49 protein-coding genes (1 of these 49 running past the window's edge) are annotated in these 56,849 nt (G+C 66.8%); 32 read left to right on the forward strand and 17 right to left on the reverse strand.

The features are described 5' to 3' along the window. Positions 1-415: 415 nt before the first annotated feature. The 3 genes from HY058_10360 to HY058_10370 form a co-directional block, all read right to left on the reverse strand. The gene (locus tag HY058_10360; GenBank protein ID MBI3497691.1) at positions 416-910 is read right to left on the reverse strand and encodes a cupin domain-containing protein; all 495 of its coding nucleotides are present in this window, start codon (positions 908-910) and stop codon (positions 416-418) included. 253 nt (positions 911-1,163) lie between these two features. Continuing rightward, a complete protein-coding gene (locus HY058_10365; protein MBI3497692.1) occupies positions 1,164-2,564 on the reverse strand; it encodes an amidase in 1,401 nt (466 codons plus the stop codon). Further along, entirely contained in the window at positions 2,561-2,758 is a 198-nt protein-coding gene (locus HY058_10370; protein ID MBI3497693.1) for a hypothetical protein, read from the reverse strand. Before HY058_10370 ends, HY058_10365 begins: the two co-directional genes overlap by 4 nt. 314 nt (positions 2,759-3,072) lie before the next feature. Here HY058_10370 and HY058_10375 point away from each other — a divergent pair, with 314 nt between their 5' ends. After that, positions 3,073-3,603, forward strand: a complete 531-nt coding sequence (locus tag HY058_10375; GenBank protein ID MBI3497694.1) for a gamma carbonic anhydrase family protein — start codon at positions 3,073-3,075, stop codon at positions 3,601-3,603. 71 nt (positions 3,604-3,674) lie between these two features. Here HY058_10375 and HY058_10380 read toward each other — a convergent pair whose 3' ends face one another. Both HY058_10380 and pip read right to left on the reverse strand, forming a co-directional pair. Further along, positions 3,675-4,712 (reverse strand): alpha/beta fold hydrolase, encoded by a 1,038-nt coding sequence (locus HY058_10380; protein ID MBI3497695.1) that lies wholly within the window; start codon positions 4,710-4,712, stop codon positions 3,675-3,677. 340 nt (positions 4,713-5,052) lie between these two features. Continuing rightward, positions 5,053-6,015: a prolyl aminopeptidase gene (gene pip, locus HY058_10385; protein ID MBI3497696.1), complete on the reverse strand. Its 963-nt coding sequence runs from the start codon at positions 6,013-6,015 to the stop codon at positions 5,053-5,055. Between the two features lie 194 nt (positions 6,016-6,209). Between pip and HY058_10390 the strand changes: the two genes are divergently transcribed. The 6 genes from HY058_10390 to HY058_10415 all read left to right on the forward strand — a co-directional run bounded on the left by HY058_10390 (position 6,210) and on the right by HY058_10415 (position 12,443). Further along, entirely contained in the window at positions 6,210-7,856 is a 1,647-nt protein-coding gene (locus HY058_10390) for an ABC transporter substrate-binding protein (GenBank protein MBI3497697.1), read from the forward strand. A 13-nt stretch (positions 7,857-7,869) separates the two neighbouring features. Beyond that, positions 7,870-8,871, forward strand: a complete 1,002-nt coding sequence (locus tag HY058_10395) for an ABC transporter ATP-binding protein (GenBank protein MBI3497698.1) — start codon at positions 7,870-7,872, stop codon at positions 8,869-8,871. Further along, complete coding sequence (locus HY058_10400; protein MBI3497699.1) at positions 8,868-9,884, forward strand: ATP-binding cassette domain-containing protein; 1,017 nt, start codon at positions 8,868-8,870, stop codon at positions 9,882-9,884. Before HY058_10395 ends, HY058_10400 begins: the two co-directional genes overlap by 4 nt. Then, entirely contained in the window at positions 9,881-10,813 is a 933-nt protein-coding gene (locus HY058_10405; GenBank protein ID MBI3497700.1) for an ABC transporter permease, read from the forward strand. The genes HY058_10400 and HY058_10405 overlap by 4 nt, the downstream gene beginning before the upstream one ends. A 91-nt stretch (positions 10,814-10,904) precedes the next feature. Next, entirely contained in the window at positions 10,905-11,678 is a 774-nt protein-coding gene (locus HY058_10410) for an ABC transporter permease (GenBank protein ID MBI3497701.1), read from the forward strand. Between the two features lie 12 nt (positions 11,679-11,690). Next, positions 11,691-12,443: a glycerophosphodiester phosphodiesterase gene (locus tag HY058_10415; protein ID MBI3497702.1), complete on the forward strand. Its 753-nt coding sequence runs from the start codon at positions 11,691-11,693 to the stop codon at positions 12,441-12,443. Positions 12,444-12,473: 30 nt separating this feature from the next. On the opposite strand, the gene HY058_10420 is transcribed toward HY058_10415, so the two are convergent. Both HY058_10420 and HY058_10425 read right to left on the reverse strand, forming a co-directional pair. Beyond that, complete coding sequence (locus HY058_10420) at positions 12,474-13,268, reverse strand: TIM barrel protein (GenBank protein ID MBI3497703.1); 795 nt, start codon at positions 13,266-13,268, stop codon at positions 12,474-12,476. 72 nt (positions 13,269-13,340) lie between these two features. Continuing rightward, the gene (locus HY058_10425; protein MBI3497704.1) at positions 13,341-13,787 is read right to left on the reverse strand and encodes a winged helix DNA-binding protein; all 447 of its coding nucleotides are present in this window, start codon (positions 13,785-13,787) and stop codon (positions 13,341-13,343) included. A gap of 60 nt (positions 13,788-13,847) precedes the next feature. On the opposite strand from HY058_10425, the gene HY058_10430 reads away from it, so the two are divergent. The 3 genes from HY058_10430 (at position 13,848) to HY058_10440 (ending at position 14,967) form a co-directional block, all read left to right on the forward strand. Beyond that, positions 13,848-14,000, forward strand: a complete 153-nt coding sequence (locus HY058_10430; GenBank protein MBI3497705.1) for a hypothetical protein — start codon at positions 13,848-13,850, stop codon at positions 13,998-14,000. Positions 14,001-14,081: 81 nt separating this feature from the next. Further along, on the forward strand, positions 14,082-14,549 hold the full coding sequence (locus HY058_10435; protein MBI3497706.1) for a VOC family protein: 468 nt from the start codon (positions 14,082-14,084) through the stop codon (positions 14,547-14,549). Positions 14,550-14,598: 49 nt separating this feature from the next. Continuing rightward, positions 14,599-14,967: a DoxX family protein gene (locus HY058_10440; protein MBI3497707.1), complete on the forward strand. Its 369-nt coding sequence runs from the start codon at positions 14,599-14,601 to the stop codon at positions 14,965-14,967. A gap of 36 nt (positions 14,968-15,003) precedes the next feature. Here HY058_10440 and HY058_10445 read toward each other — a convergent pair whose 3' ends face one another. Continuing rightward, entirely contained in the window at positions 15,004-15,780 is a 777-nt protein-coding gene (locus tag HY058_10445; protein ID MBI3497708.1) for an SDR family oxidoreductase, read from the reverse strand. 95 nt (positions 15,781-15,875) lie between these two features. Beyond that, positions 15,876-20,231: a PAS-domain containing protein gene (locus HY058_10450; GenBank protein MBI3497709.1), complete on the reverse strand. Its 4,356-nt coding sequence runs from the start codon at positions 20,229-20,231 to the stop codon at positions 15,876-15,878. Between the two features lie 372 nt (positions 20,232-20,603). On the opposite strand from HY058_10450, the gene HY058_10455 reads away from it, so the two are divergent. The 6 genes from HY058_10455 (at position 20,604) to HY058_10480 (ending at position 28,442) form a co-directional block, all read left to right on the forward strand. After that, entirely contained in the window at positions 20,604-22,250 is a 1,647-nt protein-coding gene (locus HY058_10455) for a hypothetical protein (protein MBI3497710.1), read from the forward strand. 227 nt (positions 22,251-22,477) lie between these two features. Then, on the forward strand, positions 22,478-23,470 hold the full coding sequence (locus HY058_10460) for an amino acid ABC transporter substrate-binding protein (protein MBI3497711.1): 993 nt from the start codon (positions 22,478-22,480) through the stop codon (positions 23,468-23,470). 58 nt (positions 23,471-23,528) lie between these two features. Beyond that, entirely contained in the window at positions 23,529-24,698 is a 1,170-nt protein-coding gene (locus HY058_10465) for an ABC transporter permease subunit (GenBank protein MBI3497712.1), read from the forward strand. Continuing rightward, entirely contained in the window at positions 24,695-25,774 is a 1,080-nt protein-coding gene (locus HY058_10470; GenBank protein MBI3497713.1) for an amino acid ABC transporter permease, read from the forward strand. Before HY058_10465 ends, HY058_10470 begins: the two co-directional genes overlap by 4 nt. 284 nt (positions 25,775-26,058) lie before the next feature. Beyond that, on the forward strand, positions 26,059-27,744 hold the full coding sequence (gene ettA, locus HY058_10475; protein MBI3497714.1) for an energy-dependent translational throttle protein EttA: 1,686 nt from the start codon (positions 26,059-26,061) through the stop codon (positions 27,742-27,744). Positions 27,745-27,746: 2 nt separating this feature from the next. After that, entirely contained in the window at positions 27,747-28,442 is a 696-nt protein-coding gene (locus tag HY058_10480) for a 2-phosphosulfolactate phosphatase (protein MBI3497715.1), read from the forward strand. On the opposite strand, the gene HY058_10485 is transcribed toward HY058_10480, so the two are convergent. From HY058_10485 to HY058_10495, 3 genes are read right to left on the reverse strand one after another with little or no spacing between them, the layout of a single operon-like run. Beyond that, the gene (locus HY058_10485) at positions 28,439-28,726 is read right to left on the reverse strand and encodes a DUF1330 domain-containing protein (protein MBI3497716.1); all 288 of its coding nucleotides are present in this window, start codon (positions 28,724-28,726) and stop codon (positions 28,439-28,441) included. The two genes, HY058_10480 and HY058_10485, sit on opposite strands and share 4 nt — an antisense overlap. 15 nt (positions 28,727-28,741) lie before the next feature. Further along, a complete protein-coding gene (locus HY058_10490) occupies positions 28,742-29,371 on the reverse strand; it encodes an ABC transporter substrate-binding protein (GenBank protein ID MBI3497717.1) in 630 nt (209 codons plus the stop codon). Next, positions 29,368-30,171 carry a VacJ family lipoprotein gene (locus HY058_10495; GenBank protein ID MBI3497718.1) on the reverse strand — a complete coding sequence of 268 codons (804 nt, stop codon included), beginning with the start codon at positions 30,169-30,171 and terminating at the stop codon, positions 29,368-29,370. Before HY058_10495 ends, HY058_10490 begins: the two co-directional genes overlap by 4 nt. A gap of 363 nt (positions 30,172-30,534) precedes the next feature. On the opposite strand from HY058_10495, the gene HY058_10500 reads away from it, so the two are divergent. The 8 genes from HY058_10500 to HY058_10535 all read left to right on the forward strand — a co-directional run bounded on the left by HY058_10500 (position 30,535) and on the right by HY058_10535 (position 42,837). Next, on the forward strand, positions 30,535-31,527 hold the full coding sequence (locus tag HY058_10500) for a metalloregulator ArsR/SmtB family transcription factor (protein ID MBI3497719.1): 993 nt from the start codon (positions 30,535-30,537) through the stop codon (positions 31,525-31,527). After that, positions 31,524-32,408 carry a methylenetetrahydrofolate reductase [NAD(P)H] gene (gene metF, locus HY058_10505; protein MBI3497720.1) on the forward strand — a complete coding sequence of 295 codons (885 nt, stop codon included), beginning with the start codon at positions 31,524-31,526 and terminating at the stop codon, positions 32,406-32,408. The genes HY058_10500 and metF overlap by 4 nt, the downstream gene beginning before the upstream one ends. A 10-nt stretch (positions 32,409-32,418) precedes the next feature. Next, on the forward strand, positions 32,419-35,910 hold the full coding sequence (gene metH, locus HY058_10510; protein ID MBI3497721.1) for a methionine synthase: 3,492 nt from the start codon (positions 32,419-32,421) through the stop codon (positions 35,908-35,910). A gap of 4 nt (positions 35,911-35,914) precedes the next feature. After that, the gene (locus tag HY058_10515) at positions 35,915-36,706 is read left to right on the forward strand and encodes a GNAT family N-acetyltransferase (protein ID MBI3497722.1); all 792 of its coding nucleotides are present in this window, start codon (positions 35,915-35,917) and stop codon (positions 36,704-36,706) included. A 441-nt stretch (positions 36,707-37,147) separates the two neighbouring features. Further along, positions 37,148-38,152: a UDP-glucose 4-epimerase GalE gene (gene galE / locus HY058_10520; GenBank protein MBI3497723.1), complete on the forward strand. Its 1,005-nt coding sequence runs from the start codon at positions 37,148-37,150 to the stop codon at positions 38,150-38,152. A gap of 25 nt (positions 38,153-38,177) precedes the next feature. Continuing rightward, positions 38,178-40,745: a glycosyltransferase gene (locus HY058_10525; GenBank protein ID MBI3497724.1), complete on the forward strand. Its 2,568-nt coding sequence runs from the start codon at positions 38,178-38,180 to the stop codon at positions 40,743-40,745. Positions 40,746-40,776: 31 nt separating this feature from the next. Next, a complete protein-coding gene (locus HY058_10530; protein MBI3497725.1) occupies positions 40,777-42,558 on the forward strand; it encodes an ABC transporter ATP-binding protein in 1,782 nt (593 codons plus the stop codon). A 42-nt stretch (positions 42,559-42,600) separates the two neighbouring features. Then, positions 42,601-42,837 carry a hypothetical protein gene (locus HY058_10535; protein MBI3497726.1) on the forward strand — a complete coding sequence of 79 codons (237 nt, stop codon included), beginning with the start codon at positions 42,601-42,603 and terminating at the stop codon, positions 42,835-42,837. 178 nt (positions 42,838-43,015) lie between these two features. Here HY058_10535 and HY058_10540 read toward each other — a convergent pair whose 3' ends face one another. Next, positions 43,016-44,938: a hypothetical protein gene (locus tag HY058_10540; GenBank protein MBI3497727.1), complete on the reverse strand. Its 1,923-nt coding sequence runs from the start codon at positions 44,936-44,938 to the stop codon at positions 43,016-43,018. Positions 44,939-45,023: 85 nt separating this feature from the next. Next, the gene (locus tag HY058_10545; protein MBI3497728.1) at positions 45,024-46,685 is read right to left on the reverse strand and encodes a hypothetical protein; all 1,662 of its coding nucleotides are present in this window, start codon (positions 46,683-46,685) and stop codon (positions 45,024-45,026) included. A 52-nt stretch (positions 46,686-46,737) separates the two neighbouring features. Here HY058_10545 and HY058_10550 point away from each other — a divergent pair, with 52 nt between their 5' ends. The 4 genes from HY058_10550 (at position 46,738) to HY058_10565 (ending at position 51,178) form a co-directional block, all read left to right on the forward strand. Further along, positions 46,738-46,953: a hypothetical protein gene (locus HY058_10550; protein ID MBI3497729.1), complete on the forward strand. Its 216-nt coding sequence runs from the start codon at positions 46,738-46,740 to the stop codon at positions 46,951-46,953. Between the two features lie 149 nt (positions 46,954-47,102). Next, on the forward strand, positions 47,103-47,609 hold the full coding sequence (locus HY058_10555) for a thioesterase family protein (protein ID MBI3497730.1): 507 nt from the start codon (positions 47,103-47,105) through the stop codon (positions 47,607-47,609). Between the two features lie 64 nt (positions 47,610-47,673). After that, positions 47,674-48,762, forward strand: a complete 1,089-nt coding sequence (locus HY058_10560; GenBank protein MBI3497731.1) for a GGDEF domain-containing protein — start codon at positions 47,674-47,676, stop codon at positions 48,760-48,762. Between the two features lie 136 nt (positions 48,763-48,898). Then, positions 48,899-51,178, forward strand: a complete 2,280-nt coding sequence (locus HY058_10565; protein ID MBI3497732.1) for a UvrD-helicase domain-containing protein — start codon at positions 48,899-48,901, stop codon at positions 51,176-51,178. 151 nt (positions 51,179-51,329) lie between these two features. Here the strand turns inward: HY058_10565 and HY058_10570 are convergent, their stop codons facing one another. Further along, positions 51,330-51,602 (reverse strand): hypothetical protein, encoded by a 273-nt coding sequence (locus HY058_10570; protein ID MBI3497733.1) that lies wholly within the window; start codon positions 51,600-51,602, stop codon positions 51,330-51,332. A 192-nt stretch (positions 51,603-51,794) separates the two neighbouring features. Between HY058_10570 and HY058_10575 the strand changes: the two genes are divergently transcribed. Then, positions 51,795-52,709, forward strand: coding sequence for a 50S ribosomal protein L11 methyltransferase (locus HY058_10575; GenBank protein MBI3497734.1), 915 nt, complete (start codon positions 51,795-51,797; stop codon positions 52,707-52,709). Between the two features lie 71 nt (positions 52,710-52,780). On the opposite strand, the gene HY058_10580 is transcribed toward HY058_10575, so the two are convergent. Further along, a complete protein-coding gene (locus tag HY058_10580) occupies positions 52,781-53,149 on the reverse strand; it encodes a DUF1127 domain-containing protein (GenBank protein MBI3497735.1) in 369 nt (122 codons plus the stop codon). 309 nt (positions 53,150-53,458) lie between these two features. Here HY058_10580 and HY058_10585 point away from each other — a divergent pair, with 309 nt between their 5' ends. The 3 genes from HY058_10585 (at position 53,459) to HY058_10595 (ending at position 56,615) form a co-directional block, all read left to right on the forward strand. Next, positions 53,459-55,483 (forward strand): aminopeptidase P family protein, encoded by a 2,025-nt coding sequence (locus HY058_10585; GenBank protein ID MBI3497736.1) that lies wholly within the window; start codon positions 53,459-53,461, stop codon positions 55,481-55,483. Between the two features lie 58 nt (positions 55,484-55,541). Beyond that, positions 55,542-56,027, forward strand: coding sequence for a cupin domain-containing protein (locus HY058_10590; protein ID MBI3497737.1), 486 nt, complete (start codon positions 55,542-55,544; stop codon positions 56,025-56,027). A 102-nt stretch (positions 56,028-56,129) separates the two neighbouring features. Further along, positions 56,130-56,615, forward strand: coding sequence for a cupin domain-containing protein (locus tag HY058_10595; protein MBI3497738.1), 486 nt, complete (start codon positions 56,130-56,132; stop codon positions 56,613-56,615). Positions 56,616-56,663: 48 nt separating this feature from the next. Here the strand turns inward: HY058_10595 and HY058_10600 are convergent, their stop codons facing one another. Then, positions 56,664-56,849, reverse strand: the 3' portion of a protein-coding gene (locus tag HY058_10600; GenBank protein MBI3497739.1) for a type II toxin-antitoxin system prevent-host-death family antitoxin. 66 nt of this gene lie beyond the right edge of the window; only the last 186 of its 252 coding nucleotides appear in the window; its start codon lies beyond the right edge, outside the window; the stop codon is at positions 56,664-56,666.

Consider the following 56,849-nt stretch of genomic DNA (forward strand, 5'->3'; position numbering starts at 1 on the left):
TGACGAGCTTGAATCACCAAGCTGGCGCCATGTCAAGTAATATCCCTCTATCTACATGGACACAAAAGCAGCCGAAAAGCCGCAGACAGTCAAACAGCTCAAGCGCTTATCGCAAAACACAGGGTAAAGTTCGGCTTAGCCTGGGCAAGGGCCAATGGCAACGGCGGAAGCGGCGGGGCGTAGATGCATTAATTGCGTCCGAAATACATGATTGCTGCGCTAATTGCGTCCGGGAGTTGCACGAATTTGTTTTGGCTCTCGGCCGAATTCAAAGACTTAGGTGGCAGCGCAGTTGCATTTAATGGGTCAACCGACAGCGCTTGTTGATCGAGGCGACAATCGCTGCGCGGGGCGATTGTTGCGATGATCAGAGGCAATTGCGGAGCCAGCCTCGCCATTTCGGGTCGGAGGGAGGTTAGCTTCCCGCCCGTGCCTTGCCATTGTGGCCACCCAGCACCCGCGGCGGCACGTCGGTCCAGGCGTCCTTCCGGGTCCTCTCGTGGTCCGGGTTCATCGGGTAATGGATGCGGTTTTCCGGCTTGTGGGTTTCGCCGACTACCAGGAGACGGACCTCCGTCGCGGTATTGTTCAGAAAGCTGTGGCAGATCCCGGTACCAGCCGGGAAGCCGACCGCGTCGCCCGGGGCAAGGCGGTGGAGTGTCCCGTCGATCCAGACATCGGGAGTCCCCTCCAGCACGTAGACGAACTCCTCTTCCGTGCTCTCTGCGTGGGGATACGACGTCCGCCGCCCGGGCAAGAGCCGCTCATGGTGGATGCCGATACGGGTCAGGCCGAGGCCGCGACCGAGCGGGGCACCGATCGACAGCAACTCGGTGTCTCCCGGGTAGTGGCGGTCGTCCGCGCCTTCCAGGTCGCGCCAGTGTCGGATGAAATTCGGCCGCTCGGTCATAGGTACCTCAATTGCGAGCAACGAACCCCGTGTCGGAAGCTGCCACAGCCGGCATAGCTCGGGCTAGTGTGGTGTCTCAAAAGTTCCTGAGCCTAGGGACTGCCCTGGATCGCAGCCGTGCGACCATGGGAACGTCCCGCACTTTGTTGAAATCGGCATGGCCTGCCGCCGGTTTCATGGATACCACCCGAAGCCAACGCGGCCAGCGTCGCGAACTCCCTCGCACGCGCGAGATCCCGACCCGCGGCTCGCATCAGACCCGGTCATGCCAGTTCGTCGCCTGCTGGAAGGCGTGGCCAGCGGCGAACAACATTGCCTCGGCGAAGGGCGGGCCGATGAGCTGGAAGCCGATCGGCAGGCCCGAGGCGGTGACGCCGCCGGGCACGGCGAGGCCCGGCAGACCGAGATAATTGAACGAGCGCGTGAACTTCGGGAAGACCCCGAGCCGGGCCGGAAGATCGGGTCCGGGCGGAACGTCGCTCTCGAGGATGGTCGGCGCGGCACTGGCCGCCACCGGGGCCATCAGCACGTCGCAAAGCCCGAACACCTTGTCGTTGAACTCGGCCAGCATCGACCCCCGCGCGCGAAGCGCGTCGAGATAGAGCGTGGCCGGGATCATCAGCCCACCTTCGAGCCGGGCCCGTATCTGGGGGCTGTAGTCGTCGGCGTGGGTGCGCAGCCACTCGCGATGGATGGTCGCGGCCTCACAGGCCAGCACCATCGAGCAATAGGCATTGAGCCGCTCGATGTCCGGCATCGGCACCCGCACGATTTCGGCGCCGAGGCTGGCGAAGATGCTCTCCGCCTCGGCCAGTACGCGGGAGGTCTCGCCGTCAACGTCGGTGAAGAAGCTGGTCGGCACGCCGATACGCAGCCGCTTGACGCCGCGCCCCAGCAAGGCGACGTAGTCCGGCACCGGCTCGGCGGCGGCCGTCGGGTCAGCAACGTCGGGCCCGGCGATGATCGAGAGGATCAGGGCCGCGTCCTCCACCGTGCGGGTCAGCGGTCCGACGGTGTCCAGGCTCCACGACAGCGGCATTGCGTTGGCGCGGCTGACCCGACCCCAGGTCGGCTTGATGCCGACGACGCCGCAGTAATGCGCCGGCAGCCGAATCGAGCCCCCGGTGTCGGAGCCGAGTGCGGCATAAATCATGCGCGCAGCGACGCCGGTAGCCGAGCCGGACGACGAGCCGCCGGTGATATGCAGGGGGTTCCAGGCATTGCGCGCATGGCCGAGATGCCAGTTGTGACCGGTCGGTCCGAAGGCGAACTCCACCATGTTGAGCGTGCCGAGATCGAGGGCGCCGGCGGCATCGAGCCGGGCCAGCGGCGTTGCGGTCGCCGGCGCCACCCAGTCGCGGCGGATCTTCGAGCCGCAGGTCGCGATGCGCCCCTGGCGGTAATACATGTCCTTGTGCGCCAGCGGCACGCCGTGGAGTGGCCCGCTCCAGCGCCCGCGCCTGGCCTCGGCGTCGGCCAGGTCGGCTGTCGCCCGCGCATGCTCCGCGTCGATGGCGATGAAGGCGTTGAGCTCGCCGTTCCGGGCTCCGATGCGCGCGAGACAGGCTTCCACCGCGGCGCGCGAGCTCGCCCGGCCGGCGCGGATGCGCCGCGCCAGCTCGGAAGCGGAGAGCAGCGCCAGATCGGCGCTCATCGCTGGCACCGCTGGCGGACGGCGAGGAACGTCGCGGGCTCGACCTCGAAGCCGAGCGTGCGCGCATGGCCGTCGGCGGTGGCGAGCGGTGCGTCCATCGCGATGGCGGCATTGCGGGCCGCCTCGGCATCGAGCGTGACGCCGACCCGGGCCGCGAGCACGCGCGCGTCGGCTTCGGTGATCTTCGTGGTCATGGTTCCCTCCTCTGGGAGCGACGTCGGACATAGCATCACGCGGGGCCGGTCCGGCGCAACGCCGAGCCGGCGCATCGGGCCGGCCGCCGGCATAGCCGCTCGGACTCGTGGAGATCGGTCACACCGTCCCTCGAATGACGATGCGGCACAAATCGGCGGACTTAAGCCATTTTTCGCGAGCAATTTGAGGGGTGCCGGGCCACGCTTCTTAAGTTATTACGTGTGTTGATCAAGGCTCTCGTGTCGGGTGCATTGCAAGGTTCTGCGCTCGATCGCTTAGGTTGGGTCGAGCCAAAACAGTCGCGAGAAGAAACATGCCGATTTACGCACTGGCCGAACATGAGCCCCAGCTCCCCGCGCCGGATCGCATCTGGGTAGCACCGGATGCCCATGTCGTCGGCCGCGTCAGGCTCGGTCTCGATGTCTCCCTATGGTTTGGCGCGGTGCTGCGCGGCGACAACGAGCCGATCGAGATCGGCGATCGGACCAACGTGCAAGAGGGCGCGATGCTGCATGCCGATCCGGGCTTTCCCTTGGTCATCGGCGCCGATTGCACGATCGGCCATCACGCCGTTCTGCACGGGTGCAGCATCGGCGCCGGATCGTTGATCGGAATGGGGGCAACCTTGCTCAATGGCGCCAAAATCGGTTCCAAGTGCCTCGTCGGTGCTAATGCCCTGCTGACCGAGGGGAAGGAATTTCCAGACGGCTCGCTCATCATCGGCGCACCGGCGAAGGCGGTGCGCACGCTGGATCCGGCTGCTGCGGACGCGCTTTCGGAGGTGGCGCAGATTTACGTGCGGCGGTGGCGCTTGTTTGCCACGAGCTTGCGGCGGATCGATTGAGGCAAGCCGCAGGTCGGTCGGGTCGTCTCCGGGATCGCACCTCAAGCGCTGGTCATTTGACGCATCAATCGCTACGCGGACGCGCTTGTTGCGACGCTCAGACGATCCATGAAGGCCTTTAGCCGCGGTGCCCATTTGGCCGCATCGGTCCCGGAGGCGAGATGGCCGTGCTCGCTGTCGATCTCGCAATAGTCGGCCTCGACCCCGGCGCGGCTGAGCTTGGCCATGATTTCGGGCGCCAGCGAGGGCGGGAATAGCACATCGGTGCGCGACAGCACGTAGAGCACGCGGGCGCGAATGCGCGAGAATTGCGGCTCGACATCGTAAGTGTTCATCGCGCGGCCCAGCACCAGGAGCGAATGCGCATCGAACTCCCTGGCCCAGGCGAGGGCGAGGCGGCTTATCTCGGCATTGCGGGTGGCGCGATCGGGCATGCGGGGGGCGAGTTGCGCCTCGATGCCGTAGCGACGCAACGTGTCCTCGCGCAGCGCTGCGAGCGTCGGCAGGATACCGCCCTTCTCGTAATAATGTCCGTCGTTCCAGTTCGGATCCCGGGCCAGGCGCGCCTGCAATCCCGCTATGTCCGTCTCGTTCGGCCGGCGCGGTGCGGAGACCACGGGCACGATCGCATCGAGGAAATCCGGGAACGTGACGGCCCACTGGAAGGCCTGGAAGCCGCCGTAGGACGGGCCGACCACCGCCGCCAGATGCCGCACCTCAAAGGCTCGCAGCAGCGCCATCTGGGCGGTGACGATGTCGATGAGCGTGATGTCCGGGAAGTCCGGGCCATAGGGCCGGCCGGTCGCCGGGTTCCGGCTCGCCGGCCCGGTCGAGCCGTAGGACGAGCCCAGCATGTTCGAGCTGACGACGAAGAAGCGGTCGGTATCGATGGCCCGGCCGGGACCCACCAGCTGGCTCCACGGACCCTCGGATGCCCCGGCGCCGGCCATCAGATGGCTGCTGGTGTAGCCATGGGTCAGCAGCGCGGCATTGCGGCCGTCGCCGGCGAGCCGGCCATGGGTCACATAGGCCAAGCGGGCTTGCGGCAAGACCGCACCGCTCGCCAGACGGAGGTCGCCGATGTCTTGAATTCCGGTTTTGTCGACCATCGCTTTATCCTCAGCATCGCCCCGCCGAGCCCGGGCGGATGAACCAGGCGAAGGTGTCGCATTAATTGGCGCCGAAATGCCAGGTTGAAGCGGCAATTGCGTGTGAAGGTCGCGAGGATGTAATTCCGCGGCTAGAGCACGTTCCGTTTACTTGGAACAGCCTTGCGTGGCTACTCTTCACCTCGCCCATGGGGAGAGGTCGCGCGAAGCGCGGGTGAGGGGAGGCGTCGACGGAGTTCGCTGGTAAAGGTACGGCTTGGCGCGGAAGCACCTCCCCTCACCCCGACCCTCTCCCCATGGGAGAGGGGGCAAGATGCGATTCCTTTAAAGCGGAACGCGGCTAGCGGCGCGTGGCGAAGCGATCGGTGGCGGCGACCACGTGGTCCACCATTCCCGGGTCGCGCGCGTCGTGCCCGGCGTCATCGACGATGATGAGCTCGCTACCGGGCCAATTCTGGGCGAGCGTCCATGGGGTGATGAGTGGGCTTCCGAGATCGAGGCGGCCGTGAATCAAGATGCCGGGAATGCCGGAAAGGCGGCCTAAATCACGCAGGAGAACGCCATCCTCGAGCCAGGCGTCGTGGCGCCAATAATGGGTGACGAGGCGCGCAAAACCCAGCCGGAAGTCGGGCCGCTGATAACGAGGATGCGGCGTGTGGTTTGGATGCACCGCCACGATGGCCATCTCCCAATCGCACCAGTCTCTGGCGGCCTTCTCGCTGAGGGCTGGGTCGGGGGCCATGAGCAGGCGGTGGTAAGCCTCGACCAAGCTGCCGTCGCGCTCGCCTGCGGGGACTCCGTCACGAAACCGTTCCCATTCCCTGGGAAACAGCATGCCGACGCCGCTGGTGATCCAGTCGATCTCCCGCCGCGTCGTCGTGGCGACGCTCATGAGCACGATCTCGCTCACTTGATGCGGATGCCGTTCGGCGTAAGCGAGCGCCAGCGTGGATCCCCAGGACCCGCCGAAGACCAGCCACCGATCGATGGCGAGATGTCGGCGCAGCAACTCGATGTCGGCGAGCAGGTGGCCGGTGGTGTTGGCGGAGAAGTCGGCATTCGCATCGCTGGCATGCGGGGCGCTTCTTCCGCATCCGCGCTGGTCGAAAAGGACGATCCGATAGAGGCTGGGATCGAAAGTGCGGCGCGCTCCCGCGGTACATCCGGAGCCCGGCCCGCCATGCAGGACGATCGCGGGCTTGCCGATCGGATTGCCGCAAATCTCCCAGTACACGCGATGCCCATCGCCGACCTCGAGCATGCCAAAGTCGTAGGGTTCGATGTTGGGATACGGCGCAGGCATGGTGCTTCAGTCTATCGCGGGTGATCTTCGACGGGCACCAAGAGAAACCGGGTGGCAAGGGTGGCGGCTGAGGGCTCTCAGCGCATCGCGGCGACCAGCCCCTCCTCCACGCCTGGTTTTCTTTGCGGTGGCAATATTTCCGTCACCGTGAAACATTATTCTGAAATCACGAAAACTATCATCGGGAGGAGTCCATGCGCCGCTTCGATCGCCGCCGCTTCCTGGCGAGTGCCGGCATTGCCGCCGGCGCTTTCGTCTTGCCGCGTGTCGCCTTGGGCCAGGCGGATAACCGCCCGACGGTCTCCATCGGCGTGCAGCAGATCGCGACCAGCGCCAACCTCGAGGTCGTGCGCGAACGCTCAAACGTCGGCGAGCGCGTGCAGGCGCCGATCTTCGAGAACCTCATCGCCCGCAACCTCCAGGGTGCCTTGGAGCCGATGCCGGGCCTGGCCGAGAGCTGGCGACGGATCGACACGCGCACGGTGGAGCTGTCGCTGCGCAAAGGGGTCAAGTTCCATAACGGCGAGGAAATGACCGCCGACGACGTGGTCTTCACCTTCGGGTCCGAACGCATGTTCGGCGCCGGGTATGTGAACAACTCAAGCCGCACGATGTTCACCACGGTTCTCGCCCGCGACAGCGTCGAGGGCAAGGCGCTGCCCGCCGAGGTGCCGGCGATCGCCAAGCGCGTCTGGCCGTCCTTGGAGCGGGTCGAGGCGGTCGACCGCTACACCGTGCGCTTCATCAACCGCACGCCCGACGTGACCCTCGAAGGCCGGATCGGCAGCCCGGCCAGCGAGATCATCAGCCGGCGCGGCTTCGAGGAGGCGAAGACCTGGGTCGAGTGGTCGCGCAAGCCGGTCGCGACCGGGCCCTACAAGGTGCGCGAGTTCAAGCCGGACGAGCTCCTCGTCCTCGACGCGCATGACGAGTATTGGGGCGGCCGGCCGCCGATCAAGACGCTGCGTTTCGTCGTCGTCCCCGAGGTCGCGAGCCGCATCAACGGCCTCTTGAGCGGCCAGTTCGAGTTCATTTGCGACGTGCCCCCCGACCAGATCCAGAGCCTCGAGCAGAACCCCAAATTCGAGGTCCAGGGCGGGCTCGTCACCAACCACAGGATGACCGTCTTCGACAAGCATTACCCGCAGCTCGCCGATCCGCGCGTGCGTCAGGCGATCAGCCATGCAATCGACCGCCAGGCGATCGTCGACAGTCTCTGGGCCGGCCGCACCCGGGTCCCGCCCGGCCTGCAGTGGGAGTTCTACGGCCCCTTGTTCATCGAGGGTTGGACGGTGCCGGAGTTCGACCCGAAAAGGGCGCGAGACCTGCTGCGTGCAGCCAACTACAAGGGCGACCCGATCCCGTTTCGCGTGCTCAACAATTACTACACGAACCAAGTCGGCACCGCGCAGATCCTGGTCGAGATGTGGCGCAGCGTCGGCCTCAACGTTGAAATCGAGATGCGCGAGAATTGGCAGCAGATCTTCGAGAACAATGGCCGGCGCGCGATCCGCGACTGGTCGAACAGTGCCTTCTTCCCAGACCCGATCGGCTCGCTCGTCGGTCAGCACGGGCCGCAGGGCCAGCAGCAGCAGTCGCAGGAATGGACGAACGAGGAGATGAACAAGATCGCCGCCGAGTTCGAGACCGAGATCGACATCGCCAAGCGCAAGGCGATGTTCAAGCGCATGCTCGAGATCTGCGAGCGCGAAGACCCGGCCTTCACCGTGCTGCATCAGACCGCGACCTTCACCGCCAAGCGCAAGGACATCCAGTGGAAGGTGGCGCCGGCCTTCCAGGTCGACTTCCGCGCGCATAATTTCCGCTGGGCGCGGAGCTGACGCGTCCGGCCTCATGGCGGAGCCGCTAGTCGAGATCCGTGGGCTGACCGTCGATTTCGACACCGGCAAGCGTGTCGTGCGCGCCCTGCACGGGATCGACCTCGCCATCGCCAAGGGCGAGACGATCGGTCTCGTCGGCGAGTCCGGCTGCGGCAAGAGCATCACCTGGTTGGCGGCGCTCGGCTTGCTGGGCTCGAAGGCGCGGATCGGCGGCACGGTGATGATGGCGGGGAAAAACCTCGTCGGCGCCCCCACCGCCAAGCTCGAGGCGGTGCGCGGCCGGCAGGTCGCGATGATCTTTCAGGACCCTGCGAGCAGCCTCAATCCGGTGCATCGCATCGGCCGCCAGCTCGGCGAGGCCTTGGGCCTCGGCCGCGGCATCGACGGCGCTGCGCAGCAGGCGGAGGCGCGTAGGCTGCTGGAGCGCGTCGGCATCGCCGATGCCGCAAGGCGTCTCGGCGACTATCCGCACGAGCTCTCGGGCGGCATGAACCAGCGGGTGATGATCGCGATCGCTCTCGCTCTGGAGCCGCAGCTCCTGATCGCCGACGAGCCGACGACGGCGCTCGATGCGACCATCCAAGCGCAGATCCTGGAACTCCTCGGCGAGGTCCGGCGCGAGACCGGGATGGCGATGGTGCTGATCTCGCACGATCTCGGCGTCGTCGCCGAGAACACCGAACGCGTCTGCGTCATGTATGCCGGCCGGATCGTCGAGGACGCGCCCATCGACCGGATCTTCGCCGCCGCCGCCCATCCCTACACCGCGGGGCTGCTGGCAGCGCTTCCGGAGCTCACCGGACCGCGCCGGCGGCTCGCGGCGATCCCCGGGGTCGTGCCGGAGCCGTGGAACCTCCCCGTGGGCTGCAGCTTCGCGCCGCGCTGCGGCCACGCGATCGCGGCCTGCGAGGCGGCCGTGCCGGGGGCGCAGGCGCTCGCTCTGGGCCACCACGTCGCCTGCATCCGCGCCGGCGACCTGGGGCGCACTGCCGACGCGCATCGAGGTGGGGAATGACGGCCCCGCTGCTCGAAGCCTGCGGCCTCACCCGGCATTACACGGTGCGGCGCGGCCGCTGGCCATTCGGCCGCGAGGTGCCGCTCAGCGCCGTCGATGGCATCGCCTTCGCGCTCGAGCCCGGCCGCACCCTCGGCCTCGTCGGCGAGTCCGGTTGCGGCAAGACGACGACGGCGAAGCTGGTGCTGGGATTGATCGAGCCCAGCGCCGGCGAGATCCGCCTCGCGGGCGAGCTTCTCCCCCCGGCCGGCTCCAGGGAATGGCGTGGCCTCAGGCGCCGGATGCAGATGGTCTACCAGGATCCGCTCGGCGCCCTCGACCGGCGCGTCGCGGTCGGCCGGCAGGTGATGGAGCCGCTGGCGATCCACGGCGGCGGCACTGAAGGCGCGCGTCGCCAGCGGGCGCTCGAGGTGATGGCCTCGGTCGGCCTCGAGCCGCATCATTTCGACCGCTATCCCCATGAGCTCTCGGGCGGGCAGCGGCAGCGGATCGTCATCGCCCGCGCGCTCGTGCTCGATCCGCGCCTCTTGGTCTTGGATGAACCGGTCTCGGCCCTCGACGTTTCGATCCAGGCGCAGGTCGTCAACCTCTTGCAGGATCTCCAGGCGGAGCTCGGCCTCGCCTACCTCTTCATCAGCCACGACCTTCGGATGATTCGCCAGATCAGCCACGAGGTTGCGGTGATGTATCTCGGCCGGATCGTCGAGCAGGGGGATCCCGACCTGCTCTTCGCAGCGCCGGCGCATCCCTACACGGTGGCGCTGGTGTCCGCGATCCCGGTTCCGAGAGGGGCAGGCCGGCAGCGGCTGATCCTGGCGGGCGACCCGCCGAACCCGATCGACCGGCCGCCCGGCTGCGCCTTCCACACCCGCTGCCCGCTCGCCGTGCAGCGCTGCCGGTCGGAGGCGCCGGCCTTGCGCGTGCTGGCGGACGGTCGGCGCGTCGCCTGCCACCTCGCCGGGGACGGATCGGCCGGCAAAGCGGCCGGCTTGACCGGGATCGAAGGCCGATGACCCGCTATCTCGTCGAGCGTCTGCTGCGCGCGCTCCTCACCATCTTCCTCGTCATCACCTTCGCCTTTTTCGTGCTGCGCAGCTCGGGCGATCCTGCCCTCCTCATCCTCTCGGTCGACGCGCCGCCCGAGGCGATCGAGGCCTTCCGCCGCTCCTGGGGCCTCGACCGCAGCCTTTGGGTGCAATATCTGCACTACGTCGTGAACGCGCTCACCGGCGACCTCGGCACCTCGATGCGCGATGGCCGCCCGGCGCTGGCACTGGTGCTGGAGCGCGTTCCCGCCACGCTCGCCATCACCGTTCCCGCGCTGTTGCTCAAGCTCGGCATCGGCATACCGGCCGGCATCCATGCGGCGCTCCATCGGAACTCCTTCACCGACCGGATGACGATGCTGCTGTCGGTGGCGGGCTTCACCGTGCCGAGCTTCGTGCTGGCGCTGCTGCTGGTGCTGATCTTCTCCGTGACGCTCGGCTGGCTGCCGTCGAGCGGCAGCGATGGCCTCGCCAATGCGGTCCTGCCGATCGTCACCCTCGGCACCGCCGGTGCGGCGATTCTTGCCCGCTTCACCCGCTCGGCCATGCTGGAGGTGCTGGGTCAGCCCTATATTCGCGCCGCTTCGGCGAAGGGGCTCACCTGGCGGCGGGTGGTGACCGACCATGCGCTGCCCAATGCTGCGATCCCGACCACCACCATCATCGGCTTCATGGTCGGGAGCTTGATCGCCGGGGCGGTCGTCGTCGAGAGCGTCTTTGCTTGGCCCGGCGTCGGCCGGCTTCTCGTCGTCTCGGTCAGCAACCGCGATCTTGCCGTGGTGCAGACGATCCTGCTCTTCGTTGCCGCGACCATGGTCCTCTCCAACATCATCGTCGATATCGTCTATGGCTGGATCGATCCCAGGATGAGGAGCAGCCGGCGTGTCGGTCGGTGAGGAGTCCGCCCCGGCGACTCCGACGGCCGCGGCGCGCTTCGTCGAGGCCTGGCCGCCGCTGACCCTGGCGGCACTCGCCTGGATCGCGCTCATGGTCGTCGTCGCCTTCGGCGCCGATCTCCTCGTCCCTTATTCCTTCACCGCAGTCGACCTTCGGGCCCGTCTGGCGCCGCCGATCCTCTTCGGCGGCACCTCGATGCATCCTCTCGGCACCGACGAGCTCGGCCGTGACGTCCTCTCGCGGCTCATAATCTCGATCCGGATGAGCCTTCTCATCGCCTTCTTCGGCACGATGATCGCGGCCACCCTCGGCACGAGTCTCGGTTTCGTGGCCGCGCATTTTCGCGGCAAGACCGAGGCGCTCATCCTGATGCTGGTCGACTTCCAGGCGAGCATCCCGTTCCTGATCATCGCCCTAGCCGTGCTCGCCTTCTTCGGCAACAGCCTCGGTCTGTTCGTCGTCCTCATGGGCTTGAACAGCTGGGAGCGCTACGCCCGGATCGCGCGCGGCCTCACCATCGGCGCCAACGAGCAGGGCTATGCCGCCGCGGTCCGCCAGCTCGGTGCCTCGCCGCTCCGCGTCTATGGGCTGCACGTGCTGCCCAACATCGCCTCGACCCTGGTCGTCTCGATGACCCTGACCTTCCCCGAGACGATCCTTCTCGAGAGCGGCCTTTCCTTCCTCGGCCTCGGCATCCAGCCGCCGCTGAGCTCGCTCGGCAACATGGTCGGTTACGGTCGCGAATACCTGACCCGGGCACCCTGGATCATGCTGGCGCCAAGCTCGATCATCGTCCTCACCACGCTTACGATCAGCATCGTGGGCGACTGGCTCCGCGATCGCCTCGACCCGACCCTGCGCTGAAGGAAGCTAGCGATGACCGATATCGTCTCACACCGCGGCGGTGCGCTGCTTTGGCCGGAAAACAGCCGGATCGCCTTCGAGGCGACGGCGAAGCTGCCGGTTGAGCAGGTCGAGTTCGACGTTCACCCCTCGCGGGACGGCCGTCTCGTCTTCTTCCACGACGAGACCTTGGAGCGCACCACCGACGGAACCGGCCCGGTCAGCGCTCGCGAATGGTCGGAGCTGGCCACGCTCATCCTCAAGGGAACCGGCGGGCAGCGCATGCTGCTGCTCGAGGAGGTGATCGAGATCTTCCGAATGACGGAGATCGCGCTCCGGCTCGAGATCAAGCCCGGCCCCGGGCGGGTTCCCTACCCCGACCTGCCGGGCCGCATCGTCGCCACTCTCGCGCGCGAGGGCATGCTCGCCCGCACGGTGATCACCTCATTCCAAATCGAGACCGTCGTCGAGGCGCGCCTGCATGGCGTCCCGATGCGTCATGTCTGGCTGGCGACGCCGGCGATGCAGGTCGATCTCGGCCTCGCCGGCGTCATCGAGGCCGCTCGCCGGCACGAGGTGCCGATGCTGGGACTCCGCCACACCATGCTCGATGTCTCGACGGTTGCCGCGGTGCGCGCAGCCGGGCTCGGCGTCGGCGGCTGGGGCTGCAACGACGCCTCGGCGATTTCCCACGCGCTCGAGCTCGGCCTCGACGCCTTCACCACCGATCGGCCGGACCTTGCCCTCGAGCTGCGCGCCCGCCGCATGGGCGGGCGGGCCGGGTGAGATTTGGATGCGTCCAAGCGCAACAAGCACCTAGAGCGTGAAGGCTTGGCGGAACCGGGCGAGCGCCAGTTCATCGTCGCCGGAGGCGTAGGCCTCGAGCCCGATCGGGCCGCGGTATCCGATTTCGCCCAGCGTCCTGGCGATGGCCTTGTAATTGATCTCTCCGGTCCCCGGCTCGCATCTTCCGGGCACGTCGGCGACCTGAATCTCGCCGATATAGGGTGCCGCCTGGCGTACGAGCTGGGTCAGGTTTCCTTCGCCGATCTGCGCATGATAGAGGTCGAGCATCAGCCTAAGGGCCGGGCGGTCGACGGCGGCCACCAGCGCCAGGCAGTCCGCCGCCTTGGCGAAGGGCACGCCGGGGTGGTCGACCGCGGTATTGAGGTTTTCGAGCACGAAGGTGACGCCGGCCGCCTCGCCGAGATCGGCGATCCGGCGGAGCGTATCCAGCGCCGTCAGCCACATGGCGCCCGTTACAAGATGCGCCGGCTTGACCGGCAGCCCCTTGCCGTCCAGCCCGGTGCCGTGGAGATTGAGGCGCGGGATGCCGAGCTCCTTGGCGATCGGAATGGATTGCTTCGCGGTTCGCACCAGTTCGTCGGCACCCTCAGGGTCGGCGAGCGTGCCGGCGACATAGCCGGTCATCGAAGAGAACGTGGCGCCGGTCCGGGCGAGCTCTGCGATGTCGTGCTTGGTCCAATCCCAGATCTCGACCTCGAAGCCCAGCTCGGCAATGCGCCGGACGCGCTCGACGATCGGCAGGCTTCGAAAGATCATCTCGGCCGAGACGGCCAGCGTGAATGGAGATTTTGCGGTCGGCGACATCCCGCTCCATCATGGTTGGAAATGGCCGGCCTGGGTAGAGGGCGGCTGGCGGCGCGCCGGCCCGGGAGCCCGTCAGGAAAGGGCGCGGAGATCGGCGCGCAGGCGATCGGGACTCGACCGGCCAAGCAGGCGTTCGGCGGCCGCGTGCTCCCGCTTCCACACCGGCACGGCCGTGACCAGCAGAGCCCGGCCGGAAGGGGTCAGCGTCAGGCGGCGGCTGCGCTTGTCTGCCCGGTCGACCGTCACCTTGACCAGGCCGCGGCGCTCGAGCGGCTTCAGATTGGCGGTCAGCGTGGTGCGGTCCATGGCGAGGAGGGCCGAAACGCTGCCCATGCTGGCCGCCTCGGCGCGATTGAGCGACATCAACAGCGAGAACTGCCCGTTGGTGAGATCCAGCGGCCTCAAGGCCTCGTCGAACCGCCGCGCCACCGCCCGCGCCGCCCGCTGGATGTGCAGGCAGAGACAGGCGTCGCGCACCATGTGGGTGATTTCGAGGGGCAGATCACCACGATTTGACATTGCTTATTTATGTTGATATCAACGTAAAAGTCAAATGAGATGCAACGGAGCACGTGGACGATGAGCATCGGAGGATTGTCCAAGACGCGGCTGGCCGGCATGCATGCGGTCATGGTCGCCATTCTGATGACCCAGCGTCTCTGGGATTCTCCGGTTCCTCCCGCTGTCTATCTCGACTTCTGGACCTCGGCCTATCGGGCGATCGACGACTGAGGCCTGCTACGGCCGGCTCGAGATCCTGGAGACTGTCGCGCTGTTTCGACCCATCACCCCAACCCCAACGGAGTCGATGCCATGCACGTCCAACCCTACCTGTTCTTCGACGGTCGCTGCGACGAGGCGCTCGAATTCTACCGCAAGGCCCTCGGCGCCGAGGTCTTGATGCTGATGCGGTTCAAGGAGAGCCCCGAGCCCCATCCGCCCGGCATGATCCCGCCCGGCGCGGGGGACAAGGTGATGCATAGCTGCTTTCGCATCGGCGATACGCAGGTAATGGCATCCGACGGATGTTGCCTCGGGAAGCCGAACTTTCAGGGCTTCTCGCTGTCGATCACGGCGGCGAATGAGGCCGAGGCCGATCGGCTGTTCGCCTCCCTGGCCGAGGGCGGGCAGGTGCGGATGCCGTTGGCCAAGACCTTCTTCTCGCCGCGCTTCGGCATGGTCGCCGACCGCTTCGGCGTGACCTGGATGATCATCGTGGCCCAGGCAGAACCGGTCTCGACCGCAAGGAAAGAGCGCTCTCCGGTGGCAGCGACAGCTTGAGGGAACACTCGTGCAAGCGAGCACTGAAGCGGCGCCGACGTCCAAGAAGATGATTTGGACCGGCCGCATCATGAGCGGCCTGGTCATCCTGTTCCTCATCTTCGACGGCGTCACAAAGTTGATAAAGATCGATCCCGTGGTGGAAGCCTTCGCGCAGCTCGGCTATCCCGATAGCCTGGCTCTCCCGATCGGGATCATCGTGCTCGCTTGCGCGGCTCTCTATGCGAATCCGCAAACCGCCATTCTCGGCGCGATCCTGCTGACCGGCTTGCTCGGTGGCGCAATCGCCAGCCATGTGCGCGTCGGCGACCCGATCTTCACCCATGTCCTCTTCGGGGCTTATCTCGGTGTGCTCGCCTGGGGCGGACTCTACCTGCGCGACGAAAAACTGCGCGCGCTTCTCTCTCTGCGACACTAACAAGTGGCGGTCATCCTTCGCCGGCCGCCATGAGGCTCAGACGACGATGGGCGCCGTGGCGCCGTCCATGCTGATGGTGACTCCGGTGATGTAGCTCGCCCGGGCCGAAGCGAGGAATACGACCGCGCTGGCGATCTCCTCGGGCTCTGCCATGCGACCGATGGCGATGCGCTGCAGGCTCCGCTTGAGGGCCTCATCCTCGCCGATCCCGCCGAGCCGGGCTTCGGCCTTCAGGCCTTCGCTCACCCGCTCGGTGTTGGTGAGCCCGGGATTGACCGCGACCACCCGGATGCCGCTCTTGGCATAGGTGGCGCCCAGCCCGGCGGTCGCCAGCATCAAGGCGGCGTTCGCCGCCCCGCCGGCGATGTGGGTCGGCGAGGCGATCTTGCCGCCATTGCCGATCACGTTGACGATCACCCCCGCGCCGCGCTTGGCCATGCGCTTCACCACGGGATCGATGACGTTGATGTAGGAGAAATACTTCGCGTCCATGGCCGCCCTCCATGTCGCCGGGGTCAGCTCCTCGGGGGGTGTGCGCCGAGCCGCTCCAGCGGAGTTGACGAGCACATGGATGGGTCCGAGCCTCTCTTCCATGGTCTCGACCATGGCAAGCGCCTCCTCGGGCCGGCTGAGATCGGCGACGACGCCGACGGCGCCCTCGAGCGCGGCCAGCGCGCGATCGACATTGGCCTTGGCGCGGGAAACGATGCCGACGCGGCCGCCCTCGGCCAGGAACTGGCGCGCGCAGGCGAGGCCAATGCCCTTGGAGCCGCCGGTGACGATGACGGTCTTGCCGTTGAGATCGAGGTCCATTGGCTGGGTCTCCCATGTGAGGTGCGGGAAAACCCAGTATCGCAAATTGCCGGCCCTGTCCGCCTCGACGGTCGGTCCCTCAGCGCTCGGCCGCCTCAGCGCTCGGCAGTTGCCCGACCCAGAACGTCCTTGGTCACGCGCACGAGCTCGCGCGGAGTGAACGGCTTCAGCAGCACCGCCGCCACGCCCGGCGGCAGCTTGGCCTTCTCCAGGGACTGCGCGGAGAAGCCGGAGCAGAGGAGTACGGGAAGATTCGGCCTGAGCGCCTGGGCCCGCTCTGCCAGCATGGCTCCCGTCAATCCCGGCATCGTTTGGTCGGTGATGATGAGGTCGAAGCTCGCCGCATCCTCCTGCAGGCGCTCCCAGGCCGACTGGGGATTTTCATAGCGTTCGACCTCGTAGCCGGCCCAGCTCAAGGTGATTTGCATGAGGTCGGCGAGATACGCCTCGTCATCGACCACCAGGATGCGCGCGCGCGGCGCGGCTTTCTGCTGGCGCCCCATCGTGCTTTCCTCAAGCTGGGAGGAAGCGGTGCCGCGGGAATCGGTATTGTCGGTGCCTTCGCCATGCGCCGGCGTCCTCTCGCTGGCCGGGATCAGGATGGCGCAGGCGGTGCCGGTGCCGGGCTTCGACTTGATGTGAAGCGCGCCCATATGCGCCTCCACGATGCTGGCCACCGAGGGCAAGCCGAGACCGGTGCCGGCGCCTTTCGGCTTGGTGGTGAAGAACGGATCGAAGATCTTCTCCATGACCTCGCGGGTCATCCCCGAGCCGGTGTCCCTGACCTGGAGCCTGAGATAGGCACCGGGCCTGAGAACGCCGCGCCAGAGATGCGACCAGCCGTCATCGGCGGTCTTGATCACTTGGCCTTGCGCGTGCAGCTCCCGCTCGGTCCGGCGCAGTGCTTCGGCGCGGCCGCCGTCGACCGTCATCCGCTCCAGGATGAGCTCGATCGCCCCGGGCCGGCTGCCCAGCGCGTGCGCCGCGTTGAGGCAGAGATTCACCAGGACCTGCTCGATCTTGTTGGAGTCGTGCCGCACCAGGTGCGCGGCATCGTCGATCACGAGATCGAAGCTGATGGCCGCGGGAAGGGCGATGCCGATGAGCTGTGCCGCCGAGCGGACGGTCTCGGCCAGGTCCTTGCTCACCAAGTCCGAGGGCTTGGTCTTGGCGAAGGTGTTGAGGCCGGTCACGATCTCGCGCGCCCGGTTCGCCGCCGAGACGATCCGGCTCAGACCCTTCTTCGCCGCCTCCGCCGCTCCTGCCGCCTCCTGCAGGCGGCTGCGGGCATTGGCGGGGTCGGTCTCGGCGAGCCGGGCGGAAAGCTCGGCAAGCACGTCGATTTGCCCATCGCTCAAGGATGCGAAGCCGAGGACGATGGACAGCAGGTTGTTGAAGTCATGGGCGATGGTTCCGGCCATGGTGCCGATCGCCTCGCTCTTTTGCGCTTGCAGGAGCCGCTCCTGGATCGCCAGACGATCGGCCTCCTCGCGGCGACGCAGGCTTTGATCGGAGATCCAAAGCAGCCGGTTGCCGCCGCTCGCGTCCAACAACCCGAAGCGGAGATGCCGGCCATCGGCAAGCGAGTGCTCGATCTCCTCCGCACTCTCGAAAAGCTGCCGTCGCATCTCCGATGCCGGCAGCACCGACTGCGCTAGCAGCGCGTCGATCGGCTGATCGCGGATGAGACCCTCCGACCAGGTAACGACGCCATCGAGCAAGCCTGCAAGCTTGAGAAAGCCCTGGTTCCAGAAGGTAGCGCGATTGGCCTCGTCCAAGACCACCAATCCGTCCGGAACGGTGTCCAGCACCGACTGCAGGAGGAACGTGCGCCGCGCGAGCTCGGCCTCGCTCAAGAGCTCGATCTGCCGGACCGATCGCTCCAGCGCCTGCTCCTTGGCCCTGAGCTCGGTGATGTCGGTCGATACACGAACGAGCTCGCCCTCGCGCGTCACGTATTCGTTGACGCGGAGAACATGCTTGCCGCGGCGAACCTCGAAGCTGGTGCCGCCGGCCTTGCGGTGTCGGTGGCGCCGGCTTTCCAGCCATTCCTCTTTGGTCTTGGCATCGTCGGTCGAGACTAAGCCCGCATCCCAGCTCCAGGACCAGATTTCTTCGATCGACACCCCTGCCACCACACGCTCGGCGATCGAGACCAGCTCCCAGCGATAGCCATCATTGCAGGCGACCAGGCGGTCGTCCTTGTCGAAGAGCGCAAATCCTTCCGTCGCGGCGTTGATGGCGGAGATCAAGCGGTTCTCGGCGCGGTGCATCGCCGTCATGTCCGTGTGCATGACCAGCGCACCGCCTTCGCGCGTGCGCCCGCGGCGAACCAGAACATGGCGCCCATCGGACTCTTGGCGGACATAGGAGCCGAGCACGCGCGGATCGGATGCGAGAGTGTTATTCTCGGACACATATCCCTGGGCCACCGCCAGGGCATTGAGCTCCTGAAAGGTCGCCCCCTTGCGAAACGCGGTGCGCAGGCCGGGGTAGAGATCGAAGGTCGCCTGGTTGCAGATCTGCAGGCGGTCCTCGGCGTCGAAGAGGATGAAGGTGCTGCCCATGCTCTCGATCGCATCCGTCAGGCGCAGCTCGGTGCGCCTGAGCTCGGTGATGTCCTCGACCACTTGGATGAGTCGGCCGTCCGTGGTCCTGGCGCTGGTGATCCGTATGATCGTCCCGTTGCGGGTTCGCGCCTCGATTTGGTCCGGCACACCGAGCTTGAACGAGGCGGCGCGGGCGTCCTGCCATTGCGCCATCTCCGCCTCGTCGAGCGGGCTGCCATCGGGTTTTTTGACCAGGAACTCCAGAAGCTTACCACGCAGGCGGTCCTCCAGACGCTGACCCACGAGCGGGTATCCCGGGGTCTCGGCGTATATCCGGCGCAGGAACTCGTTGGCGACCTCGATGCGGCCGTCCTGACTGGAGACGAGCATGCCGACCGGCATGTTTTCGATCGCCTCCTGCAGCCGCTGCTGGGCCGATTGCAGATCGGATATGTCCTGGATCACTTGGATGAGCGTGCCATCGGAGGTTCGCGCGGACGTCACGCGGACCACGCGGCCCGAGGCGGTGCGCGCCTCGACCGGCTCCGGGTTGCCGTGGTCGAGCTGATCGATCCGCCTCTCCACCCATTCCGCGCGCTCGTCGGGGGTGTAAGGCCTGCCATCCTCGTGCTTCAGCACGAACGTGTCAGCCTGCGTCCTCGCCCGGAACGCCACTCTTTGCCCGACGATCGCGCACGCATTGGGGATCTCGTGGATCCGCAGATAGGCGTCGTTCACCTCGCTGATGATGCCGTCGGGGGAAATGGTTCTGACGCCCGCCGGCAGAACCGCGAGCAGCGCCCGGAACTTCAGCTCGGTCTGGCGTAGATCGGTGATGTCCTGGTGCGCCTGGACCAGAGTGCCATCGGGCGTTCTGGCGGTGGTGATCCGGAGAATTTTTCCGGATGCGGACAGGAATTCGACCGGCTCCGGAACGCCGCTTTCGGCGATGGCGATCCTTTCGGCAATCCAAGCCTCGCGCTCTTCCGGAGTGTAGGCCGTCCCATCCGCATGGTTCAGAATATAGCGGGCGGCGTCCCGCCGGATCGCGGTCGCCAGATCGTCCGCATAGACGTTCGCGAGGTTCCGCTTGGGATGGAGCAGCGCATAGGCGTCGTTGACCTCGCGGGTCCGGCCGTTGCGCTCGATCAGGCGAACGCCGATCGGCAACGCGGCCAGTAAGGCGCGGAGCCGGCGTTCCTCGGCCTGCGGGTCGGTCACGAAGAGGTCGATGCGGATGAGACCGCCCTCAGGCGTGGGAGCTGAGATCACCCGGAGGTGGCGGCCATCGGCCATCGCCACCTCTATCACGTCGTCGGGCTTCGACTTGAGGCTGGCCAGGCGCCGCTCGATCAGGCCGTCAAGCTCCTCCTCGGGAACCTTGGCGGCGGCGCTATGCTGCCAGAAATGCCGCATATGGTCCTTGAGCAGCGTGCCCTTCGTAAAGATGTCGGCGCCCTGCGGGTCGAGCACGCGCGTATGCTTCTGGCTCGCTCGGATGAGCCTGCCGTCGCGGTCATAGATGTGGAAGTCGACCGGCATGCTCTCGATCGCGTGCGCGAGCTGGCGTTCTTCGGTGAAGGTCTCGCTCACATCCTCATAGCTGAGGAGCCATCGTCCGCCGGTTGTGCGCCTGCTGCGCCGGCGCAGCCGCCTGCCGTCGCCGAGGCTATATTCCTCGGTCGCCTCCGACAGCGCTCCCGGCGCGCTCGCTTCTGCTTGGGACAAATATCCGGACGCGGCCTTGGCTCGGTCGCGCTCGAGCTTCATCGTGCCGGTCTTCAGGGTATGGGCGGCGAGAGGGAAGTAGTCCCGGGCCGCGTCGTTCCAATAGAGGAGCTTTCCGGCGGCATCGTAGCCGGTGACCGCGGCGTCGATCCCCTCGAGCAGGTCGAGAAGCATGGGGGCATCGACGGCATCTGCGGAGGGAGTCGTGGCGAATGCCGGTTCCTTGGGCCGCACCATCGCTCGCATTCGTTTCGCCCTTCGCCTTGCCGGCTGCCGCAAGCGACGCCGCGCGACGTCCCCGCTTATTGGAAATTTCTGAAGATTTAGGCCATTAGGCTCAAATCTGGATGGGAATGGTAACGACCATTGGTGTCGAAACGGTTAACGGCCGTTATCCTTAAAACCTTTCACTAACAAGCTCTTAGCGGCCGCGACTGGCGCTCGGGGTGGCATCGGCAAGGCTGCCCGCCGGCTTGACAAGGCCGTCGCCGAGCGGGCCCACTTTCCCTCCCTCCAATCGGCTTTCGTCGTCTGGGAGTCCCGCGCATGCCCATCGCCGCTGTTGGATTCCTGGCGCTGTTTGCGCTGGACCATCTGCTGGCGACGGATTTCACCGCGCTTTCGGCACGCACGCTGCTGCCGCAGTCGATCGCCCTCGAGCTGATCGCGATGCTGGCCGTCTTCGTCTGGCTCGCGCGACGGCGGGCGGAAGAGCCTCGGGCTCTCGTTTGGGCGTTGACGGGGAGCGTATTCGCACTGGGCCTGCTCAGGCTCGTCTCTTATCTCGTTCCCGCCTATTTCGGCCGGCCGTTCAGCGCCGCCAGCGATCTGGGGCTGGCGCCGGTGCTGTACCACCTCGTCCGCGAGGCGCTCGGCTCGACGCGATTCTTCATCGCGGCAGCGTCCGTGTTTCTCGGCGCAGTTTTTCTGCTCGTGGCGCTGCGCTGGATGATCGGTCTCCTCTGGCGCCTCGTCGGCGAAAGGCGCTATCAGCCGATCGCCCTGCTTGCGGGCCTGACTGCCGTCGGATGGACGCTGGCCGCCACCGACCGCGAGGCAGAATGGACGCCGAAGCCGATCGAGGTGAAGGCCGCGGGACTGCTTTACGAGCAGGTGGAGCAGATGTTCCGGGCCGAATCTCTTCGCCAGCAGTATCGCCAGGAGATCGCCCGGCGGGTCGCCGGCCGCAGCGGCATTGCCGATCTGGGCAAGCTCGCCGGACGTCCGGTGCTGCTGGTGTTCATCGAGTCCTACGGCGCCATCACCTTGAGCGACCCCGGCTTCCGCGAGCGCTTGGCTCCGGCGCGCGCCTATTTCGCCCGGCGCCTCGAGGAGGCGGGCTACCACGTCTACTCCGACATGCTGGTCTCGCCCGTCATCGGCGGCGGCTCGTGGTTCGCCCATGCGAGCCTGACCTCGGGCGTTCGCATCGACGATCAGCTGCACTATGACGCGCTCATCGGCAGCCAGGCACCCATGCTAGCGGGCTATCTGGCGCGAGCCGGCTACGATTCCGTCGCCGCCATGCCGCGGATGGAGAAACCGTGGCCGGAGGGACGCAGCTTCGGCTTCGAGCGGATCTATACGGAGGCGGCATTCGACTATGCCGGCCCGCGCTATTCCTGGCGCTCGATCCCCGACCAGTTCGTGCTGGAAACGATCCACCGTCGCGAGCTGGGCCATGTCGATCGTCCGCGCTTCCTGCAATACGTGCTCGCCAGCAGCCATGCCGCCTTCGACCTGATCCCGCCGGTGGTCGAGGATTGGGGTCGGCTCGGGGATGGCAGCCTCTATCGCGACTTGGGCGCGGACGCGCATCCGCTGCCGCCGGGCGGCATCTTCGAAAACGAGCCGGGCTATCTGGCGGCGATCGACTACGATTTGCGCGTGCTTGCCGACTACCTCGCCAAGCGGCTGTCGGAGCACGGCCTCGTCATCCTCTTGGGCGATCATCAGCCGCCGCTCAACCGGGTGCTCTCCGCCGGCGAGCGCTCGGTGCCGATCCATGTGCTGAGCCGGGACGCGGACTTGCTCGAGCCGTTCAGAAGGGCAGGGTGGGCCGAAGGGGTTCTGCCCTCTCGCAGCGCTGCCGCGGACGGAATGGAAACCTTCCTCGAACGCTTTCTCACGGGCTTCAGCACCGCTGCCGCTCCCGCCGCGGCGGCGACCGGCGGACCATCGACGTTGCGCTGAGACGGTCGCCCCACCAAGCGCGGAATTTCTGCACATTCAACAGGCAATTGACCGATCCCGCAGCGCATTTCCCGGTCGGGTTGCGCAGCCTTGATCGATCTGGCAAGGTTGCCGAGACGACCGGCATTGATCAGGGCGGTGCCGGCTAGCGACAACCCATCACATCCAAAACGAAGGAGGAGGCGATGAAGTCTGGAACGCTCAAATGCGTCCTCGGCTTGGCCGTCATGGCCGGCATCGGGCTCGCGGCAGCCGGACCGGCGAATGCGCAGGCGACCGTGGCCGCGATCAAGCAGCGCGGTGCGTTGAACTGCGGCGTCGATACCGGTATTCCCGGGTTCGCCTATCAGGACAAGGCCGGCAAGTGGATCGGCTTCGACATCGACTATTGCCGCGCCATTGCCGCGGCCGTGCTCGGCGATCCGGAGAAGGTCAAGTACACGCCGACCACCGCCAAGGTGCGCTTCACCGTGCTGCAGAACGGCGAGATCGACGTGCTCATCCGCGACTCGACCATGACCTACACCCGCAACTGGGAGCTGAAGCTCGGCGAGAACGTGGTGACGTTCTATACCGGCCAGGCCTTCCTGGTGAAGAAGAGCCTCAACGCCAAGGCGGTGAAGGATCTCGACGGCGCCACCATCTGCATGGTGACCGGCGCCACCCTCGAGCTCAACATTGCCGACTACGCCCGCTCGCACAATGTGAAGATCGGCTCCTTGTTGTTCGACCGGGTCGAGGAAGCCTTCGCGGCGACCGAGTCCGGCCGCTGCGACGGTTACACCGATGACGGCGGCAGCGTGGCCGCGGCGCGCTCCACCATGAAGAATCCCAAGGATTGGGACATTGTTGACGAGGTCATCTCCAAGGAGCCGCTCGGCATCCACACCCGCCAGGGCGACGAGAACTGGTCCAACTTCACCCGATGGCTGCACTTCGCGCTGCTCACGGCCGAGGAGAACGGCATCAGCAAGGCGAGTGCCGACCAGATGGCGAAGACCTCGACCGACCCGTTCGTGCGCCGGCTCTTGGGCGAGGAGGGCGATTTCGGCAAGATGCTAGGTCTCGACAACGCCTGGGCGCTCCGGGCGATCAAGGTCGCCGGCAACTACGGCGAAATCTATGAGGAGCATTTCGGCGCCAAGGGGCTCGGGCTGCCGCGCGGACTCAACAGGCTGTGGGACAAGGGCGGGCTGCAATACGCATGGCCCTTCCGGTGAGCCTGACGGGCGGCATCGCTTGAACCGATCGCCGAGCAAGGACGTCGTGTAGGGACGGATGCGGGCCGAAGCGATCGGACGCATCCGTCTCCGCGTCTCGCCGACACGGGTAAAGGGGTGGCTCTGGCAAGGGCTGCTCCTTTGCTGCGTTGGCGCCGCCGTCTGGTTTTTCGCCCAGAACGCTACCGACAACCTGACGCGCAAGAACCTGCATTTCGGGCTGGACTTCCTCGACCGGATCGCAGGCTTCGACATTCCCTTCCGCCTCATCGCCTGGACGGTTACCGACACCTACGGCCGGGCACTCCTCGTCAGCTTCCTCAACTCGCTTTTGATCGCCTTTCTCTGCGTCATTGCGTCGACGTTCTTGGGCCTGCTTCTCGGTCTTCTCAGGCTTTCCGCGAACTGGCTTGCCCGCAACGTCGCGATGGGGATCATCGAGCTCGTCCGCAACACTCCGCAGCTCGTGCAGATCTTCTTCTTCTACCTGGCTGTGCTGCAGAGCCTGCCGCCGGCGCGTGCAGGCTACAATTTCAACAACGCGGTCTTCCTCAATATCCGCGGCCTGTTCCTGCCCTCGCCGGTCCTGGGGGATGCGTTCGAGACGACGGCTCTGGGCTTCCTCGCCGCCATCGTGCTCGGCGTCGTCGTCTGGCGGCTGCGCCTACGCGTGACCGGTGCTTCCCGCTTCGGCCTCGGCGCGATCGCGCTCGCCTTGCCCTTCGTCGTGCTGATCGCCGGCGGGCTCGCGGGCGCCGTCGTCGATGTCAACTATCCCGTGCTGCGGGGCTTCAACTTCCAGGGCGGCGTGCAGATCCCCTCCGAGCTGGTGGCGCTTTGGGTCGGGCTTTCGGTCTACTCCTCCGCCTTCATCGCCGAGATCGTGCGCGGCGCCATGGAGGGCATCGCCTACGGCCAGACCGAAGCCTCGCTCAGCCTCGGGCTCAGCCGCTGGCAGACATTGCGCCTGGTCGTCCTGCCGCAGGCGCTTCGGATCATCGTGCCGCCGGTCACCAGCCAGTACCTCAACGTCATCAAATCGAGCTCGCTCGGCGCCGGCATCGCCTATCCCGAGCTGTTCCAGATCTTCGCCGGCACGGTCTTGAACCAGTCCGGCCGCGCCATCGAGTGCATCGCCATCGTCATGACCATCTTCCTGGTGATCAACCTCATCACCTCCATGTTCATGAATTGGTACAACCGCGCGATCGCGCTGAAGGAGCGATGAGCGTGGTCGACGCCGCCCTCAAATGGATTCGCGCCAACTTCTTCGGCGACTGGTCGAGCAGCGCGCTCACCATCCTGCTCGTCATCCTGTTCTGGTTCACGATTCCACCCTTCGTCGAGTGGGCCCTCATCAAGTCGACCTTCGGCGGCGAGACCAAAGCCGATTGCGATCCGGGCGGTGCCTGCTGGACCTTCATTGGCCAACGCCTCCCCAACTTCTTTTACGGCCGCTATCCCGTGGACGAGCGCTGGCGGGTCAATCTCGCTGCCTTGCTGCTGGCCGCCTTCACCACACCGGCTTTGATGGACCGTCTCCGCCACCGCTGGGTCGCGGTCCTGGCTCTGGTCGCGGTTTATCCCGTCATCGCCGGAGTGCTCCTGGTCGGCGGCGTCCTCGGCCTTGCCTTCGTGGACACCTCGCTCTGGGGCGGCCTCATGCTGAACACGGTGCTCTCCTTCGTCGCGCTTGCGGGCTCGCTGCCGCTCGGCATCCTCTTGGCGCTCGGGCGCCGTTCTGAGCTGCCGGCGATCCGCTATTTCTGCGTCGGCTTCATCGAGCTTTGGCGCGGCGTGCCGCTGCTGACCGCGCTCTTCATGGCGACCATCATCCTGCCCCTGTTCCTGCCTGAGGGCGTGTCCTTGGACCGGCTGGTCCGCGCCGCGCTGGCGCTCACCTTGTTCACCTCCGCCTATATGGCGGAGGTCATTCGCGGCGGCTTGCAAGGCGTGCCGATGGGGCAGGGCGAGGCCGCCCGCTCGCTCGGTCTCGGCTATTGGCCGATGCAGGTCCTGATCGTGCTGCCGCAGGCGCTGCGCCTAGTGGTGCCGGCGATCGTCAATACCGCGATCGATCTCTTCAAGGACACCACCTTGGTGTTGATCATCGGGCTCTTCGATCTCCTGGGCATGGTCAATCTGTCGCTCAAGGATTCCGCCTGGCTTGGCATGGCGAGCGAGGGCTTCACCTTCGCGGCCATGGTGTTCTTCGTCTGCTGCCTGTTGATGTCGCTCTATAGCCGCCGGCTGGAGCGCCGCCTGGCGGAGCCCACAAGACGAACCGGTCCGGCGCCGGCTTGAGCGCGCGGATTTCGAAGCACGTCATATTTCGAGCACCGTGTGCCCCCACCCCAACCCTCCCCCAGCTTGCTGGGGGAGGGAGTAGAAGGACGCCGTCTTACTCCCTCCCCCGACGTCTTCGGCGGGGGAGGGCAGGGGAGGGGGCGCACGGCAGCCCAGCTAAACTTATGCTGCGCAATTCTCCGTTAGGACGCCAAGAGCCCGCTTATTGCCTCTGCCTACCGGGATCGGATACAACCCGGCACCCCGTCGCTCTCGACCCTCTGCCCTTTGGAGCCCGTTTGATGGCCGCCTATCAATACATCTATGTGATGAAGGGTCTGACCAAGACCTATCCCGGCGGCCGCGAGGTGTTCAAGGACGTCTGGCTGTCCTTCCTGCCGGGGGCGAAGATCGGCGTGCTCGGGCCCAATGGCGCCGGCAAGTCGACCTTGCTGCGCGTCATGGCCGGGCTCGAGCAGGAGTTCGCCGGCGAGGCCTGGGCCGCGGAGGGTGCGAAGGTCGGCTTCCTGCCGCAGGAGCCCCAGCTCGATTCCACGAAGGACGTGATGGGGAACGTGATCGAGGCCCTGGCGGAGACCAAGGGCCTGCTCGACCGCTTCAACGAGGTGAGCGGCAAGTTCGGCGAGGAGATGAGCGACGAGGAGATGAATGCGCTCATCGCCGAGCAGGCCGAGCTTCAGGAGAAGATCGACGCGGCCAACGGCTGGGAGATCGAACGGACGATCGAGATCGCCATGGACGCCTTGCGCTGCCCCGCGGGCGACACCGATGTCTCGACGCTGTCGGGTGGCGAGCGCCGCCGCGTGGCCTTGTGCAAGCTTCTGCTGCAGCGCCCGGATCTGCTGCTCCTGGACGAGCCGACCAATCACCTCGACGCCGAGTCCGTCGCTTGGCTCCAGCGTCACCTCGCGGACTATCCCGGCACGGTGGTGACGGTGACCCACGACCGCTATTTCCTGGACGAGGTCGCGGGTTGGATCCTCGAGCTCGACCGCGGCCGCGGCATTCCCTACGAGGGCAACTACACCGGCTGGCTCGAGCAGAAGAGGAAGCGCCTGGAGCAGGAAGGCAAGCAGGAGCAGGCGCGGGTGCGCACGCTCGAGCGCGAGCTCGAATGGGTCCGCCAGAGTCCCCGCGCGCGCCAGACCAAGAGCAAGGCGCGGCTGACGGCCTATGAGACGCTCTTGGCCGAGAGCCAGGATAAGCTGAGCGACACCGCGCAGATCATGATCCCGGCCGGGCCCCGTCTTGGCGATTTGGTGCTCGAGGCCGAGCATATGCGCAAAGGCTACGGCAACCGCATGCTGATCGAGGATCTGAGCTTCCGCTTGCCCCGCGGCGGCATCGTTGGCGTCATCGGTCCCAACGGCGCCGGTAAGACCACGCTCTTTCGCATGATCATCGGCCAGGAGAAGGCCGATGGCGGCGACCTGCGCCTCGGTGACACGGTGGTGCTCGGCTATGTCGACCAATCCCGCGACACGCTGGCCCCGAACAAGAGCGTGTGGGAGGAGATCTCCGACGGGCTCGACGAGATCCAGCTCGGCGGCAAGCAGAAGATGCCGAGCCGCGCCTATGTCGGCCTGTTCAACTTCCGCGGCTCCGATCAGCAGAAGAAGGTGGGCCAGCTTTCCGGCGGCGAGCGCAACCGCGTCCATCTCGCCAAGATGCTGAAGTCCGGCGCCAATGTGCTGCTCCTGGACGAACCCACCAACGATCTCGACGTGGATACGCTCCGCGCGCTCGAGGACGGGCTGCTTGAGTTCGCGGGCTGCGCCGTGGTCATCAGCCACGATCGCTGGTTTCTCGATCGGGTGGCGACCCACATGCTCGCCTTCGAAGGCGACAGCCAGGTGGTTTGGTTCGAAGGCAATTACCAGGCCTATGAGGCGGACCGCAAGCGCCGCCTCGGCGCCGAGGCGGACCAGCCGCACCGCATCAAATACAAGCCCTTGACCCGAGCCTGAGCATGGCCCGGCACCTGCCCGAGGTGCGCCTCTTCAGCCTCGAAGAGGGTGCGGCGGCGGCCGTGGGCACGGTGGTGGTGATCGACGTCTTTCGCGCCTTCACCACTGCGGCGGTGGCGCTCGAGCGTGGTGCCATGCGCGTTCTCATGGTCGCGGACATCGACACCGCACTTAGCCTGAGGAGTGCGGGGGCGGTCGATGTCTGCGTCGGCGAGCGTCACGCGGCCAAGCCGTCAGGCTTCGACTTCGGCAATTCGCCGGCGGCCCTCGCCCGGGCCGACTTGACCGGCCGCCGGATCGCGCTCACCACCTCGAACGGCACGCGCGGGCTCATCGCCGCGCGCGGGGCGACACGCCTGTTTGCCGGCGCCTTGGTCAATGCTGGGGCGACGGTCGCGGCCATCCAAGCCGAACGCCCTCGGGTGGTGAGCCTGGTTGCCATGGGAAGCCGCGCCGGCCGCGCCGCCGAGGACGAGCTCTGTGCGCTCTATCTCCGCAGCCGGCTCCTCGGTCTCCACCCGGATTCGGCTTCGGTCGCCGCCGCCATTCGGGCCTTGGTGGCGCCGATCCCCGAAGCCTTGCAGCGGAGCGGGGACTATCCGCCTGAGGATCGCGCCATCGCGCTCGATATCGATTCCGTGCCGATCGCCGCACCGGTCGGGAGCAAAGGCGAGCACCTGGCAGTCGGCCGGCGTTAGACGCCTTCGACGATGAAGAGCCGCCCGGTCGAGGTGGCGAAGCGGAGCCGCAGAATTTCCTGGTAGTCGGGCGAGTGATAGAAGCGCTCGGCCGTCGCCTTGTCGGGGAACTCGATGACGACGACGCGATTGGGCGCGGCACCCTCCAGGCTCACCACGTTGCCGCCGCCGCGGACGATGAAACGGCCGCCGAACTTCGCGATGGCACCGGGAGTCTGCGCCTTGTAGGCCTCATAAGCCTTGGGGTCGGTGACTTCGACCTCGGCGATGACATAGGCGGAAATCGGGGCCTCCTGGGCTCACCCGGCGGACTGCAATTCCTTGGTCTTGCTGCGCAGCGCATCCAGGAGACCGGAGATCTTACCGCCGTTGCGCTGAATGACCGAGGCGAACTCCGAGCGCTGCGTCACGCTGAGGCTCACACCCTCGACCACCACATCGACGATCTTGAAGCCGTTGTCGGTCCGCAACACCCGCCAATCCACCCGGATCGCCTGGGTCTGGCCCTGGCGCAAGATATGGCTTTGCACCAGCACGACCTTGTCGTCCTCGGGCTGGGCGCCCGTCACCTTGAAGCTCTCGCCCTGGTAGTCGGCAAAGCGCTGGGCATAGGTGGTGACGATGAGATCCTCGAACAGCTTCAGATATTCCTGGCGCTCCGGCTCGCTGGCGTCGCGCCAATAGCGGCCGAGCACGAAGCGGGCCATGGCCGGCACATCGAAGCCCTTGGTCAATAGCTCGCGGAACCGCAGATTGCGTGCGGCGGCATCCAGGTCCTTGCCGGTGAGCAGGCGAATCGCATCGTCGCTCAGCTGCTTCACCAGCTTCTGCGCCTCTTCCGGCGATTCGGCGGCGCCGGCCTCGGGACGGAGCCAGGCGGTGAGGATCAATCCTGCGGCAGCGGCGGAGAATATACGTCGTGTGATCATTGCTCGACCGAGGAGGTGGACGTAATGGGCGTATCGCTGGTCAGCGCCGGCGACATCAGCTCGTAGTAGGTCGGCGAGGCTCCGCCCTGCTTCGGGTTGTTCGCACGGATCTGCCCATCGCGATATTGCCTATATAGGCTGCGCATCCCGGCATAGAAGTCGAGGGATTGCGCTTCGAGCTGGTCCAGATCCTTCAGGCTATCCGCCCGGTAGACCACCAGCCGCGAGACCATGTTCGTATAGCCCATCCAGGCGCGGCTATCCGTGCGCGAGATCCAGGTGATGGGATCGAGGAAGGTGTCGACCAGCAAGCCGATGCCGTCGCGCACATTGGAGGGTCCGACGACCGGGATCACCAGATAGGGGCCTTCCTTGGCGCCCCAGCTTGCCAGCGTCAGCCCGAAATCCGCATCGTGCGCCTGCAGGCCACCCTGGGTCGCCGGGTCGCCCAGGCCGAGCGTGATCGTATTCTGCATGAAGCGCTGGGCGGTGATGTCCAAGTGGTGGAAATCGCCCTGCAGCAGGTCATTGGCGAGAACGATCGGGGTGCGGATGTAGTCGAGGAAGTTGCTGACCATCGTCTTGATGACGTCTGGCACGAGGTCGCGGTAGGTCACCGCCAGCGGCCGGATCAAGAAGGTGTCGATCGACTTGTTGAGGACGAAGGTGTTCCGGTTGACCGGCTCGAGCGGATCGTTTTCGCTGTCGTCCTGGGTGGGGCGTGTGGCGCAGCCCGCGAGCAGCGCCAAGGCGAGGAGCGAGGCGAACAGCGGGCACATTCTGCGCAGGGCGATGGGCATGGGTTCAGACTCTTGAGTGGCGGCGGCGAGAGGGACTGGCCGGTTCTTAGGATATTGGCACGCAAACGCAGAAGACATCATTAACGCAATGCTCCGTACGCGACGGACCAGCGCCTGGAGCGCAGACCGGGCCTCGCGCTCGACCGCCCGAGATCCCGTCCGGCATCGATGGTGCCAGGTCGACGAGCGCTTTTGACACGCTTTCTGACCTATCATAGCGCAGGACGAAAACCAAGCCAAACCAAGCCGCTACATCCGTGCCGGGAAGTGCGTGCGGCAGCGCCTGCCCATTGCGTATTGCCGGTTGCGCATATAAGAATATTGTTATATGATTAACTTATAAACTATGGAGCCCAAACGGCAATGAGCCCTGCCCGACACAGCGTCCAATCGGTCTTGGGCGGCCTTCGCGCCGCCGCGGAATCGACGCGGCTCAGGGTTTTGTCGCTGTGCGCCGAGGCCGATCTCACGGTCAGCGATCTAACCCAGGTGCTGGGCCAAAGCCAGCCGCGCGTCTCGCGGCATTTGAAATTGATGTGCGAAGCGGGGCTGCTCGAGCGCAACCAGGAAGGCAGCTGGGCCTTCTTCCGCGTCGCCCGCACCGGCCCGGGGGCGGCGATCGCGACGGCGCTCAACCAGCTCCTGCCGAATGATGACGAGGCGCTTGCCCGCGATCACGCCAGGCTGGAATCGATCCGGCAGGCGCGGGCCGAGGCGGCTTCGGCCTATTTTCGCGCCAACGCGGCCGAGTGGCACCGCATTCGCACGCTCCACGTCGATGATCGAGAGGTCGAGCGGGCGCTGGGCGGTGCCGTGCCGATGCATGGCGTCGACGATTTGCTCGACGTCGGCACCGGCACCGGCCGGATGCTGGAGCTGTTCGGGCCCCGCATCGCCCGCGGGCTCGGCATCGACACCAGCCGCGAGATGCTGGCGCTCGCGCGCGCCAATCTGGACCGGGTCGGCCTGCGGCACTGCGCCGTGCGCCATGGCGACATGTATCACCTGCCGCTGGCCGATCGCTCCTTCGATGCGGTCATCGTCCACCAGGTGCTGCACTACGCCGAGCATCCCGAACGGGTGATCGCCGAGGCGGCGCGCGTGGTCAGGCCCGGCGGTCGTTTGGCCGTGATCGACTTCGCTCCCCACGCGCTGGAGGAGCTGAGGCTGGATCACGCCCACCGGCGGCTGGGCTTTCCCGAGGAGGAAATTGCCGGCTGGCTCGCTGCCGTCGGGCTCGCACCCGAGCCGGCGCGCAATCTCGTGGGCCAACCGCTCACCGTCAGCATCTGGATCGCCAAGCGGCCGGCCGAAACCGTGGCGCTCCGGCGCGTCGGTGCCGGAGGTCGGCCATGACGGCGGTTCCCAAGGTCTCCTTCGAGTTCTTTCCGCCCAAGACCGAAGCGATGGAGCAGCAGCTTTGGACGGCGATCGAACGGCTGGCGCCGTTCCGCCCTCGCTTCGTGTCGGTGACCTACGGGGCCGGAGGCTCGACCCGTGTCCGCACCCACGCGACCGTGCGCCGCATCCTCATGGAGACGCCCCTCACGCCGGCCGCGCATCTCACCTGCGTCGGCGCCTCCAGGGAGGAGATCGCCGCCATCGCCCAGGATTATGCCGAGAGCGGGGTTCGCCACATCGTGGCGCTGCGCGGCGATCCGCCCCCGGGCACCGGCGCCTTCCGCCCGCATCCCGAGGGCTATCTGCATGCGAGCGAGCTGGTGGCCGGCCTGAAGCGTGTCGGCGATTTCGAGATCAGCGTCGGCGCCCATCCCGAGACGCATCCCGAAGCGCGTTCGCCCGCGGCGGATCTGGATGCCCTCAAGCGCAAGATCGACGCCGGCGCCACCAGGGCCATCACCAACTACTTCTTCGAGGCCGACACCTACCTCAGGTTCGTCGAGCGGGCGCGCCATGCCGGGATCGGCGTGCCGATCGTGCCCGGCATCATGCCCGTTACCAATTTCGCGCAGATCGTCAAGTTCAGCGCCGTCTCAGGCGCCAGCGTGCCGGCCTGGATGGCGAAGCTCTATGAAGGCCTCGACGACGATCCGGAGACGCGCCGGCTGGTGGCGGCGACCTCCGCGGCGAAGCTCTGCGAGACGCTGCTCGCGAACGGCGTCGATGAGTTCCACTTCTATACTTTGAACCGCGCGGAGCTGACCCGCGCCCTCTGCCATCTCCTCGGCCTGCGTCCCATCCAGGCGCCGCCGCGCTTGGCCGCCACCGGCACCTAGGGGCATCCTCATGAGCCGCTTTCTCGATGCCTTGCTGGAACGCGTGCTGTTGTGCGACGGCGCCATGGGGAGCCGCGTGCAGGCGCTTGACCTCGATCTCGACCGCGATTTCCAGGGCGCGGAGAACTGCACCGAGATCCTCAATCTGTCGCGGCCCGATCTCGTGCGCGAGATCCATAAAAGCTATCTCGACGCCGGCGCCGACGTCATCCAGACCAACAGCTTCGGCGGCTCGCCGGTGACCTTGGCCGAGTTCCAGCTGGCCGATCAGACCCTCGCCATCAATAAGCGATCCGCCGAGCTGGCGCTGGAGGCGGTCGCCGACTGCAAGGACGGGCGCGAACGCTTCGTGCTGGGCTCGATCGGACCGGGTACGCGCCTGCCGAGCCTGGGACACATCGGCTATCAGGCGCTCGAGGACGCGCTGGCGGTGCAGGCGCGAGGTCTGGTGGAGGGCGGCGTCGATGCGGTGCTGATCGAGACCTGCCAGGACACGCTGCAGATCAAGGCCGCCGTCAATGCCGCCAAACGGGCCCGCGCCGAGCTCGGCCGCGCGGTGCCCCTGCTGGTGCAGGTGACGGTGGAAACCACCGGCACGCTCTTGGTGGGTGCGGACATCGGCGCCGCCGCCACCATCGTTCATGCGCTCGATGTGCCGCTGATGGGCCTCAACTGCGCGACCGGACCGCAGGAGATGGCCGAGCACGTGAAGTGGCTGGGGGAGAATTGGCCGGGTCCGGTCTCGGTGCAGCCCAATGCCGGCCTGCCGGAGCTGGTCGATGGCCGCACTCGCTATCCGCTGTCGCCCCAGGAGCTGGCGGCCTGGCTCGAGCGCTTCGTGGCCGAGGACGGGGTGGCGCTCATCGGCGGCTGCTGCGGCACCACGGCCGAGCATATCGAGGCGCTCGACGCCATGCTGCGCCGACGCGGCGGGACCGAGCGCCGGCCGATGCCGGCGGCGCGCAAGCCCCTGTGGACGCCCGGGGTCGCCTCGCTCTACGGACAAGTGCCGTTTCGCCAGGAAAATGCCTATTTCGCCATCGGCGAGCGCTGCAACGCCAATGGCAGCCGCAAGTTTCGCGACCTGCAGGCTTCCCAGGATTGGGAAGGCTGCGTTGCCATGGCGCGCGAGCAGGTGAAGGAGGGCTCGAACGCTCTCGACATCTGCACCGCCTTCGTCGGCCGCGAGGAGACCGCCGACATGACCGAGATGGTGACGCGGGTGCGCGGCGCGGTGACCGCGCCGCTGGTCATCGACTCCACCGAGCTGCCGGTGCTGGATGCGGCGCTCAAGCTCTATGGCGGCAAGCCGATCATCAACTCGATCAACTTCGAGGATGGCGAGGAGCCGGCGGCAAAGCGCATGGAGCTGGCCCGGCGCTTCGGCACCGGCGTGATCGCGCTCACCATCGATGAGACCGGCATGGCCAAGGATGCCGACGCCAAGGTGGCGCTGGCGCGCCGGCTGGTCGAGTTCGCCTGCGCTCGCCATGGCCTGCCGCGCTCGGACATCATGATCGACCCGCTCACCTTCACCATCTGCACCGGCAACGAGGATGACCGGCTCCTGGGCGTGGCGACCTTGGATGCGATCGAGCGCATTGCCAAGGAGATGCCGGACATCCAGATCCTGCTCGGCCTCTCCAACATCTCCTTCGGCCTCAATCCGCAGCCGCGCCAAGTGTTGAACTCGGTGTTCCTCGACCACGCGATGCGGCGCGGGCTGACGGCGGCGATCGTGCATACGAGCAAGATCATGCCGCTTCACAAGATCCCCGAGGAGGAGCTGCGCACCGCCGAGGATCTCATCTTCGACCGCCGCCGCGAGGGCTACGATCCCCTGCATGCCTTCATCGCGCTCTATGCCGGACGCGGCAAGGAGGTGGTGGCCAAGGCTGCCCGCGCCGCCACCGTCGAGGAGCGGCTGAAGCAGCGCATCATCGACGGCGACCGGGTCGGGCTCGAAGAGGATCTGGCCGACGCGCTCAAGGTCCATAAACCCCTCGACATCATCAACGTCTTCCTCCTCGACGGGATGAAGGTGGTGGGCGAGCTCTTTGGCGCCGGCAAGATGCAGCTTCCCTTCGTGCTGCAATCGGCGGAGACGATGAAGAAGTCGGTCGGCTATCTGGAGCCGTTCATGGAGCGGCTGGAAGGCCAGCACAAAGGTACCGTGGTGCTGGCGACGGTCCGCGGCGACGTGCACGACATCGGCAAGAATCTGGTCGACATCATCCTCACCAACAATGGCTACCGCGTGATCAATCTCGGCATCAAGCAGCCGATCGCCGACATCCTGCGCGCGGCCGAGGAGCACAAGGCGGATGCCATCGGCATGTCCGGCCTGTTGGTCAAATCCACGGTGGTGATGAAGGACAATCTCGTCGAGATGAGCCGGCAAGGCGTGAGCCTGCCGGTGATGCTGGGCGGAGCCGCGCTGACGCGGGGCTACGTCGAGGAGGATTGCATCAAGACCTATGCCTGCGGCCGGGTCGCCTACGCCCGCGATGCCTTCGACGGCCTCGACCTCATGGACAAGGTGGTGAACGGCAATTTCGACCGGCATATCGCCGATCGCCAGACGCTGCGCCAGGACAAGCCGTCGAACAAGAAGCGTCGACTGGGCCAGGCATCCGCCGCCTCTCTGCGCCTGGTGCCCGACGATGCGGCAATCCGCGCCAAGCGCGCCCAGCTCTCGCGCCTGCACCAGGTCCCGGCACCGCCCTTCTGGGGGCCGCGGATGCTGGAGGCCGTGCCGGTCCGCACGCTCTTGCCCTATCTCAACGAGATGACGCTCTATCAATTCCAATGGGGTTTCCGGAAATCCGGCCGCAAGCGCAAGGAATTCCAGAAGTGGGCGGACGCGGAGCTGAAGCCGATCCTGGCGAGGGTGCTGGCGATGGCCGAGGAGCATGAGATCCTGGTCCCCCAGGCCGTCTATGGCTATTGGCGCGCGGCCGCCGAAGGCAACGACCTCATCCTCTTCGAGGAGGATGGCGCCCGCGAGGCGGCGCGCTTCTCGCTCCCGAGACAGGCCGATGGCGACGGGCTCTGCATCGCCGACTATGTGCGCGACGTGACCGACAACGAGCGCGACGTCGTCGGCCTGCAAATCGTGACCATGGGTGCCAGGGCATCGACGATTGCCCGCCAATGGTTCGAGGGCGATCGCTACCAGGACTATCTCTACCTGCATGGGCTGTCGGTCGAGATGGCCGAGGCGATGGCGGAGTATGTGCACAAACGCATCCGCGCCGAGCTCGGCTACGCGGCCGAGGAGAGCCGCGAGCGCGAGGGCCTCTTGAAGCAGGGCTACCGCGGCAGCCGCTACTCCTTCGGCTATCCGGCCTGCCCCAACCTCGCAGACCAGCGCCAGCTCTTGGCGCTGCTCGGCGCCGAGCGGATCGGCGTGGCGCTCAGCGAGGAAGACCAGCTCGATCCCGAGCAATCGACCTCGGCCCTGGTGCTGCTGCATCCTCGAGCCAAGTACTTCTCGGTCTGAGCGAATGAGCGGATCGCGGCTCGTTCCAGGCTCGGCGCTCGGCTCCGACGCGATCGGCTGGATTCGCAGCTTTCTGGGCGACCATCCGGTGCATCGTCTCTATTTCGAATGTGCCCTCGATGCGCTGGCCCAAGACGTGGACAACCGCTTCTTCCTCCTCGATCCCGACCGGCGAGGCCTCGTCCAATCGATAGAGTTCGATCGCCAGGTGATTGCCACGACGGTGGGCGCCCTCAGTCCGCAGGACTTGGCTGCTTCCGTGCCCGAGGCAGCGCCAGGCGAGCTGCATTTGGAAGCTCGCCACGCAAGCGCGCTCGCATCCTATTGCGCCACCCGCATAGAGGAAGTCGATACGCTCCGATACTACCTCCTGGAGGAGGGCGGCAGCGATACGCCCGATCCCTGCTGCCGCCTTCTCGTTAACGACGATCTCGGGCTCGTCAGCGCCTTCTTCGCCGCTCACTATCCGCGCACGATCTTTTCGGCGTGGATGCTGGACGAGCCGTTCCTCGGATTGTTCGAAGATGGCGAGCTGGTGGCGGCCGGCGGCACAGTGTGCCGACACGCCGGCTTAGGCGCCGCCAACATCGGCAACTTCCTCACCCATCCCAGCCGGCGTGGACGCAGCTTGGCGCGCCGTCTGGTCGGCAGCCTGGTCGCCACGCTGCGCCGGCAGGGTATCGCTCGCTTCACGCTCGGCGTGGCCGAGTCCAATCGCAGGGCGTGGCGCGCTTACGAAGCGGCCGGATTCCGGCTCCTCGAAAGCCGCGTGCAGTGGAGCCTCGCTGCACCCTAGAAGCGGCGCACGACATGCCGCGATATTCATCCGGACGCGCCTAAACTTTGCGCAAACCGATCACTTTGCCACCAAATGTGGTGCGGAGAGGGTGCTTAGGTCTTGAAAACGCTTGCCTTATTCGAGGGAACAGCGTAGACCGCTCAACCGCGAAACGGTGGCACAACGAAGAGCCCAACAGGGGGGCTGAACCGGGGGCGAGTACAAGCGTCCGGGAAACGGAATTGGGCGGACGTTAAGAAATTCCGCCGTAGTTCCGCCACCGTCCGTCGTAGTTTCGTCCACTTCGTCTGCCATCATTGTGTCATTCGGCCCGTTCGACACGGGGCTGGTCCAAGATTGTCGGGACCGGCGCTTGCGCCTGCGGGCCGATGGCAACATAAGGAGTGGACACCGGGTGGCCATTGCATTTCGTCGTGTTTCGCCTCGTGGGGAATGGCGATGAGCGCCAGCGTGCTGGTCACCGGCGGTGCCGGATATATCGGGAGCCACGCCTGCAAGGCGCTCTCCCGGGCGGGCTTCCGGCCGATCGTCTACGACAATCTCGTGAACGGCCATGCCGAGGCGGTGCGCTGGGGACCGCTGGTCGAAGGCGATCTAGCCGATGCCGGACGGCTGCGGGCGGTCATGAGCGCCGAGCGCGTGCGCTGCGTCATGCATTTCGCCGCCTATGCCTATGTCGGCGAGTCCATGGAAAAGCCGGCCGACTATTTCCACAACAACGTGGTGAACACGGTCACGCTCCTGGACGCGATGCGTGACGTGGGCGCCGACACCATCGTGTTCTCCTCGACCTGCGCCACCTATGGCAAGCCGAACCGGGTTCCGGTGGTGGAGGAGCATCCGCAGGTTCCCGTCAGCCCTTATGGCGAATCCAAGCTGATGGCCGAGCGGCTGCTCGCCTGGTACGGCCAAGCCTACGGCATCCACCACGCGAATCTGCGCTACTTCAATGCTGCCGGCGCCGATCCCGATGGCGAGATCGGCGAGGACCATAAGCCCGAGACCCATCTCATTCCGCTCGCCATCCAGGCAGCTCTCGGCCAGGGGCCGGCCCTGCAGCTCTTCGGCACGGACTGGCCCACGCCCGACGGCAGCTGCATCCGCGATTTCATCCATGTGAGCGATCTCGCCGATGCCCACGTGCTGGCCTTGCGGCACCTCCTGACCGAAGGCGGCAGCTTCAACGTCAATCTCGGCACCGGCACCGGCCACTCCGTGCATGAGGTGATCCGCACCGTCGAGCGCTTCACTGGCCTCGGCGTTCCCCTGGTTCGCGCGCCGCGCCGTGCCGGCGATCCGCCGGTGCTGGTAGCCGATGCGGGCAAGGCTTTGGGCCTTCTCGGCTGGCGTCCGCTGCGCTCGGATCTCGACTCCATCGTCGAGACGGCGCTTGGCTGGCATTCCCGCCGCGTCGTTCCGCCGCGGGCGGCTGCCGTGCGCTGACTTGAGCATCGGCTAAACCCGCGCGATGAACAGCGCTCTTGCCTATCAACCCGTCGATCGCCCGCAAGCGGCGGTCGGCGGGCGGATCACCGTGCACGGAAAATTCTTCTTCCGCGGCGCCGAGAAGCACTACCTCAAAGGCGTGACCTACGGGCCTTTCGGGCCCGGTAGCCATGGCGCCCAGGTGCCGGAGCGCCCGATGGTGGAGCGCGACCTGGCGCTGATGGCCGATCTTGGCGTCAACACCGTGCGCGTCTTCACCACGCCGCCCGGCTGGTTCCTCGACCGCTGCGAGGCTTGGGGAATGAGCGCGCTCGTCGGCATTCCCTGGACGCAGCATGTGGCCTTTCTCGACGATGCCGAGGAGAAGCGGCGCATCCGCGAGGCGATCGGCGCCGGGGTCCGGGCCAATGCCGGCCACAAGGCGATCTTGGGATACCTCGTCGGCAACGAAATCTCGCCCGACATCGTGCGCTGGCATGGGCCCGAGAAGATCCGCGGCTTCCTCAAGGATCTCTCCTCGGTCGCCAAGGACATCGATTCCGATGCCCTCGTCAGCTACGCCAACTATCCCTCAACCGAATATCTCAACCTCGACTTCGCCGACTTTCTTGCCTTCAACGTCTATCTGCACCGCGAGGCGGATTTCCGCAGCTACCTCATGCGGCTGCACAACCTGGCGGTGGATCGGCCGGTGGTGCTGACCGAGTTCGGCATGGATTCCATGCGCGAGGGTGCGGCCCTGCAGGCCGAGACCCTGCGCTGGCAGATCGCGGCTGCCTACGAGCTCGGCGCCGCCGGCACCTGCATCTTCTCCTGGACCGACGAGTGGTTCACCGGCGGCTATGTCATCGAAGACTGGGCCTTCGGGCTGGTCACCCGCGAGCGGGCGCCGAAGCCGTCCTTCCACGCGGTGCAGTCGGTATACAAGACCGCGCTGCCGCCGCGCCTGCCGCGCTATCCCAAGGTCTCGGTGGTGATCTGCTCCTACAACGCCGAGCGCACCATGGACCAGTGCCTGGCCTCGTTCGAGCACCTCAATTATCCGAATTTCGAGGTGATCGTCGTCAACGATGGCTCCAAGGATCGCACCCTCGAGATCTCCGAGCGCTACGCCAAGAAATACCCGTTCCTGCAGATCGTCAGCCAGGAGAACAAAGGCCTCAGTGCTGCGCGCAATGTCGGCATGGAGCACTCGACCGGCGAGATCGTCGCCTACACCGACTCGGACTGCGTCGTTGATCCGGATTGGCTGACATATCTCGTCGCCAAGATGCTGTCCTCCAGCCTGGCCGCCGTCGGCGGACCGAATTTTCCTCCGCCCGAGGAGGAACTGGTGCCCGCCGCGGTCGCCGTCTCGCCCGGCGGTCCCACCCATGTGCTCCTGTCGGACGACGTGGCCGAGCACATCGCCGGCTGCAACATGGCCTTTCGCCGCGATTTACTGACCGAGATCGGCGGCTTCGATCCGTTGTTCCGGGCGGCCGGCGACGATGTCGATTTGTGCTGGCGCCTGCAGTTCGCCGGCTACACCATCGGCTTCAGCCCGGCGGCGGTGGTCTGGCATTTCCGGCGCAACACGGTCGGTGCCTATATCGGCCAGCAGCGCGGCTACGGCAAGGCCGAGGCCCTCGTCTACGCGAAGCACCCCTTTCGCTTCAATCTCTTCGGCCAGGCGCGCTGGCTTGGGCGCATCTACGGCGACCTGTCCGCCTCGCTGCTCATCTCCAGGCGGCCCTTGATCTATGCGGGCGTGTTCGGCCGCGGGCTGTTTCAAACGCTGTACGAGCCGCCGTCTTCGATCGCCGCCTTCCTGCCCTTGACCCTCGAATGGAACGTGATTGCCTGGCCGCTGGCGGCCGCGGCACTCCTCTTCGGCGGCTCCATGTGGTTCGGGCTGATACCGCTCCTCCTGTCCTTCGCCATCGCCATCGCCGGCAGCCTGCGCGCGCCGATCGAGCCGCGCTTCCGGGGGCTTCGCGCGCGCGCCCTGGTGGCGCTCCTCATCTATCTCGGCCCCCTGGTCCGCGGCTGGGAGCGCTTGAAGTGGCGGATCAAGGGGCTGACCGAGGTCGAGCCGATCCAATACGCCCCGCCGCGCCAGCAGGTGCAATGGCACCTTCCCGATCGCGCCTTCACCTTGAGCTACTGGAACGAGGTTGGCATCGAGAAGGAGGCGCTGCTCAACGGCATCTACAGCTTCCTCACCCCGCGCAAATACTTCGTCATCATCGACCAGGGCTGGAGCAACTGGGATCTTAAGGTGAGCCGCGGCCTGTGGGCGCGATCGGAGATCAAGGTAGTGGGCGAGAATCACGGCGGATCGAAGCGGCTCCTCAGGGTACGCTGCGCGCTCCGGCTGTCGCGGCTGTCGGCCTTGGCGCTCCGCTCCTATGCGGGCCTGGCGGCCGCCTGCTTCCTCTTCGATTGGAACATGCTGGCGATCATGGCGGTGGCGGTCGGCCTGATGAATTCCGGCTTCGTCGTCTACGAGACCGTGCGGCTCGGCCGCGTGCTGCACCGGGTGATCGAGATCGTCGCCGGGCGCGAGCAGCTCATTTCCATCTCGGACCGCCCGAACGCCGCATCGTGACGCGGACGGTTGGGAGCGACGTCAGCGCGTCATGAGCACCTTTCGCAAGGTTCTGCCCTATCTCCGGCCTTATCGCTGGCTGTTCCTGCTCAGCATATTCCAGATGCTGGCGATCACCGCGACCGAGCTCTTGAAGCCCTGGCCCTTGAAGGTCGTGGTCGACAACGTGCTGGGCCGCACGCCGATCGGGCTAGCGATCCTCGAGGATTGGTCGCCGACGTCCCTTCTCCTCGCCGCCGTGGCCACCACGGTCGCCGTGCAGGCGCTGATCGGGCTCATCAGCATGTGGAGCAACTACGTCTCCATCGGCATCGGCCAGAGCATGGTGAACGACATCCGCGGCGACCTCTACGGCCATCTGCAGCGGCTGTCGCTGTTGTTCCATAGCCGCCAGCGGCTGGGCGACCTCATGTACCGCATCACCGCCGACACCTATGCGGTGCAGACCTTGATGCTGAACGGCGTGCTCCCGGTCCTCCAGGCGGCGACGTTGCTCGCTGGCATGTTCCTGGTGATGTGGGGCATGGATCCGAGCCTGACCTTGCTCGCCATCGTCGTCTGCCCGATCCTCTACCTCGTCATCCATCTCCTCGATCGGCCGATCGTCGAGGCGGCCGAGGCGATGAAGCGCCACGAGGCGGCGGTCTACTCGGTCGTGCAATGGGCGATGGGCGCCATCAAGGTGGTGCAGGCCTTCGGCAAGGAGGAGGAGGAGCGCAAGCGCTTCCTGGCCGCGAGCCGCGCCAGCATGGATGCCAATCTCCGCCTATATAATTGGCAGACTGCCTATTCCGCGATCGTCAACACCATCATCGCGTTCGGCACCGCGCTCGTGCTCTATGCCGGGGCCGAGGCGGTGTTGGGCGGCCGGCTGAGCCTCGGCCAGCTCCTGGTGTTTGTCACCTACCTCGCCTCGCTCTATGGGCCCATCAACACCATGAGCCAGACCTGGGGGCAGATCCAGGGTGCCCGCATCGGCGCCCGCCGGGTCTTCGAGCTCCTCGATGTCGAGCCCGACCTCAAGGACGGCGTCCGGCTCTTGGCCGCCAATGCCCTCGCCGGGCGCGTTACCTGGCGCGGCGTCGCCTTCCACTACCACGCTGATGTCTCGGTCTTGCGCGCGATCGATCTCGACGTGGCGCCGGGCGAGCGGATCGCCGTGGTCGGGCCGACCGGTGCGGGCAAGTCGACGATGCTGGGCATGCTGCCGCGGTTTTTCGACCCGACCTCCGGCGCCATCGAGATCGACGGCATCGACATTCGCGAATTCCAGCTCAAGGATTTGCGCCGCCAGGTGGCGATGGTGCTGCAGCCGCCGCTGATCTTTCCCCTCTCGATCCGCGACAACATCGCCTATGGAAGGCCGGAGGCGAGCCAGGCCGAGATCGAAGCAGCCGCCCGTCTGGCGCGGATCGATCAGATGATCGGACGGCTGCCGCAGGGCTATGACACGCAGGTGGGAGAGGGCGGCGCGACCTTGTCGGAGGGCGAGAAGCAGCGGCTCACCATCGCCCGGGCGATTCTCATGGATGCGCGCTTCCTGATCCTGGACGAGCCTACATCCTCGCTCGATGCCGAGACCGAAGCCCAGGTGATGGCCGGCCTCGCCGCGCTCACCAGCCGCCGTACCACCTTCACCATCGCCCACCGGCTGTCGACCGTGGTCAATGCCGATCGCATCGTCGTCTTGCGCGACGGCATCATCGTCGAGAGCGGTCCCTTCGCCGAGCTGATTCGTCGCAACGGCGCCTTCGCGCAGCTCTACCGCACGCAATTCCAGGAGCGGGACAAGCAAGCTGCACCGCCCGCCTGAGCCGCACCCTGGTTGGCATGGCGCTTGCGATATAGTTCGGTCATGGATGCCCTTTCGGCCAGTCCCCCGGCCTCGATCGGCCACAATGGCGGCCCGCCCATCGAAGAGCCGCCCGGCCCGAGCGACTGGAACTACTATTGCTGGAAGCGCGCGCATCGCCGGGCGTGGAAGAATCCCGGCCATGAAATCATGATGCGCCGCTTGAAGCGGGCCGAGGAGCTCGGCATGACCTACAAGGAATACACCGCGATCATCCTGGATCGCGGAGTTTATCTCTGAGACTGGCGGAAGCCGACCCTCATCCTCCCGCGCGTTGCGCGGGCCCCTCCCTCTCCCGCATCGCGGGCGAGGGGCTAAGGCGGCCTACATTGAGCCCCTCGCCCGCACTGCGGGAGAGGGTGCCGAGCGAAGCGAGGCGGGTGAGGGTCCTTGCTCCGGGCACGTAGAGTCCAGGTCGCTAAGGCAGCAGCGGCAATTCGCGCCATCTTGCGCTGTCGGCCATCGCCCGATCCGGCGCCAGGCCGGAGAGCGACATCCAGCGCGAGCGATACCAGGCGGTCGCCGCCAGCTCAAGCCTGAGCCGCGGTTCGGAGGGTGGTCCGGCAAGACCGATCGCCGACCAGGGGATGGTGAGCTCGGTGGTGACGCGCGGTTGGTCGGCGCCGAAGTAGCTGGTCTCCGCACCCTCGACGCTCCGGCAGACGGCACCGTCCCACAGGCATAGCTCGACGCGCATCTCGATCCAGCCTTTCCCGGCCGCCGCGCGCGGCGGCACGGCGAAGAGCGAGAACCGGCGCGGTCCGGCACCGCCATCGATGCCGAGATCGATGCGCATGCTCTCGCTCCGCGGGAACGATCCGGCGTAGTCCAGGAGCTGCAGGTCATAGTAGTCCATGCCGATGAAGGCGAGCGACAGGCCCTTGGCCCCCCAGGCGAGATAGGCTTCGCCGAACGGCACCTCGCCCGGCGGGGAGAGCAGCCTCGGCAACAAGGCGCGCTCCTTCGGCCATTCCGTCAGCACCCCGTCGCCGACGACGATCTCGGCCCTGGGAATGCCGTGGAACTCGTGCGGCGCCTTGCGACCGGCCTCGGCGTGGAGCGCCGGCAGCTCGCTATTGGCCTGGCTCAGCGCTTGGGTCAGCTCCCCGTAGGCGTGGTCGTCATTGTCGACGAGGCCGAAATTATAATCCTCGCCGTCATTGCGACCGCCATAGGGATCGTCGTGATACTGGAACCAATGGAGCCCGAGGAGGTTCGGGAGGCGCGCGAAGCGTCGCGTTGCCGCTGCCGCGCCGGCGGCGCGCTCTTTCTGGGTTGCCACGGTCATGAGATGGCCGCTGTTGACGTTGCCCGAGCGGTTTTCCCGTGCGGCGAAGAACCATTCGGAGACCATGAAGGGCCGGCCCGCTGACAAGGCGTCGAGACCGTCGAAGAAGTAATGCGCCAGCCAGCCGTCGGGGCTGTCGAGGTTGTAGTTGGTGGCGATCGCGTCGACCCAGGGCGCCATGGCGGCGACCGCCTCCGGGTCGTAGTAGATCGGCAGCCGATCGCCGAAGAACAGCGCCTCCGGGTCGGCGGCCCGGATCGCCTCCGCGGCCAAGCGGTAGTAGCGCTCCGTCACCTCGCGGGTCCAGCGCCTAACGAAGCCGATGCCGCCGCCGCCGGGCTTGAGCCCGACCGGCTCTCCCTCGCTCACCAGGAGTTCGCCGAAGGAGGCGATGCCGGGGGGTGGCAGAAAATCCTCGGCAAAGCGCTTCCAGTCGCCGCGGTAGTGCTCGACCAGGCGCTCGATCAGTCGCTGCTTGGTCAAGCTCCGGGGGGGCTCCTGGATGTAGAAGGTGAACAAGGTGCCGCGCCACCAGCCGACCTCGTTGTCGGAGAAGTAGCCGATCCTCAGCCGGTTGCCGCGGTAGGGAGCGACCAGCCGCTCGGCCAGCCGCCGCATCCTGAGCTCGGTCTCCGGCGCGAACGGATCGAACCAGTGGAAGCGCGCGAGCCGGCCCAGCTCCAGGTTGACGAGGAAGGGCATCTTCAACAGTTCCGGCCCGAGCGACCAGCCGCCGCTGGTGTTGAAGCCCCAGCCCTGGAGCTGCCGGCGCGCCCGCTCGGCCCAGGCCGGCAAGGATGGATCGGTCCGTCGCCAGTCATAGTGGCGTCCGCCCTCGCCGTAGACGACGCCGCCATCGACGACGTTGACGCCGAGGGAGAAGAAGCGCTCGCCGCAGGGAGTCGTGAGCCAAAAGGCCGCATGATCGCGCTCGATGCTCCAGCGGCTCGACGGCGCTTGGGCGATGTCGGGACAGCCGGAAGCGGCCTCGGCCGGCATCGGCGCGAGGAGGAGGAAGGCAAGACGCGCCAGGCGGCAGAGCGAGCGAGTCATGTTGCGGCCGGCGATACTGCCCGATGGCGCCCGCTCTGTCCAAGAGTTGACCTGAGGGGGCGGCGACTTCGTGCCGCTGGGACCGCTATTTCACCCGCTGCGCGTAGCTGAGGGCGCGGCGCTGCCAGTCGATGAGGCCGACGGCGCGGTAGAGGCGCGCGGAGAAGCTGAGCATGGCGGCCGAGGTGGCGCTGTCGAGCTCGATCGAGGAGACGCCCAGCATCACCAGTACGTCCGCCTCGCCGACGCGATCGCCCACCTGCTGATAGAGGACGCGGGCCTCGGCATAGGCTTCCCTGGCGCGCACCAGCTGGCCGCGGACCATTTCGAGGTCGCCGATGGCGCGCATCGCCTTGGCCTCGCCCGTCTGGTCGCCGAGCTTGGCCAAGAGCGCGCGCGCATGGGTGAAGGTGACGCGCGCCACGTCATAGCTTTCCATCATGACGTCGAGCTGGCCGAGATCGAGCAGCGCCTGCACCTGCTCGCGCTGGCCGCCCAGCGTGCGATAGAGAATGTAGGCCTGGCGCAACAGATCGCGGGCTTGCCGCGCCTTGCCCTGCTGGCGCTCGATATGGCCGATGCCTTTCAGTCCGTCGGCGCCGAGCCCGGGATCCTCGACCGCGCGCGACAGGGCGCGCGCCTTCTCGTAGTGGTTGCGCGCCTCGGAGAAATGTCCGAGCAGCCGCTCCATCTCGCCGAGCCCGATATTGACCCGGCCTTCGCTCGCCTTGTCGCTCGCCTCGACGAAGAGGTTGGCCGCCTGCGTGCCCGACAGGCGCGCGCTGTCGAACCGGGAAAGTGCCCGCTTCAGGTCGCCGCGCCCGGACAAGAGATCGCCCTCGCCGATGCGCCTGCCGGCGGTCTTGAACAGCTCGACCGCGGCCATCGCCATTTCCTTGGCCCCGGCGACGCGCTCCATGAGGCGCATCATCTCGGACAGCGCCTGGCGCACCACCGCCTCGCCCAAGGGATCGCTCACGGTCTTGTAGATGGTGAGCGCCCGTTCGTAGCGGTTGAACGCCTCGCCCGTATCCCGGCGCTGCCGGTTCATGTCGCCATGGCACACCAGCGCATGCGCCTCGCCCAAGCGGTCGCCGGACTGGCTGAAGGCGAAGCGGGCGAAATCGAAGCTGGTGGCGGCCTCCTCGGGGCTGCCGAGCTTGAGCGACATCTCGCCGGCGCCGAGCGCTGCCTCGCCCTCGCCGAAGCGGTCGCCTTCGCGGGCGAAGAGATCGCGCGCGGTCTCGAAGTTCGCCCGGGCGGTATCGTGGGTGTTGCGTTTGGCCAGGAGCGAGCCCAGGCGGAGGAGGGCCTTCGCTTGCTCGCGGGGGTCCTTGGCCTCTTCGAAGATTTCATGCGCGCGGGTGTAGCGCTCGAGGGCGGTGTCGAGCTGGCCCATGGCCTCTTCCGCCTCGCCCTCGCCGAGCACGGCAAGACCGCGGCCGCGCTGATCCTTGACCTCCTGAAACAGGGCCCCGGCCTCGTCGTAGAGCTTGCGGGCATCGGCAAGGCGGCCCGACAGGCGCATGCCTTCGGCCTGCACCCACAGGCGGCCGGCGGCCGCCCCCGGCCCCTTCGAGGCGCCGGCCTGGAAGGAGGAAAGGCCGCCCTGGCGGCGGATCCGCCGCGAGGCGATCATGTCGATGGTGACCGCGAAAACGGTCAGGAGGCCGCTGGCACCCATCAGGAAGTACTGGAAGTTCGGATTCTGGCCGAGGGTGTAGACATAAGCGAAGGCGGCGGTCATCGCGCCGCCAACGAAGATCAGCCCGCGACGACGCCAAGCGCCGGTGCCCCTCGTGGCGGCGAGCGATGTCGACGGGGCGGAGCGGATTCGCGTGCTCACGCGCGGGCGGTGGTTCTTGCCGGCTTGGACGGCATATTCGTTCGTTTCCCCCTGGCTCGCCGTCCTTGCCGCCGACCCACAGGACTGCCGCCTCGGCGAGCCGGCGATGGACCGGTTTCAACGGGGCGGGCAGCAGAAGGATCGGCAACTGCCCGACGGCGAGAAATGACAGAATATCATACTCCGCCGCCTCGCCGCGCGCGCCAAGGAGAAGCGCCGGGGTGCGGTTGCCGCGCATCGGCATGACGGTGGCGACTGGCCTGGCGCGGAGCCCATCGGCTTTCGCCGACCCGGCCAATTTCGGCTAAGCTTTCGCCCATGCATGGCGATGGCGACGATCTCTTGCGGCTGCATGAGGAGCGGGTGCGTCCGGAATGGATCGACGCCAACGGCCATATGAACGTCGCCTACTATGTGTTGGCCTTCGACAACGCCACCGACACGGTTTTCAACCATCTCGGCATCGGCACGGCCCATCGCCAGCGGACCTCCCAGGCGGTCTTCGTGCTCGAAGCCCATGTCACCTATGAGCGCGAGCTGAAGGCGGGCGATCCCATGCGGTTCACCACGCAGCTTCTGGGTGTGGACCAGAAGCGACTGCACTTCTTTCATGCCATGTACCATGCCGAGGCGGGGTTTCTCGCCGCCACCAACGAAGTTCTCGGCCTCCATGTCGATCTCCTCCAGCGCCGCAGCCAGCCCTTTCCGGAGCCGGCGCTGGGGCGGCTCAGACAATTGGCAGACCGCCATGCAAGGCTCCCCCGACCGCCCCAGGCCGGGCGCGTCATCGCCCTGAAAAAGCCGGGCATCGGCACCGCCGCCTGATCGGCTTGTTTGATGGGTCCGGGGCCTATGCTAATGGTAGCCGGACGCGGCTCACGGGGGTTGGGTGCGGCACGATCGACCCGAGCAGGTAGCGGAAACGGCACGCTCTGCCCTGGCCAAGATGGGCGAGCTCGGCGTCGCCCCCACGCCGCAGAATTTCGCGCTTTGGTATCTCTATGCGAGCCGGCAGCGGCCGGAGCTGGGGCAGGCGCTGGATGCGCTCATCGCCGTCAAGCGCCCGATCGACGAGGCAACCTTAGCCGAGCTGTATCAGCGCTTTCTCGGTCACGATGGTCTCACCGTCGCCGCGGCGGGCGAGGACATGGAGGCGGTCCTGGTCCGCCTGCTCGATCAGGTCGATGCCTTCGGACGCCACAGCGCCAGCTATAGCGGCACGCTTGCCCAAGCCGGCGGCGCGCTCGCCGAGGGCATCGCCGACCTGGCGCTGAAGGCGATGGTGAGCCGGCTTTTGGCCGAGACGCATCGGGTGGAAGAGGTCAATCGCACGCTGCAGGGCGAGCTCGAGCACTCGGCGCGCGAGGTCAAGCGGCTGCGCAAGCGGCTGGAGCACGTCCAGGTCGCGGCCGAGACCGATCCCTTGACCGGTGTGGCCAATCGCAAGCGTTTCGATCATCGCTTGAAGGAAGCGGCGCGCACGGCCGTCGAGCTGGGGCAGCCGCTCTCGCTGCTCATGGTCGACATCGACCAGTTCCGGCAGTTCAACGAGGTCCACGGCCATCAGCTGGCGGACGAAGTGCTGAAGCTGGTTGCGCGCACCGTGCATGACAGCGTGCGGCCGAGCGACACCGCGGCGCGTTACGGCGGCGACGAATTCGCCGTCATCCTGCCCAAGGCCACGCACGAGCAGGCCATCAACGTCGGCGAGCGCATCCGCGGCGCCATCGCGTCGCGCAAGATCACGGTCAGAAACACCGGCACCGTCATCGGCAGCATCACGCTCTCGATCGGCGTCGGTACCTTGAAGCCGGGCGAGCCGATGGAGGACCTGATCAAGCGTGCCGATGAGGCGCTCTACGCCTCCAAGCGCGGCGGCCGCAATCGCGTCTCCGGAGGGGGTGCAGCAGCAGGCCTCGTCCAGGAGGTCGCCGCGGCGGATCCGCCCGTCGCTCAAAAAGGCGCCCGCGCCGGCTGATTCGGCTGGGCCGTCTCAGAGCTTATCGAAGGGCGAGGCACGCGTAGCCGGCATCCAGCGCGTTGTCTCTTGTACGAGTCTAGGGCACCGGCGAAAACGCGACACCGCTTCCTCGGCACCTTATATTGAGCCCAGCATGTCGGATGAGTTCGCCCCCTTAGAAACACCGCAGTCCAACGGCCCGCTGCCCTATTTGGCCGGGCTCAACCAGGCGCAGATCCACGCGGTCGAGGCGCAGGACGGCCCGGTCCTGGTCCTGGCCGGCGCCGGCACCGGCAAGACCCGCGTGCTGACGGCCAGGCTCGCTCATCTGCTTGCCTCCGGTCGCGCGCGTCCGTGGAACATCCTCGCGGTCACCTTCACCAACAAGGCGGCGCGCGAGATGAAGCAGCGGGTGGCCGCCATGATCGGCCCGGCGGTCGAGCAGGTGTGGCTCGGCACGTTCCATGCGCTGTGCACGCGCATCCTCCGCCGGCATGCGGAGCTGGCCGGGCTCAGGTCCAACTTCACCATCCTCGATTCCGACGACCAGATCCGGCTCTTGAAGCAGCTCATCGCCGCCCACAACATCGATGACAAGCGATGGCCGGCCAGGGTCGTCTTGGGCGTGATCCAGCGCTGGAAAGACAAGGCGCTCACCCCCGACCGGGTGCCCACGGAGGAAGCGGGGGAGATCGCCGGCGGCCGCGCGGTCGCGCTCTACCGCGCCTATCAGGAGCGCCTGAGGACGCTGAACGCCGCCGATTTCGGCGACCTGATCTTGCACACGGTGACGCTGTTTCAGACCCAGGTCGAGGTGCTGCGGAGCTATCAGCAGCAATTCCGCTACATCCTGGTCGACGAATACCAGGACACCAATGTCGCGCAATATCTCTGGCTGAGACTCTTGGCTCAAGGCCATCGCAACCTTTGCTGCGTCGGCGACGAGGATCAGTCGATCTATGGCTGGCGTGGTGCCGAGATCGGCAACATTCTCCGCTTCGAGCACGATTTCCCCGGCGCCCGCGTGATCCGGCTCGAGCAGAATTATCGCTCGACCCCGCACATCCTGGCCGCGGCAGCGGGACTGATCGCCCACAACCAGAGCCGGCTCGGCAAGACCTTGTGGACCGCGTCCAACGAGGGCGAGAAGGTGCGCGTGCAGGGCGTGTGGGACGGCGAGGAGGAGGCGCGCGCGGTGGGCGAGGAGATCGAGGCCCTCCAGCGCCGGGGCGAGCGGCTCGCCGAGATGGCGATCCTGGTGCGCGCCGGCTTCCAGACCCGGGAATTCGAAGAGCGCTTCATCAGCCTGGGCCTCGCCTACAAGGTGATCGGGGGCCTGCGCTTCTACGAGCGCCAGGAGATTCGCGACGCGCTCGCCTATCTGCGCGTGGTGGCGCAGCCCGACGACGATCTCGCCTTCGAGCGCATCGTCAACGTGCCGAAGCGCGGCATCGGCGATGCGAGCTTGAGCGCGCTCCACAAGACCGCCCGCGCGCAAGGGGTCTCGCTCACCCGCGCGACGCGGGCCCTGATCGCGACCGACGAGCTGAAGCCCCAGGCGCGCCGCACCTTGGCCGCGCTCATCCAGGACTTCGATCGCTGGCGCAAGCTGGCCGAGGGCATGCCGGGCCCGGAGCTGGCGGGAATCGTCTTGGACGAATCCGGCTATACCGGCATGTGGCAGGCGGACAAGTCGATCGAGGCGCCCGGCCGCCTGGAGAATTTGAAAGAGTTCGTGCGCGCGATCGAGGCGTTCGACAGCCTCACCGGCTTTCTCGAGCATGTGGCGCTGGTGGTGGAGAACGCCGAGGCGGTCGATGGCGATCAGGTCTCAATGATGACCCTGCACAGCGCCAAGGGCCTGGAGTTCGACACGGTGTTCCTGCCGGGCTGGGAGGAGGGGCTGTTCCCGCATCCCCGGTCCTTGGACGAGAACGGCGAGAAGGGGCTCGAGGAGGAGCGGCGGCTTGCCTATGTCGGCCTCACCCGCGCCCGCCACCGCGCGCTCATCAGCCACGCCGCCAATCGCCGCGTGCACAATCTCTGGCAATCCAGCATCCCATCCCGCTTCGTCGGCGAGATGCCTGCTGCCTCGCTCGACTATCTGAGCGAGCCCGGCCTCTACTCCGGCGCCGGCCACGGTCTCTTTGGCCTCGGCGAGGAGGCCTGGGGCGCCAGGGCCGGGAGCGGGATCGCAGTTGCGAGCGGCCGCCAGAATTGGGGCCGCCATTACGGTGCCGCACCGCTCATCGAAGCCGATGCCCGCGTGTTCGGCTCCGAGTCGGCGAAGCCCAGCTACGCCGCCGGCATGCGCGTGTTCCACCAGAAATTCGGCTACGGCACGGTCGAGACCGTCACCGGCGACAAGCTCGAGGTCGCCTTCGACCATGCTGGCCGGAAGAAGGTGATCGACAGCTTCGTCGCCAAGGCGTGAGCCGCGGGACAGCGCGTGCCCCCACCCCGACCCTCCCCCGCCTAACGGCGAGGGAGGGAGTGATGATGCGCTTTCACCCCCTCCCCCACGCTTGCGTGGGGGAGGGGCGGGGTGGGGGCAAAGGCGCTGGCCGGCTGGTGGTCTGGAGGCCTTACGAAGCAGGCTTCTGGGTGGTATCGCCGGGCTTCGTGGTCTTGTGGGTCTTCGCATGGGCCGTGGTCGCCGGCCTTTTCGCCTTGGCGGTGGCGCTCTTGCTCGTGGACTTCGCCTTGCGTGCATCTGCTTTGCTGGGCTGCGAGGGTTGCGCCGGAGCGGTCGCGCTGGGGGCGCTCTGCGGGACGGCCGCGGGCGGGCTGGCCGTCTGCGCCAGCGCCGGCAAGGCAGCGAGGCTCAGCGACACGGCGAGGACGACGGGTTTCAGCATGGGTCTTCTCACTTCCGAAGGTGCGTGGGCTGCCGGATTGGCGTCCCTTGACGCCATCAAAGCTAGGAGCGCTTTCCGGCGGATCCGTGGCAGCTTCAGGCCGAGCCCAGGGCATTGTCGTGACCGAATGGACGCGCGAACGATGAGGCGGTCCCTGACGCCAGGGCGCGGTTTTGCCGCCAACCCCAGCCGATGACCGGCCCCCGCGGCAGCGTCATCGCCGGCTGGCGCATCGAATTCGAGGTGCCGGAACGGGCATTGGCGGTGTTTGCCGCCGCCCTCGACGGGCTGGCCGAGGCGGTGGCTACGGTCGAGGTCGCCGGGTCTTGCGCCTGGCGGGTGGAGGCCTTCGCCAACCAGGCGCCCGACCCCGCCGGGCTGGCACTGGCCCTCGAGCTGGCGGCGGCGGCCTCGGGACTGCCGGTTCCCGCCCCCAGCATCCATGCCGTGCCGGCGATCGATTGGGTCGCGGCCAACTACCGCGAGTTCCCGCCGGTCCAGGCCGGCCGCTATTTCATTCACGGCTCCCATTGGCGGGGATCGTCGCCGCCCGGCAGCATCCAGCTCCGCATCGATGCGGCGACCGCCTTCGGCTCGGGCGAGCATGCGACCACGCGGGGCTGTCTCCTCGCCCTTGATCGCCTGCAGCGCCGGCTGCGGCTGCGGCACGTGCTCGATCTCGGCTGCGGCACCGGAATCCTCGGCCTCGCCGCCGCCCGGACCTGGCATTGTCCGACGCTCGGCGTCGACATCGACCCGGTCGCCGTCAAGGTGGCAGGCGCCAATGCCCGAGCGAATGGCCTCGCCCGCTGGGTTCGCATGGCCGTGAGCCGAGGCTTCGCCAACCCGGCGATCCGGCGCCGAGGGCCTTACGACCTCATTCTCGCCAATGTGCTGGCCCGACCGCTGATGCGCCTCGCCCGGCCGCTCGCCCGGCGCCTGGCCCCGGGCGGCCATGCCGTGCTTTCGGGCCTGCTTGCCTCCCAGGAGCGCCAGGTGCTTGCGGCCCAGCGCATGCAGGGCCTCACCTTGCAAACACGGATCGCAATCGACGGCTGGCACACCCTCGTCGTCCGCCGCGCGCCCCGCCGGCTCAGGGCCGATTGATCGTCCCCAAAAAGCAGAACGGCGGCCCTTTCGAGGCCGCCGTTCCGATCCGCGCTGGAGGGCGCTGACGCTTACGCCGCCTTGTAGGGGCGGTTGTAGTTGGCCGGCCGGCCGATGAAGGGCTCGCTGGTTTGCGCGCCGATATCGACCATGCTCGCATCGTGGGAGCGGCTCGGCAGCTGGCCGAACTCGGCGGCGGCCTGGATCTCACCGCGGTTGAGGCCGATATCGGCCAGCATGCGGTCATCCAAGCGCACCAGCTCGGCATAGGTCGCCCGGCGCTCGCGCCAAGCGGCGACGCGGCGGGCCAAGCGCCCGACCACGCGCCCGAACGTCGACAGCGCGGCTGCGAGATTCTCGTCCCGCAGCTGGCGTGCCTCGCGCTCGATGGCAAGGTGGTCGATCCGGCTGGCCTCTGTAGAAGTCGCGGACCGACCCATCCACCCAAACTGGGTAATTCCGTAATCATTCATGGGTTCGGTTCCTTTGTAGGGTCTTACAACTCGTGTGAACGCCGGAGACACCAGCGCCCCCCGTAAATAGGCGTTCCAAGCCCGGTTGTTCAGCCGATTTATTGCATTGCAGCATTGCCGTAACCGCATGACCCCCTTGGAATTTGTGGCGAATTCTGGGCATAGGCTTGCCACCCCGCCACCGCCGCCTTAGGTTCCTCGGGGCGGCCCGGAAAGGCTGCGAGGGCGCCCCCTGCAACCCCTCCCAGCCTCGATCAAGGAGCATTGAGCGTGTCGATGCGGCGGAGCGCGTATAAGGGGGACGCGGGCTTGAGCGGGCTCCTCGCCAAGCAGGGCCTTTCCCCGGCGGTCTCATCCATCCGCGACCTGCTGGCCGGAGTGGCGGCCTCGGCGTTGCCAGAGACGGACGATTCCTGGCTGGCGCTCATCGGCGCCGATTTATCGCCGGACCTGGTGGCCGAGCTCCGGGCGCTCAAGGCGGAGATCGCCGCCTCTGGCGCCACCCGGGGCGCCCCCGGAGCGGCGCCGGCGGAGCGGGTTGCCGCTCTCCGCGCCGAGCTCGCGCGCCGCGGGCTCGATGGCTTCCTGGTACCGCGCGCCGATGAGCACCAAGGCGAATATGTGTCGTCGCGCGCCCAGCGCCTCGCCTGGCTCACCGGCTTTTCCGGCTCCGCCGGGCTCGCGGTCGTGCTCAGGGAGCGGGCCGCGATCTTCGTCGACGGCCGCTACACCCTCCAGGTTCGCGGCCAAGTGAATGTCCCGCTGTTCGAGCCGCAGCATCTGACCGACCAGCCGCCCGAGGCGTGGCTGGCCCTGCACCTGAAGCAAGACCAGCGCCTCGGCTACGATCCCTGGCTGCACACGGTGGATGCGATCGCCAAGCTCAAATCCGCCGCCGAGCGCGTGGGTGCCGTCCTGGCCCCGGTCGATGGCAACCCCTTGGATGCGGTTTGGCGGGATCAGCCGCCGCCGCCTCTGGGTCCGGTGGTGCCCCATGCCCTCGACTTCGCCGGCGTGGAGGCGGCCGAGAAGCGCCGCGCCGTCGGCGAGGCGGTCAAGAAGGCGGGGGCGGATGCGGTGGTGCTGACCTTGCCGGATTCGATCGCCTGGGCGCTCAATGTGCGCGGACGCGACGTGCCGCGGACACCCTTGCCGCTCTCCTTCGCGGTTGTCGACAGCGAGGGCCAGGTCGATCTCTTCATCGATCCGCGCAAGCTGACGCCGGCGGCGCGCGATCGGCTGGGCAATGCCGTCAGCGTGCGCCCGCCCGGGGAATTCGCCGCCGGCCTATCCGAGCGCGCCAAAGAGCGGGTCCTGGTCGATCCCTCGACCGCGCCCGCCTGGGTCTTCGACCGCCTGAGCGAGGCCGGCGCCACGATCGTGCGCGGGCCCGATCCCTGCCAGCTGGCGAAGGCGTGCAAGAATTCGGTCGAGCTCGACGGCACCAGGCGCGCGCATCGGCGCGACGGCGCCTCGGTCACCCGGTTCCTCGCCTGGCTCGCCGAGCGGGCGCCGCAGGGCGGCTTGAGCGAGATCGAGGCCTCCGATCGGCTGGCGGCGCTGCGCGGCGCCAATGAGCATTTCCGCGATCTCAGCTTCGACACCATCTCCGGCGCCGGGCCGAACGGCGCCATCGTGCATTACCGCGCCGAGCCTAAAAGCCAGGGCAAGCTGGCACCCGGCCAGCTCTATCTCGTCGATTCCGGCGCGCAGTATCTCGACGGCACCACCGACATCACCCGCACCATCGCGGTCGGCGAGGTCGGCCCCGAGCCCAAGGATCGCTTCACCCGCGTGCTCAAGGGCCACATCGCGCTGGCGACCGCGCGGTTTCCCCAAGGCACCACCGGGAGCCAGCTCGATGCGCTGGCGCGCCGGCCGCTCTGGGAGGCGGGCCTCGACTTCGATCACGGCACCGGCCACGGTGTCGGCAGCTATTTGAGCGTGCATGAAGGCCCGCAGCGGATCTCCAAGCTGCCCAACACCCAGGCATTGAAGCCCGGCATGATCGTCTCCAACGAGCCCGGCTACTACAAGACCGGCGCCTACGGCATTCGCGTGGAGAATCTGGTCATCGTCGTCGAGCTGCCGAAGGAGAACGGCGCCGAACGCGACATGCTGGGCTTCGAGACGCTGACCTTGGCGCCGATCGACCGCAATCTGGTGGAGCCGTCGCTGATGACCGAAGGCGAGCTCGATTGGCTCAACGCCTACCACGCCCGCGTGCGCGAGACGATCACGCCCTTGGTCGACCACGAGACCGCCCTCTGGCTCGCGGCGGCGACGGCGCCGGTGAGGTGAGGATCGACGCCTTCGCCTGCGCAATGCCGGGCCGGGTGAACAATGAGCGAGAGGCCAGATGACTGGAAGCCGTGAGCGCCCCGCCTTCATCCGTCACTACCGCGAGATCGAACGATCCGTCGGTGAAAACAACCTCCAAGCCATGGCAGCCCCGTTCGGCAGCGCCCTCGGCCTTGCAAGGATCGGCGTCAATCAAGAGATCATTCAGCCGGGCCATCGCTCGAGCTTTCCGCACGCTCACAGCGAAGATGAGGAATTCGTGTTCGTCGTCGAGGGCCATCCCGATGTGTGGATCGATGGCGATCTCTACGGGCTCGAACCGGGCGATGGTGTCGCGTTTCCGGCTGGGACCGGCATTGCGCACTGCTTCATCAACAACTCCGGCGCTCCCGTGCGGCTGTTGATCGTCGGCGAGCGCCGGCCCGAGGATCGCGTCATCTATCCGGTCAACCCGGAGCGACGGGAGCGGCCGAACTGGTGGCACGATGCGCCGCAGCGGCCGCTGGGCGCCCATGACGGTCGGCCGACGCCGCGGCGTCGATGAGCTTCGAAACGAATCCTACGGTCGGCATCAGAGCGGCGGAGCCGGCGGATCTGCCGGCTGTCGAGGGCATCGTCCGCACGACCATGGCGTGGGAGTGAGGCCGTGCCTGCAAAACCCGAGCGCCCCGCCTTCATCCGCCACTACCGCGAGATCGAACGATCCTACGGTGCCGATGATCTCGAATTCGCCGGCGCGCCGTTCGGCAAGACGCTCGGGCTGGCACGGATCGGCGTGAACCACGACGTCATCCCTCCGGGCCACCGCACGAGCTTCCCGCACGCTCACAGCGAGCAGGAAGAATTCGTGTTCGTCATCGAGGGCCACCCGGATGTGTGGATCGATGGCGTCTTGCACGCCCTCGGGCCAGGAGATGGCATCGCATTCCCGTCCGGGACCGGGATCGCGCATAGCGTTCTCAACAACTCCGATGCGCCCGTGCGACTCCTCGTGGTGGGTGAGCGTCGGTCCGGGGATCGCATCGCCTTTCCGATCAACCCGGAACGGCGCGACCGGCCGAATTATTGGCACGATGCGCCGACGCGACCGCTTGGCGCCCATGATGGCCGCGTGACAGCGCGGGTGCGCTGAGGATCTGTTGCGTTATGAACGGGTCGCCGATCTGCCCGGTCATCGGCTCTATCGCCGACCCTTGTCCCGATACCCTAACCACTCGCTCCAGTCGTTGCGATCGAGCCGCATCTCTCGGGCGAGCTCGCGTAGCCCGGCGGCTGCCGCCCACGCGCGCGCCACGTCGTGCCGTTGCCCAGCCGGCACCAGCCAGGCAATCGCGCGTCCATGCCGAGTAATCGTGATTTCTTCGCC

The organism is Pseudomonadota bacterium, from assembly GCA_016195085.1.
Taxonomy (GTDB): Bacteria; Pseudomonadota; Alphaproteobacteria; order SHVZ01; family SHVZ01; genus JACQAG01.

What these genes read in the sequence shown, in the direction of transcription:
- HY058_10435 (MBI3497706.1), top strand. Translation starts at nt 14,082, where the DNA reads ATGCACGTCCAACCCTACCTGTTCTTCGACGGTCGCTGCGACGAGGCG.
- HY058_10375 (MBI3497694.1), top strand. Translation starts at nt 3,073, where the DNA reads ATGCCGATTTACGCACTGGCCGAACATGAGCCCCAGCTCCCCGCGCCG.
- HY058_10515 (MBI3497722.1), top strand. Translation starts at nt 35,915, where the DNA reads ATGAGCGGATCGCGGCTCGTTCCAGGCTCGGCGCTCGGCTCCGACGCG.
- HY058_10580 (MBI3497735.1), bottom strand. Translation starts at nt 53,149, where the DNA reads ATGGGTCGGTCCGCGACTTCTACAGAGGCCAGCCGGATCGACCACCTT.
- HY058_10420 (MBI3497703.1), bottom strand. Translation starts at nt 13,268, where the DNA reads ATGTCGCCGACCGCAAAATCTCCATTCACGCTGGCCGTCTCGGCCGAG.
- HY058_10590 (MBI3497737.1), top strand. Translation starts at nt 55,542, where the DNA reads ATGACTGGAAGCCGTGAGCGCCCCGCCTTCATCCGTCACTACCGCGAG.
- HY058_10525 (MBI3497724.1), top strand. Translation starts at nt 38,178, where the DNA reads ATGAACAGCGCTCTTGCCTATCAACCCGTCGATCGCCCGCAAGCGGCG.
- HY058_10450 (MBI3497709.1), bottom strand. Translation starts at nt 20,231, where the DNA reads ATGCTTCTCGACCTGCTCGAGGGGATCGACGCCGCGGTCACCGGCTAC.
- HY058_10425 (MBI3497704.1), bottom strand. Translation starts at nt 13,787, where the DNA reads ATGTCAAATCGTGGTGATCTGCCCCTCGAAATCACCCACATGGTGCGC.
- metF (MBI3497720.1), top strand. Translation starts at nt 31,524, where the DNA reads ATGACGGCGGTTCCCAAGGTCTCCTTCGAGTTCTTTCCGCCCAAGACC.
- HY058_10495 (MBI3497718.1), bottom strand. Translation starts at nt 30,171, where the DNA reads ATGCCCATCGCCCTGCGCAGAATGTGCCCGCTGTTCGCCTCGCTCCTC.
- HY058_10445 (MBI3497708.1), bottom strand. Translation starts at nt 15,780, where the DNA reads ATGGACCTCGATCTCAACGGCAAGACCGTCATCGTCACCGGCGGCTCC.
- HY058_10455 (MBI3497710.1), top strand. Translation starts at nt 20,604, where the DNA reads ATGCCCATCGCCGCTGTTGGATTCCTGGCGCTGTTTGCGCTGGACCAT.
- HY058_10565 (MBI3497732.1), top strand. Translation starts at nt 48,899, where the DNA reads ATGTCGGATGAGTTCGCCCCCTTAGAAACACCGCAGTCCAACGGCCCG.
- ettA (MBI3497714.1), top strand. Translation starts at nt 26,059, where the DNA reads ATGGCCGCCTATCAATACATCTATGTGATGAAGGGTCTGACCAAGACC.
- HY058_10370 (MBI3497693.1), bottom strand. Translation starts at nt 2,758, where the DNA reads ATGACCACGAAGATCACCGAAGCCGACGCGCGCGTGCTCGCGGCCCGG.
- HY058_10535 (MBI3497726.1), top strand. Translation starts at nt 42,601, where the DNA reads ATGGATGCCCTTTCGGCCAGTCCCCCGGCCTCGATCGGCCACAATGGC.
- HY058_10545 (MBI3497728.1), bottom strand. Translation starts at nt 46,685, where the DNA reads ATGACCGCCGCCTTCGCTTATGTCTACACCCTCGGCCAGAATCCGAAC.
- HY058_10530 (MBI3497725.1), top strand. Translation starts at nt 40,777, where the DNA reads ATGAGCACCTTTCGCAAGGTTCTGCCCTATCTCCGGCCTTATCGCTGG.
- HY058_10570 (MBI3497733.1), bottom strand. Translation starts at nt 51,602, where the DNA reads ATGCTGAAACCCGTCGTCCTCGCCGTGTCGCTGAGCCTCGCTGCCTTG.
- HY058_10360 (MBI3497691.1), bottom strand. Translation starts at nt 910, where the DNA reads ATGACCGAGCGGCCGAATTTCATCCGACACTGGCGCGACCTGGAAGGC.
- HY058_10415 (MBI3497702.1), top strand. Translation starts at nt 11,691, where the DNA reads ATGACCGATATCGTCTCACACCGCGGCGGTGCGCTGCTTTGGCCGGAA.
- metH (MBI3497721.1), top strand. Translation starts at nt 32,419, where the DNA reads ATGAGCCGCTTTCTCGATGCCTTGCTGGAACGCGTGCTGTTGTGCGAC.
- HY058_10575 (MBI3497734.1), top strand. Translation starts at nt 51,795, where the DNA reads ATGACCGGCCCCCGCGGCAGCGTCATCGCCGGCTGGCGCATCGAATTC.
- HY058_10555 (MBI3497730.1), top strand. Translation starts at nt 47,103, where the DNA reads ATGCATGGCGATGGCGACGATCTCTTGCGGCTGCATGAGGAGCGGGTG.
- HY058_10400 (MBI3497699.1), top strand. Translation starts at nt 8,868, where the DNA reads ATGACGGCCCCGCTGCTCGAAGCCTGCGGCCTCACCCGGCATTACACG.
- HY058_10395 (MBI3497698.1), top strand. Translation starts at nt 7,870, where the DNA reads ATGGCGGAGCCGCTAGTCGAGATCCGTGGGCTGACCGTCGATTTCGAC.
- HY058_10480 (MBI3497715.1), top strand. Translation starts at nt 27,747, where the DNA reads ATGGCCCGGCACCTGCCCGAGGTGCGCCTCTTCAGCCTCGAAGAGGGT.
- HY058_10460 (MBI3497711.1), top strand. Translation starts at nt 22,478, where the DNA reads ATGGCCGGCATCGGGCTCGCGGCAGCCGGACCGGCGAATGCGCAGGCG.
- HY058_10585 (MBI3497736.1), top strand. Translation starts at nt 53,459, where the DNA reads ATGCGGCGGAGCGCGTATAAGGGGGACGCGGGCTTGAGCGGGCTCCTC.
- HY058_10380 (MBI3497695.1), bottom strand. Translation starts at nt 4,712, where the DNA reads ATGGTCGACAAAACCGGAATTCAAGACATCGGCGACCTCCGTCTGGCG.
- galE (MBI3497723.1), top strand. Translation starts at nt 37,148, where the DNA reads ATGAGCGCCAGCGTGCTGGTCACCGGCGGTGCCGGATATATCGGGAGC.
- HY058_10490 (MBI3497717.1), bottom strand. Translation starts at nt 29,371, where the DNA reads ATGATCACACGACGTATATTCTCCGCCGCTGCCGCAGGATTGATCCTC.
- HY058_10470 (MBI3497713.1), top strand. Translation starts at nt 24,695, where the DNA reads ATGAGCGTGGTCGACGCCGCCCTCAAATGGATTCGCGCCAACTTCTTC.
- HY058_10540 (MBI3497727.1), bottom strand. Translation starts at nt 44,938, where the DNA reads ATGACTCGCTCGCTCTGCCGCCTGGCGCGTCTTGCCTTCCTCCTCCTC.
- HY058_10440 (MBI3497707.1), top strand. Translation starts at nt 14,599, where the DNA reads ATGATTTGGACCGGCCGCATCATGAGCGGCCTGGTCATCCTGTTCCTC.
- HY058_10410 (MBI3497701.1), top strand. Translation starts at nt 10,905, where the DNA reads ATGGTCGTCGTCGCCTTCGGCGCCGATCTCCTCGTCCCTTATTCCTTC.
- HY058_10500 (MBI3497719.1), top strand. Translation starts at nt 30,535, where the DNA reads ATGAGCCCTGCCCGACACAGCGTCCAATCGGTCTTGGGCGGCCTTCGC.
- HY058_10405 (MBI3497700.1), top strand. Translation starts at nt 9,881, where the DNA reads ATGACCCGCTATCTCGTCGAGCGTCTGCTGCGCGCGCTCCTCACCATC.
- HY058_10390 (MBI3497697.1), top strand. Translation starts at nt 6,210, where the DNA reads ATGCGCCGCTTCGATCGCCGCCGCTTCCTGGCGAGTGCCGGCATTGCC.
- HY058_10430 (MBI3497705.1), top strand. Translation starts at nt 13,848, where the DNA reads ATGAGCATCGGAGGATTGTCCAAGACGCGGCTGGCCGGCATGCATGCG.
- pip (MBI3497696.1), bottom strand. Translation starts at nt 6,015, where the DNA reads ATGCCTGCGCCGTATCCCAACATCGAACCCTACGACTTTGGCATGCTC.
- HY058_10365 (MBI3497692.1), bottom strand. Translation starts at nt 2,564, where the DNA reads ATGAGCGCCGATCTGGCGCTGCTCTCCGCTTCCGAGCTGGCGCGGCGC.
- HY058_10465 (MBI3497712.1), top strand. Translation starts at nt 23,529, where the DNA reads ATGCGGGCCGAAGCGATCGGACGCATCCGTCTCCGCGTCTCGCCGACA.